We start from the raw sequence: 54,505 nt of genomic DNA on the forward strand, positions 1-54,505 counted from the left end.
GCTTCGGTGCGCGGCGCGGGCCACCCCGGCGGCGCCAACGCCGAACTGCCGGCCGACTGGTCGGGCCAGCGCACGCGTCCGCTGTGCGCCTACCCGACGGTGGCGCGCTACAAGGGCAGCGGCTCCCTGGACGACGCCGCCAACTTCTCCTGCCGCTGACACCTCGATGCCGCAAGCCCGCAACTCCGCCGCGCCCCGCAGCGACGAGGTCCCGGTCGTCGAGAAGGTCGACACGGCCTTCCTCGACAGCCTGCTGGGCTACAACGCGCGCCGCGCCGCGCTGGCGGTGATCGAGGTGTTCCTGCGCCGGATGGCGGCCTACCAGCTGCGGCCGGTGGACTTCTCGGTGCTCTCGCTGATCGTGCACAACCCTGGCATCACCTCGCGCCAGTTGTGCACCGCGCTGGGCATCCTGCCCCCCAACCTGGTGAACCTGGTCGGTGCGCTGGAAAAGCGCGAGCTGATCGAGCGCAAGCCGCACCCGCGCGACGGGCGCGCCACCGGCCTGCACCCGACCGCCGCCGCCCAGAAGCTGATGCGCCAGGCCGAGCGCACCGCCGCCGAGCTGGAGCGCGAGGTCGCCGACCGCCTGACGCCGGGGGAGCAGAAGACGCTGCTGCGGTTGCTGCGCAAGGTGTACGAGCGGGCTTGAGGGCGCCACGGGCCGTCATTCCCGCGTAGGCGGGAATCCAGCGCAGCGCGCCTCCTAGCGCTGGGGAAGGCGCAAGCTCTGGATTCCCGCCTCCGCGGGAATGACGAAAACCAAAAAAAAGAGGCCGCATCGCTGCGACCTCTCAAGCGGTGTTTCCGTCCCGCGTTCAACCATGAAGAAACCTCAGGCGGCACTCGAAACCGGAGCGCCGCCCTTTTCACTCGCAGTTTCCGTGCCACCTGCGCGCCGTATGCTTGTCGGCTCCGCTTCGACCTCTGGAGACCCCATGAACCGCTACCCCATGCCCGAACTGAAGGACCTGCCGGACGACCTGCGCCAGCGGATCCTGGAAGTGCAGGAGAAGGCCGGCTTCGTGCCCAACGTGTTCCTGGCGCTGGCGCGCCGGCCGGCCGAGTGGCGCGCCTTCTTCGCCTACCACGACGCGCTGATGACGCCCGAGACGGTGGGGCGCGACAGCGGCCTGACCAAGGGCGAGCGCGAGATGATCGTCACCGCCACCAGCGCGGCCAACCACTGCCTGTACTGCGTGGTGGCGCACGGCGCCATCCTGCGCATCTACGAGAAGAAGCCGCTGGTGGCCGACCAGGTGGCGGTGAACTGGCGCAAGGCCGACATCCCGCCGCGGCAGCGCGCCATGCTGGACTTCGCGATGAAGGTCTGCCTGCGCTCGGACGAGATTGACGAGGCGGACTTCCCGCCGCTGCACGCGCACGGCTTCTCCGACGAGGACATCTGGGACATCGCGGCCATCACCGCGTTCTTCGGGCTGTCCAACCGGATGGCGAGCTTCTCGGGGATGGTGCCGAATCCGGAGTTCTACCTGATGGGGCGGGTGCCAAAGGCGAAGTGAGGCGCCCGGGCGCATGCCGTAACCCCGGCTGCCGGAGAACCCGTCATTCCCGCGCGGAGTTCGTCATTCCCGCGAAGGCGGGAATCCAGCGCAGCGCGCCTGCGGCGCTGGTGAAGGCGGGAGCTCTGGATTCCCGCCTTCGCGGGAATGACGGCTCATCTACAACCGCCGAGGGTCCACCTCCAGCAGCCACTGCGCCATCGCGCGCAGGTTCTCCCGCAGCGCGGGCGCCGAAGGCAGCAGCTCGAAAGTGGCTTCGTCCATGTACAGCTTGCGGTTCACCTCCACCTGGATGCTGTGCCGCTGCCCGGCCGGGTCGCCGTAGCGCCGCACCAGCTCCACGCCCTTGTAGGGGAAGTTCACCTCCACGTCGTACCCGCGGTCCCGCAGGAACTGCGCAAGCTGCGCCGTCAGGCGCGGGTCGGCGGTGCTGCCGTCGCGGTCGCCGATCACGAAGTCGGCGTGGGCGATGCCCGGGTAGTCCGTCGCATGGCTGCCCGCGATCGAGGGCATCGAGTGGCAGTTCAGGTGCATGCTGAAGCCGTGGCGCGCATGGGCCTCCTCGATCGCCCGCTGCACCGCCGCGTGGTAGGGCCGCCAGCAGCGCTGGATGCGGTCGCGCACCTCCTGCGGCCTGAGCTGGCGCGTGTACATGGGCTCGCCGGTGTCGGTGTTCTTCCAGACCAGGCCCTTGCCCAGCCGCACCTTGGACAGCGCCACCGGGTCGGTGACGACCTCGCCTTCCCAGGCGCCGTCGAGCATCTCGACGTCGACCTCGTGCTCGCCGCGGTTGGCGTCCAGGTAGCTGCGCGGGAACAGCGCCTCGATCCAGGCGATGCCCAGTTCGGGCGCGAAGTCGTAGAGCTTCTCCACGTGGGTGTCCTCCGCCGTGCGAAGGAGCGAGAAGTCGCAGGAGAACGCAAAGTCCTCGGGGTAGCGGGTGCCGCTGTGCGGCGAATCGAAGACCAGCGGGGTGCGGCCGGGGATGGTGCGGACCGTCGCCGCCGCCGTGCCTTGGCTTTCACGATCAGGAGACATGGCAGGACTCTAACGCCGCACGGCCCACGCGGGGCGCCGGGGCCGGGGCCCGCCAGGCGGTAAATTCGAGGCACAAGGCGCCCACCCACCATGCAAGCAAGCCCCTCCCCCGCACCCCGCTGGCAGTTCTGGATCGACCGCGGAGGCACCTTCACCGACGTCGTCGGCAAGCGCCCCGACGGCACGCTCGTCACCCACAAGCTGCTCTCGGACAACCCCGAGCAGTACCGCGACGCCGCCGTGGCCGGCATCCGCCACCTGCTGGGCCTGCGCGCCGGCGAGCCCATCCGTCCGGACGTGGTCGACTGCGTGAAGATGGGCACGACCGTGGCCACCAACGCCCTGCTCGAGCGCAAGGGCGAGCCGACGGTGCTGGTGACCACGCGCGGCTTTCGCGACGCGCTGCGCATCGCCTACCAGAACCGGCCGCGCCTCTTCGACCGCCACATCGTCCTGCCCGAGCTGCTCTACAGCCGCGTGATCGAGGCCCACGAACGGGTGGCCGCGCAGGGCGAGGTGCTGGAGCCGCTGGACGAGGGCCACCTGCGCGAAGCGCTGGCGGACGCGCACGCCGCCGGCCTGCGCAGCGTCGCCGTCGTGTTCATGCACGGCTACCGCTTCACCGCGCACGAGGAAGCCGCGGCCCGCATCGCCCGCGAGGTGGGCTTCACCCAGGTGAGCACCTCGCACGGCACCAGCCCGATGATGAAGTTCGTCAGCCGCGGCGACACCACCGTGGTGGACGCCTACCTGTCGCCCATCCTGCGCCGCTACGTCGAGCAGGTGGCGGCCGAGATGCCGGGCGTGCGGCTCTTCTTCATGCAGTCGTCCGGCGGGCTGACCGATGCCCACGCCTTCCAGGGCAAGGACGCCATCCTCTCGGGCCCGGCCGGCGGCATCGTCGGCATGGCGCGCACCGCCGCCCTGGGCGGGCACAGGAAGGTGATCGGCTTCGACATGGGCGGCACCTCCACCGACGTGTCCCACTTCGCGGGCGAGTTCGAGCGCGAGTTCGAGACCCAGGTGGCGGGCGTGCGAATGCGCGCGCCGATGATGAGCATCCACACCGTCGCGGCCGGCGGCGGCTCCATCCTGGAGTTCGACGGCGCACGCTTTCGCGTCGGCCCGCAGAGCGCCGGCGCCAACCCGGGCCCGGCCAGCTACCGCCGCGGCGGGCCGCTGGCGGTGACCGACGCCAACGTGATGGTCGGCAAGATCCAGCCGCGCTACTTCCCCCAGGTGTTCGGGCCGGGCGCGGACGAGCCCCTGAGCTACGAGGCGGCGGCCGGCAAGTTCGCCGAGATCGCGCAGCGCACCGGCCGCAGCGCCGAGGAGGCTGCCGAAGGCTTCATCGACATCGCCGTGCAGCAGATGGCCAACGCCATCAAGAAGATCTCGGTGGCGCGCGGCTACGACGTCACGCGCTACACGCTGCAGTGCTTCGGCGGCGCGGGCGGCCAGCACGCCTGCCTGGTGGCCGACGCGCTGGGCATGTCGCGCGTGTTCGTGCACCCGCTGGCCGGCGTGCTCTCCGCCTACGGCATGGGCCTGGCGGACCAGAACGTGATCCGCGAACAGGCGGTGGAGCTGCCGCTGTCGGCCGGGTCGCTGCCCCAGGTGGCGCAGAAGCTGGACGCCCTGGCCCAGGCGGCGCAGGCCGAGCTGGCGCAGCAGCAGGTCAGCGCGGGCGAGGTGCGGGTGGCCCGTCGGGTGCACGTGCGCTACCAGGGCAGCGACGCCGCGCTGGTGGTGCCGTTCGGCGACCTGGCCGCGATCCAGGCCGGCTTCGAGGCGGCCTACCGCCAGCGCTTTTCCTTCCTGATGCAGGGCAAGTCGCTGGTGGTGGAGGCCGTGTCGGTCGAGGCGGTGGTGGCCGGCGACGCCCCGGCGGAGCAGTCGCATCAAGTGCACGGCCCGCGCGAGGTGCCGCGCCGCGAGACCGTGCGCATGTACTCGGGCGGCGGCTGGCACGAGGCCGCGCTGGTGGTGCGCGAGGACCTGCGGCCCGGCGACACCGTGGCCGGCCCGGCCATCATCGCCGAGCGCAACGCCACCACCGTGGTGGAGCCCGGCTGGGAGGCGCAGCTCACCGCGCTGGACCACATCGTGCTGGACCGGCGCGTGCCGCGCGAGGCCCGCTACGCCGCCGGGACGCACGTCGATCCGGTGCTGCTGGAGGTGTTCAACAACCTGTTCATGAACATCGCCGAGCAGATGGGCCTGCAGCTGCAGAACACCGCCTACTCGGTGAACATCAAGGAGCGCCTGGACTTCTCCTGCGCGCTCTTCGACGCCAAGGGCAACCTGATCGCCAACGCGCCGCACATGCCGGTGCACCTGGGCTCCATGGGCGAGAGCATCAAGACGGTGATCCGCGAGAACGCCGGCCGCATGGCGCCGGGCGACGTGTACGTGCTGAACGACCCGTACCACGGGGGGACGCACCTGCCGGACGTGACGGTCATCACGCCGGTGTACCTGGCCGCGCAGTCGCAGGACCGGCCGCTGTTCTACGTCGGCAGCCGCGGCCACCACGCCGACATCGGCGGCACCACGCCCGGCAGCATGCCGCCCTTCTCCACCCGCATCGAGGAGGAAGGCGTGCAGATCGACAACTTCAAGCTGGTCGACCAGGGCCGGCTGCGCGAGGCCGAGATGCTGGCCCTGCTGCGCAGCGGTGCCCACCCCAGCCGCAACCCCGAGCAGAACCTGGCCGACCTGAAGGCGCAGATCGCCGCCAACGAAAAGGGCGTGCAGGAGCTGCGCCGCATGGTCGATCAGTTCGGGCTGGACGTGGTGCAGGCCTACATGCGCCACGTGCAGGACAACGCCGAGGAGTCGGTGCGCCGCGTGATCACCCGGCTCAAGGACGGCCGCTTCACCCTGCCGCTGGACAACGGCGCGCAGATCTCGGTGGCCATCAGCGTGGACACGCAGCAGCGCTGCGCGACCATCGACTTCACCGGCACCAGCCCGCAGCAGACCAACAACTTCAACGCGCCCACCGCGGTGTGCATGGCGGCCGTGCTCTACGTGTTCCGCACGCTGGTGGACGACGACATCCCGCTCAACGCCGGCTGCCTCAAGCCGCTGAAGGTGATCATCCCGCCGGGCTCCATGCTCAACCCGGATCCACCGGCCTCGGTGGTGGCGGGCAACGTGGAGACCTCCACCTGCATCACCAACGCGCTGTACGGCGCGCTCGGCGTGATGGCCGCGGGCCAGTGCACGATGAACAACTTCACCTTCGGCAACGAGCGGCACCAGTACTACGAGACGATCTCGGGCGGCTCGGGTGCGGGCGGCGAGTACGACGCGCAGGGCCTGCTGGTGGGCGGCTTCGACGGCACCAGCGTCGTGCAGGCCCACATGACCAACTCGCGCCTGACCGATCCCGAGGTGCTGGAGTTCCGCTTCCCGGTGCGGCTGGAGAGTTACGAGATCCGCCAGGGCTCGGGCGGCGCGGGCCGCTGGAAGGGCGGCGACGGCGGCGTGCGGCGGGTGCGCTTCCTGGAGGCCATGACGGCCAGCATCCTGTCCAACGGGCGCAGGCACCCCTCCTTCGGCATGGCGGGCGGCCAGCCGGGCCAGGTGGGCATCAACCGGGTGGTGCGCCAGGACGGCCGCGTCGAGGCGCTGGACCACATCGGCTCGGCGCAGATGCAGCCGGGCGACGTGTTCGAGGTGCACACGCCGGGCGGCGGCGGGTTCGGCGCCTGATCCGGGCGGAAAGCTGCGGAACCCGCTGCGGCTAGACTGCCCCGATGACTGTTTCCGCCCACGCGAACTCCCCGATGACCCGACCCCTCCGTGCCGCCGGCGCCCTGCTGGCGCTGGCGCTCAGCCTGCCGGCCCTGGCGCAGCTCAAGCTGCCCTCCTCCGGCGCTCCCGCCACCGGCACCCGGCCCGCCGCGAGCAGCGCCGCTGCGGCGTCCGCCCCCGCGGCCGCCGCCTCGGCCCCGGCAGCGTCTTCCGCCCATGTCGAAAAGGAGAAAGCCGGCCAGCTCGCCGCCGCCGGCTGGCTCACCCTGCTGGACCGCCGCGACTGGGGCACGGCCTGGGAGACGTCGGCGTCGACCTTCCGCAAGGCGGTGCCGCTGCCCAACTGGCTGGAAGGCGCGCCCAAGGCCCGCGCCGATTTCGGCCCGCTGCAGGAACGCACGCCGGCGGCGGTCAGCTACAAGGACCGTCTCGACCGCCAGCCGCCGGGCGACTACGTCACCGTGGTGTTCGTCAGCAAGTACGAGAAGCGCGGCGAGGTCGAGGAGATGGTGACGACTGTGCGCGAGGCGGATGGGCGGTGGCGGGTGATGGGGTATCTGACGCGGTAACCCGTCATTCCCGCGAAGGCGGGAATCCAGTGCGTCCGCCTTCAGCGGACTGCCGAAAGCTCTGGGTCCCCGCCTTCACGGGGATGACGCGGGGTCTCTATTTCAGCGCGCAGGCGACTTCCGACCTTCCGACGCCTCGCGCGTCCCCACCGGCCTCGGCCGCGGCGCCTCCCCACGCCGCCCGTCCCACGAACCCAGCCCGGCCGCCGACGACTGCTGCTGCCGCAAGGTGGGCAGCTGCCGGTCGATCCAGGCCTTGATCACCGGGTCGTCCACGGTGGCCGCGGCCTTTTCGTACTGCTGCACGTCCTCGCGCTGCCGGTCGCGGCCGACCCGCTCCACGAACTCGCGGTCGAACTTCGAACCACTGAGCCGGCCCAGCCGGTTGAGCGCCTTGCGCTGGACGTTGTCCATCATCGGCGGCGCCATGCCGCGTGCGGCCAGCAGCTGCACCAGCTCCGCATCGGCGGCCTCGTGGTCCTGCAGCAGCTCGCTCGCGAAGGTGCGCACGCCGGGGTTGTCGGAGCGCTTGAGCGCCAGCCGCGCGGCCTCGACCTCGAAGCGGGCATGCAGCGCGGCCGTGCGCAGGAAGTCGCGCGCCTGGCGCTCCTCGGGCGGCAGGCGCGTGGCGGTGCGGGCGGATTCGGCGGCGTAGCCGGGGTACCTGGGGGTTGCGGGCGCCGCAGTGCGCGCCGGTGCCGAGGCCTTCGCAGCGGGTCTGGCCGCGGCCTTCGCCGCAGCAGCCGATGCGGGGGACCCCGGGGCCTGCGCCTGCGCCCTGGGCGCGTACGGCCCCTGGAAGTACTCCGCCTCGGTCTCGGCCCGGGCCGACCGCGCCAGCCACAAGGCGGCGGCCGCGCCGGCCAGCGCCCACATCCAACGTCGCGAAACCACTGCTGCTCCTCGCCGCGCGCACTCCACGCGCGGCCTCGGAGGGAATTGTTCAGCGACGCGCGGGCGCGCACTGTCGGCGCCGTCCCACGCGCGCGTAGGACGACGCCAGCGCGGTGGAATGCGTCAGCTGCCCGTCTTGTTGGCGCCACTGGCGCCACCCGTGCCGGTGCTCGCGCCGCCGCCCGTGGTGGTCCCCGGAGTGCCGCCCGCGCCCATGCGGGTCGAGTCGCTGCCAGCGCCCTTGCCCATCTTCTCGCCGCCTTCCTTGCCGGCCTGCGGCAGCTTCTGCGCCATCGCCAGGTGTTCCTTCAGCGTCGGCAGCGTCTTGTCGACGAAGGCCTTGAGCTCGGGGTCCTTGAGGTCCTTGCTGGCCTTCTCGAACAGCTTGATGTCCTTCTCGTGGGCCTTGATGCCCACGTTGCGGACGAACTCGGTGTCGAACTCCTGCCCCTGCTTGCGGCCCAGCTGTTCGACGTCGCGGCGCATGGCGCGCGGCGGCGCGGCGGGCAGCTCCACCCCCTTGGCATTGGCGATCTTGGTGAGTTCGTCGTTGGCCTTGGTGTGGTGGTCGATCAGCGTGCCGGCGAAGCTCTTCACGTTGGGATCGCTGGCCTTGGTCGCGGCCAGCTGCGCGATCTGCACCTCGAACATGCCGCTGCCCGCGGCCTCCTGGATGAACTTGCGGTCGCCGCGCGCCACCTTGTCGTCTTTCTTGGACTCGGCGTTGCGGGTGCCGGTGCCGGGCTGTGCCGCCGGGGCCGTGCGGCCGCCGGTGGCCGAGGTGCCGGCACCGCCGGTGCCGGAAGGCTGGGCCGGCGCGGTCGATTGCGCCAGCGCGCCGCCGAACGAGAACGCCAGGGCCAGCGTGAAAGCGGAAAGCTTGAAGTCCTTCATCGTCGATGTTCCTGTGAAGAGAGGCGGGCGCCGCGCACGGCACCCGCAGTCAACGTCATTTCTTGCCGGAGGACCCGGTGGTGGGGGTGCTGGCCGATCCAGACGTGCCGGACGCGCCGCTGCCGGTGCTGCTGGTGTCGGCCCCGCTCATCGTGCTGCCGCTGGAGCCCATGCCGCTGGAGCCGCGCAGGTCGGAAGCCGAGCCGCCGCCCGAGCCGCCCGCGCCACTGGCGCCGGTGCCCTGGTGCGAGCCGGTGGCGCCGCCCGCGGCGCCGAAGTTGCCGCCGGTGGAGCTGCTGCCGGATGACGAGGCCATGGTGTTCTGGCCCTGCCCGCCGCTGCGGCTGGCGCGCCAGCTGTTGAACTCGTCGGAGAACTTCTTGTAGCGGTCCTGGCGCCAGGTCTGGTAGTCGCTGTCCAGGTTGCGGATCTGCTCTTCGCGCCACTGGTGGTAGTCGGGGTCGTGGTGCTGGCCCTGGCCGGGCTGAGAGTGCTGCATGCCGCCCACGTTCTCGAGCGAGCGGCCGCCTTGCTGCCCATGGCCGCCCTGCTGGCCGTACCCCTGCTGCCCGTAGCCCTGCCCGCCATAGCGGGTCTGGCTGCTCTGGCTCTCGACGATGCGGCCCTGGTTGAAGCTTTGCGGATCGCGCCAGTGGCCCTCCTGCGAGCCGCCGCCGCCGAATTGCTGCGCGCCGTAGCCGGCGCCGTACCCGGGCTGGCCGCCGTAGCCGCCCTGCCCATAGCTGCCCTGGCTGCCCTGGCTGCCGCCGGGATAGCCCTGGCCATAGCCGCCGCCCTGCACCGCGCCACCCTGGTGCTGGCCGCCCTGGCCGTAGCCGCTGGCCATGTTGCCGCCCTGGCCGTAGTTCATGCCCATGCCGCCGTACTGGCTGCCCGGCTGGCCGTGGCCCTGGCTGCTGGGCGCGCTGCCGCCCTGGCGGCCGCTCCATTGCGTGTCCTGCCCGCCGTGGCCCTGCCAGCCGCCACCCTGGCTGCCCCAGCCGGTGCCGGCCTGGCCGCCCCCGTAGCCGCCCTGCTGGCCGTAGCCCTGCTGGCCATAGCCGCCCTGGCCCTGCCCGCCATAGCCGCCGCGGCCCCAGTTGCTCTGGTTGCCGTACTCGGTCGGGCCGGAGCCGAACTCGCCACCGCGGCCGTAGCCCTGGCCGCCGCCGTACTCCTGGGCGCCGCGGCCCTGGCCGTGCTGTTCGCCGCCATAGCCGCCGTAGCCGCCGGACTGCTGCGAGCCCATGTCGCCGCCCCAGCTGCGCGAGGCTTCCCAGCCGCCTTCGGAGGCTCGGCCGGGCTCCCGCTGGTGGCGGCCCTGGGCGCGCTCGCGGTCCTGGTCCTGGTCCTGGTTCCACCGCCCTTGCTGACGGTCGCGATCTTCGTAGTCACGTGAAGCCATGTGGGTACTCCTTGGATGTCCTTGGTGTGTGCGGGCGGGCCCTGTGCCGCTCCATCGGGAAACCTTATTGCGCTGCGCGGCCTCAAACTGTCGGAGAAGCCCGCAAGCTTGTAGGACTGCTCGGCATTGACGCAACGCTGCGTTTCTTCACACACGCTTCGCAACGTGTTCGCGTTGCGGACAAGGTCGCGTCGCACCATGCGCGCATGCATCGACCCAAGGAGTACGACATGGGCAAGTCCGTGTGGATCGGATCGGGCTGCGCGCTGCTGGCGGCGGCCGCGGCCTTCACCGCGCCCCAGGCCCTGGCGCAGGATGCCTACCGCGGCGTGCGGCCGGACATCCAGGTGCAGCCGCCGCCGAACGTCGTGATCGTGCAGCCGGGGCCGGTGCGCACCTGGGTGCCGGGCCATTGGGAGCAGCACCACCACGGCCACGTGTGGGTGGAGGGCCACTGGATCGTCTCGCACCCGGGTGTCGTGCAGCACCATCGGCGCCCTGGCGGCCGCGACCAGGACCGCGACGGCGTGCCCAACCGCTCCGACCGCGACATCGACGGCGACGGCGTGCTCAACTGGCGCGACCGCGCGCCGCGCAACTCGCACTTGCGTTGATTCCCGTCATTCCCGCGGAGGCGGGAATCCAGCGCAGCGCGCCTGCGGCGCTGGTGAAGGCGGACGCTCTGGATTCCCGCCTTCGCGGGAATGACGAAGAGAGCTCAGTGCGCGTGCGCCAGCGCGCTGACCACGCCGACCAGCGCGATGCCGCCCGCCAGCCACAGCACCTGGGCGATGGTCTCGCGCGCGCCCAGGCGCTTTTGCAGCTGCGGGATCAGGTCGGCCAGCGCCACGTAGACGAAGCTGCTGCTGGCCACCACCAGCAGGAACGGCAGGAGCGCATCCAGGCGCCCGACCAGCCACCACCCCACCAGCCCGCCCAGCGGCGTGACCGCGCCGGCCAGCGACACCTTGGCGATGGCCGCGCGGCGGCTCCCGCTGGTCTCCCTCAGCACCGCCAGGTCGCCCACGTGGTGCGGGATCTCGTGGGCCAGCACGGCCAGCGCGGCCACCACGCCCAGGCGCAGGTCCGCCACGAAGGCCGAGGCGATCAGCACGCCGTCGCCGAAGCAGTGCACGCTGTCGCCGGTGAGCACGGCCCAGCCGCCCGAGCGCAGCGGCGCGTGGCCGTGCGCATGGCCGTGGTGGGCATGGCCTTCGTGCGCGGGGTGGTCGTGCCCATGACCGGGTTCGCTGCCGTGGTGGTGCTCGTGCCCGTGGTGCCACAGCTCCGCCTTGTCCAGCAGGAAGAAGAAGACCACGCTCACCAGCAGCGTGGCGAACAGCTCCTTGGCGCCGGCCTCGCTCTCGAAGGCCTCGGGCAGCAGGTGCATGAAGGCCGTGGCCAGCAGGGCGCCGGCCGCCAGGCTGAGCAGGTGCTGGGCGCCGGGGCGCCGCTCGCCGCCGGGCGACTGGCGCAGCACGCCCAGGCCCATCAGGGCGGCGGCCAGCCACACGCTGCCGATGCCGGCGACCAGGGTGGCGGCGAGGATGGCGATCAGGGTCATCGTGTCGGGCGCCGTTCCCGCGACAGGCCGGCGATCCAGGTTCCTTCAGGCAAGCAAAACGAAAGCCGCCCCGCGGGCGGCTTGCTCCAGCGGGGCGGCGGGCTTCAGGCCACGCCGTTGGCCTTGAACCAGGCCAGCGCCCGCTTCCAGCCGTCCTCGGCCGGCCCCTGCCGGAAGCTGGGGCGGTAGTCGGCATGGAAGGCGTGCGGGGCGTCGGGGTAGACCACGAACTGCGAGGCCTTGGCCGCGGGCGAGCCGTTGGCCAGCACAGCCTTCATCTTATCAACCGTGTCCAGCGGGATGCCGGTGTCGGCCGCGCCGTAGAGACCGAGCACCGGCGCCTTCAGGCTCGCCGCGAGATCAACCGGGTGCTTCGGCGTCGCCTCCGTGGCGCTGCCCACCAGCCGGCCGTACCAGGCCACGCCGGCCTTGACCGGGCCCTGCGCCGCGTACAGCCACGTGATGCGCCCGCCCCAGCAAAAGCCCGTGATGGCGGCCTTGCCGGCATCGCCGCCATTGGCCGCCGCCCACTTGAGCGCGCCGTCGAGGTCGGCCATCACCTGCGCGTCGGGCACCCTGGACACGACCTCGGCCTGCAGCTTCGCGATCTCGCCATAGCCGGCCGGATCGCCCTGGCGCGCGTAGAGCTCCGGCGCGATGGCCAGGTAGCCCGCCCTGGCGAAGCGGCGCGCGGTGTCGGCGATGTACTCGTGCACGCCGAAGATCTCCTGGATCACCAGCACCACCGGAAGGCCGGTGCGGCCGGCCGGCGCGGCGCGGTAGGCCGGCACCTTGAAGCCGTTCACCTCGTAGCTGATCTCGCCCACCGTGAGCCCGTCGGCCGGGGTCCTGACGGCTGTCTGCGCCATCGCGGTCCCGGCCGCCGCGGCGTAGCCCGCGCCCAGCACCTTGAGCGCGGTGCGCCGGCTCGGGCCGGCCTCGCCGGTGGCCCCGGGCAGCAGGGCGTCGAAGTCTTTCCTCAGGTCGTCATCCAGCATGGTTGTCGTTCTCCGTGGGGGTGGCATGCAAACCGGGAGCGACTATAGGGGCGAACCCATAATCCCGGCTTGCACTCGCCATTCACGAAGGAGACCCCATGCCCACCCTGCGCGTCGAACTGATGGAGGGCCGCACGCCCGAACAGAAGAAGGAACTGGTCAAGGCCCTCACCCAGGCGGTGGTCGACACCCTGGGCAGCAAGCCCGAGTCGGTCGACATCCTGCTTTACGACATCAGGAAGGGGGACTGGGCCACCGGCGGCGTGCTCTGGTCCGAGCGCTCCTGACCGCCCCAGCAGCCTAGTCGAAGTGGTGCCAGTGCTCTTCGGGGAGCCTGGCCAGGAAGTCGTGCGCGGCCTGCAGGACGCCGGCCCGGTCGGCCCACTCGATCTGGTCGCGCAGGCGCAGGCGCTTCTGCATGGCCGACGTCGCGGCCCAGCCCTTGCGGTCCACGGGCGGCGGCGGTGACTGCGTGCGGCCGTCGACCACCCGGGCCGGCAGCAGGTCGTGAAGGGCGGCCCAGGGGGCGGGCAGCGGGCAGGCGCGGTTGTTGCGCCGCGCCAGGTTCATCACCTCGTCCAGCGTGACCGCGCGGCGCGACTCGATGGCCCGGGCCTTGAGCACGTGCTCCAGCGGCTGGGTCGGCTCGTAGCCGGGCGCGGGCGGGGGCTGGTCGTCCGCGGCCGGCGCCTCCACCTTCTCCTGCACCGGGTTGCGCAGCGCCTCGAAGCGCTGCCAGGCCGACTCGCTGTCCTCCTCCAGCCCCATCGGCGCGGTCGCGCGGCTGGCCGGGAAGAACGGCTCGGGGGACACGCCCGGCTTGGGTGGCTTGCTATCGGTGGACATGGCGCCCCGATTATCGGGGGCGGCCCCCCGCAGCGCCAAGCTTCAATGCGCCTGGTCCCAGTTGGGGCCCACGCCGATCTCCGCCAGCAGCGGCACCTTCAGTTCGGCCACGCCGGCCATCAGGCGCGGGATCTCGGTGCGCACCCACTCCACCTCCGCCTCGGGCACCTCGAACACCAGTTCGTCGTGCACCTGCATGATCATGCGGGTGGCACGCTGCTGCTCGTCCAGCACGTCCTGGATCTTCACCATCGACAGCTTGATCAGGTCGGCCGCCGTCCCCTGCATGGGCGCGTTGATGGCGGCCCGCTCGGCGCCGCCGCGCCGCGGCCCGTTGGGCGAATTGATCTCCGGCAGGTACAGCCGCCGGCCGAACACGGTCTCCACGTAGCCGCGGCTCTTGGCCGACAGGCGGGTCTCGTCCATGTAGAGCTTCACGCCCGGGTAGCGCTGGAAGTAGCGGTCGATGTAGCTGGCCGCCGCCTTGGTGTCGATGCCCAGGTTGCGCGCCAGGCCGAAGCTGCTCATGCCGTAGATCAGGCCGAAGTTGATCACCTTGGCGTAGCGGCGCTGCTCGCTGGAGACCTCCTCGGGCGGCAGGCCGAACACCTCGGCGGCGGTGGCGCGGTGCACGTCCATCTTCTCGCGGAAGGCGCGCAGCAGGGCCTCGTCCTCGCTGATGTGGGCCATGATGCGCAGCTCGATCTGGCTGTAGTCGGCGCTGGCGATCACGTGCCCCGGCGGCGCGATGAAGGCCTCGCGGATGCGCCGTCCCTCGGGCGTGCGGATCGGGATGTTCTGCAGGTTGGGATCGTTGCTCGACAGCCGGCCCGTGACCGCCACCGCCTGCGCGTAATGCGTGTGCACGCGCCCGGTGCGGGGATGCACCATCTGCGGCAGCTTGTCGACATACGTGCCCTTGAGCTTGGACAGGCCCCGGTGCTCCAGGATCTTGGCCGGCAGCGGGTAGTCCTCGGCCAGTTTCTCCAGCACCTCCTCGTCGGTGCTGGGCGCGCCGCTCGCCGTCTTGCGCACCACCGGCAGGCCCTGCTTGGTGAACAGGATCTCGCCGATCTGCTTGGGGCTGCCCAGGTTGAAGGGCTGGCCGGCCAGCTCGTGCGCCTCCTGCTCCAGCCGCAGGATGCGCTGGCCCAGCTCGTGGCCCTGGCGCGCCAGCGCTTGGCTGTCGATCAGCACGCCGGTGCGCTCGATGCGAAAGAGTGTCTCGCTGCTGCGGATCTCCAGGTCGTAGATGAAGCGCAGCCGGGCGTCGCGCTCCAGCTTGGGCCACAGGGCCAGGTGCACGTCCAGCGTCTGGTCCGAGTCCTCGCAGGAGTATTCGGCCGCCTTGTCGATCGGCACCTGCTGGAAGGGGATCTGGTGCTGGCCCTTGCCCGCGATGTTCTCGTAGTCGATGCCGCTGCGCCCCAGGTGGCGCTCGGCCAGGCTGGCCAGGCCGTGTGGCTTGTGGACCTCCAGCACGTAGCTCTCCAGCATGGTGTCGTGCGCGTAGCCGCGCACCTCGATGCCGTGGTTGGCGAACACGTGGCGGTCGTACTTCACGTGCTGGCCCAGCTTGGGACGATCGGGGTTCTCCAGCCAGGGCTTCAGGCGCGCCAGCGCCTCGTCGCGCGGCAGCTGGTCGCGCACGCCCGCGTAGCTGTGGGCCAGCGGCAGGTAGGCCGCGATGCCGGGCGCGGTGGAGAACGACAGGCCGATGATCTCGGCCTGCATCTCGTCCAGCGAATTGGTCTCGGTGTCCACCGCCACCAGCGGCGCGGCCTCCAGCTGGGCGAGCAGCGCGTCCAGCTGCGCCCAGGCCAGCACGGTCTCGTACTGCAGGTTGGTCGCCTGCGAGCGGCCGGCGAGGTCCGGCTCCTCGAACAGCGAGCCGTTGGGCGAGGCCGCTTCCTTCTTCTTGTGCTCCTCCAGCAGCTCCGGCGGCACGTCGTGCAGCTCCAGCTGCTTGACCAGGCCCTTGAAGCCGTAGCGGGCGTAGAACGCCTTGAGCTTCTCGGTGTCCTGGCCGTTGATGACGATGTCCTCCAGCTCCGGAAAGCCCGGGATGTGCTCCTTGAGGTCGCAGTCCTTGCGGATGGTGAGCAGCTCGCGGCCCTTGGGCAGCCACTCCAGCGCGTTGCGCAGGTTCTGGCCGACGGCACCCTTGACCTCCCCGGCGCGCGCGATCAGCTGGTCCAGCGAGCCGTACTCCTGCAGCAGCTTGACCGCGGTCTTGGGCCCGACCTTGTCGACGCCGGGCACGTTGTCGACCGAGTCGCCCACCAGCGCCTGGTAGTCCACCATCAGCTGCGGCGGCACGCCGAACTCGTTCTGCACGCCTGCCACGTCGCGCACCCGGTCGTTCATGGTGTCGATCACCGTCACGTGGTCGTTGACCAGCTGGCTCATGTCCTTGTCGCCCGAGGAGATGACGGTGCGGACGCCGCGCTCGTGCGCCATGCAGGCCAGCGTGCCGATCACGTCGTCGGCCTCCACGCCCGGCACGTTCAGCACCTTCCAGCCGAGCAGCCGCACCACCTCGTGGATCGGCTCGATCTGGGTGCGCAGCTCGTCCGGCATGGGCGAGCGGTTGGCCTTGTAGTCGGGGTAGAGGTCGTCGCGGAAGGTCTTGCCCGGCGCGTCGAAGACGCAGGCCGCATAGTCGGCCCGCACATCCTTGCGCAGCTTCTGCATCATGTTGATCATCCCGCGGATGGCGCCGGTGGCCGGGCTCGTGGGATCGCCCGGCACGGCGCGCAGGTCGGGCATGGCGTGGAAGGCGCGGTACAGGTAGCTGGAGCCGTCCACCAGCAGCAGGGTCTTACGGGACGGGGCTTCGGATTCGCTCATGGCGGGCGATTGTGCCCGCGGGGCGGGAGCGACCGCCGCCCTACAATCGCAGGCATGTTCCGCCCCGCCGTTCCCGCCGCCCTGCTGCTCGCCTGCGCCCCGGCGTGGGCCCAGGCCCCCGCGCCGCAGCCCGAGGCGCCCGCCGACGGCCGGCGCAACCAGCGGGTCGAGCGCATCGTCCACGAGGACGCGGGCAACCGCATCGAGGAACTGCGCTACGCCGGGCAGGTGCAGAGCATCACGGTGCAGCCCAAGGGCGAAGTGCCGGCCTACGAGGTCACGCCCGCCACGCCCACGCGCGGCCGCGTGGCCGACGAGCGCAATGGCAATGGCGGCGCCGGCGGTGGCCAGCGCTTCTGGAACGTCTTCAACTTCTGACGCGGGGCGGGATGGCGGTCTTCACCGAGGTGGGGCAGGAGCAGGCGCGCGAGCTCGCGCAACGGCTGGGCCTGGGCGAGCTGCGCGAGCTGCGCGGCATCCAGGGCGGCATCGAGAACACCAACTACTTCGTGACCACCGTGCAGGAGGGCCGCGCGGTCGAATGGGTGCTGACGCTGTTCGAGCGGCTCACGGCCGAACAGCTGCCGTTCTACCTGCACCTGATGAAGCACCTGGCCCAGCGCGGCATCCCGGTGCCCGACCCGCAGGCCGACCGCGACGGCGACATCCTCCACCACGTCTGCGGCAAGCCCGCCGCCGTGGTCAACAGGCTGGCCGGCCACAGCGAGCTGGCGCCCACGGCGGCGCACTGCGCCAGCGTGGGCGAGATGCTGGCCCGCCTGCACCTGGAGGCGCGCGACTTCAACCGGGCCCAGCCCAACCTGCGCGGCCTGGCCTGGTGGAACGAGACGGTGCCCGTGGTCCTGCCCTTCGTCGGGCCCGAACAGGCCGACCTGCTGCGCAGCGAACTGGCCTTCCAGAACCACGTGGCGGCCTCGTCCGCCTGCGCCGCGCTGCCGCGCGGGCCGATCCATGCCGACCTGTTCCGCGACAACGTCATGTTCCAGGACGGCGCGCTGACCGGCTTCTTCGACTTCTATTTCGCGGGCGTGGACAGCTGGCTGTTCGACATCGGCGTGTGCCTGAACGACTGGTGCGTGGACCTGCCGACCGGCGCGCACGACGCGGTGCGCTGCCGGGCCTTCCTGGGCGCCTACCAGCGGGTGCGCCCGCTGGCCGCGGCCGAACGCCAGCTGCTGCCGGCCATGCTGCGCGCCGGCGCGCTGCGCTTCTGGATCTCGCGGCTGTGGGACTTCCACCTGCCGCGCGAGGCGGCCCTGCTCAAGCCGCACGATCCCGCCCACTTCGAGCGGGTGCTGCGCCAGCGCGTGGCGAACCCGGTCCACGCCTGAAGCGGCGCGGACCTTGCGTTAAATTCATCCGCAACCGCACCGCGGCCCGCCCGGCCGCTGAATCCGGATCGACCTCCCCCACGTATCTGTCATGAAACTCAACGTCGTCCCGCCGCGAACCGGCCTGTTCTGGGTGAGCCAGGGCATCCGGACCTTCCTGCGGCAGCCGCTGGCGCTGGCGGGGCTTTTCTTCATGTACATGGCGGTGGTACTGGTGGTGACTCAGATTCCCGTTGTCGGCATCGTCGCCGGCGGCATCCTGGTGCCGGCGGCCACGCTGGGCCTGATGGCCGCCACGGCCGAGGCGTCCAGCGGCCGCTTCCCCATGCCGACGCTGCTGGTCAGCGCCTTCCGCGCCGGCCGCGACCGGCTGCGCTCCATGCTGGTGCTGGGCGTGGTCTACACCGTCGGCTCGGTCATCGCCACCGGCCTGGCCACCCTGCTGACCGGCGCCGGCCCGGCCCCCGTCGCCGGCGAGATGGACAGCACCATGCTGGTCACGCTGCTGATGCACACGCCGCTGTTCCTGATGTTCTGGCATGCGCCGGCCCTGGTGCACTGGCACGGCGTGACGCCGGCCAAGAGCCTGTTCTTCAGCGTGGTGGCCTGCTGGCGCAACCTGGGCGCCCTGGTGGTCTACGGGCTGGCCTGGATGGGCGTGTTCCTGGGCGTGGGCACCGTGCTCAGCCTGATCGGCGCGCTGGCCGGCGGCGCCGCCCTCGCCCGGGCCGTGATGGTGCCCACGGCGCTGCTGATGGCGGCCATGTTCACCAGCTCCATCTATTTCACTTTCCGCGACAGCTTCAGCGCCGACGAAGCGCCCCCTGCCCCACCCCCTGGAGAGAGCCCATGACCCAGCACCACCTGCAAGGCCGCCGCGAAGACGAGGTCCTCTGGTTCCGGCGCCGCAGCTTCCTGCAGGGCGCCGCCGCCTGGACGGCCATGGGCGGCTTCGCCGGCGCCTGGGCGCAGCGGCGCGGCAACATCGTCGAACTGCGCGGCGACGCCCTGGTCAATGGCCAGCGCGCCACGCCCCAGGGCTTCATCCAGACCGGCGACTCGGTGGAGACCGGCCCGGGCGCCAACCTGGTGTTCGTGATCGGCGACTCGGCCTTCCAGGTGCGGCAGAACAGCCGCCTGGTGGTGGAGCGCGGCGCCAGCCTCAACGCGGTGAGCGTGCTGCGCATGTTGACGGGCGCCGTGGTCAGCGTCTGGGGCAAGGGCCCCAACCGGCAGATCGTCACGCCCACGCTCACGGCGGGCATCCGGGGCACCGGCGTCTACACCGAAGTCTTTCCCGAGCAGGGCTTCCGCAGCTACTTCTGCAACTGCTACGGCGAGGTCGCCATGGGCGCCGGCCCCGACCGCACGCTCTCCCGCTCCGACTACCACCAGGCCTTCTGGGGCGAGGCGCAGGCGAAGAACGGCCGTTTCCTCACGCCGGCCAAGGCGATCAACCACACCGACGAGGAGCTGGAGCACCTCGCGCAGCTGGTGAACCAGCGCACGGCGTGGCAGGTGGCGGGCCGCAAGGGCGTGAAGGACGGTCAGGGCTACATGGAGGAACGCCCCGCCGCCAGCCATCCCGCCGCGACGCGGTGAGGGCGCTGCGGCCGTGTTGCCGTTTGTTCACGAGGCGTTCGCTGACATCCACGGATCAGCGCCACGGATGAAATGAAGGCCAAGGACTGACGAAAGGAGAACCGCCATGTCCCAGCAAGCCATCATCCGCGGAGAAGTGTCTTTCCGAGTAGGCGACGGCATGCTCATGCCCATCCCTGACGGGCCGGTCGACATCGAGCTGGCCGACGACAGCGTCACGCTGTCCTGGATGGAAGGCCACGACGCCGGCTCGGCGGCGATCACCCGCGACGAGTACGAGCGCTACGTGCGCGAGGGCAAGATCCGCCTCGGCTGATCCCCCTGCCCCGTGCGGACCTGCCGCCGGCAGTGTCCAATGCGGGCTCGACCCCTTTTCGAGCCCGATGTCCGCCCACCACGACCACCATCACCACGATCCCCTGCCGGGCCACGCACCGGCGGGATATGCCCGGGCGCTGTGGATCGCCCTGGCCGTGAACGCGGGCATGTTCCTGCTGGAGATCGCCGCCGGCCTTCGGTCCGGTTCGGTCTCCCTGCTGGCCGACGCCATCGATTTCTTCGGTGACGCCGCCAACTACGGCGTTTCGCTGGCCGTGCTGACCCTGCACGTGGCCTGGCGCGCCCGGTCCGCCCTCCTGAAGGCGGTGAGCATGGCCCTGTTCGGCGTCGCCGTGCTGGCGCGCGCCGGCTGGTCGGCCTGGCACGGCATCGTGCCGGAGCCGGCCACCATGGGCGCCGTGGGCACCCTGGCCCTGGCGGCCAACGTGGGGGTCGCGGTGATGCTCTACCGCTGGCGCGAGGGCGACGCCAACATGCGCAGCGTCTGGCTGTGCACGCGCAACGACGCCCTGGGCAACCTCGCGGTGCTGGCCGCGGCCCTGGGCGTTTTCGGCAGCGGCACCGCCTGGCCCGACTTGGCGGTGGCCGCCGGCATGGCCCTGCTCGCGCTCACCTCGGCCTGGTCGGTGACGGCGCAGGCGCGGTTGGAACTGCGCACGGCGCGCCGCTGACGCACCTTCGGGCGAACGGGCCCGCATCACTGCTGACGTCATCCCCGCGCAGGCGGGGATCCAGGGCTTCCTCGCGGTCGTTCGGAAAGCGGAAGCACTGGATTCCCGCCTCCGCGGGAATGACGGGACCGGGGGCAGAAATGGCAGGGGGCCCGGATCGACCGATCCGGGCCCCCTGCATCCTTTGCGGATCAGCGCGCGCTCAGCGCATGAAGAGCTTGGAGAAGATGATCCCCACGGCGAAGGCCACGCCCACGGCGGCCAGCGGGTTCGTACGCACCTGCTCGCGCGCCATGTCGCCGTACTCCTGCTGCCAACCCATCATCCGCTCGCTGCCGGTGCTCACGGTCTGCTCGAGCCGGTCCACGGCCTCGTGGGCGCGCTGGGCGAGCTTCTGCACGGTGCCGCTGTCCATGGAATTCATGGACGCCATGGAACCGGCATTGCTGCCGCCGGTGCTGCTGGTGGCGCTGGTGGGAAAGGGGGTGGTGGAGGAGGACGTCTCGCTGTTCATTGGCTACTCCGTTGGGTCGAAAAAATCGCCGGCGGCTCGCCAGCGTCTGCGTCCACTGTAGGAAGCCCAGCGTTGGCGAACTGTCGTCCGGCAGGGGCGGACCGGGTAGGACGCCGCCGACAGCGGCTCGCCCGCGCGGCGCGGGCCGGACCGGCGCTTATGATGAGTCGCGCCTTTCCCCGCAGTCCCGCAGGCTCCATGACCACCCTTCCGAACCTCGCGCCGCAGGGCGCCATCACCGACGTCGCCGGCATCGAAGTCGGCCACTTCACCGACACCCGGCGCCCCACCGGCTGCACCGTCGTGCTGGCGCGCCAGGGGGCCATCGCGGGCGCCGACGTGCGCGGCGCAGCGCCCGGCACGCGCGAGATCGACCTGCTCGCCCCGGCCAACCTGGTCGAACGCGTGCATGCGGTGATGCTCGCCGGCGGCAGCGCCTGGGGCCTGGACGCCGCCGGCGGCGCGATGCGCTGGCTGGAGGAGCAAGGCATCGGCCTGGAGGTCGGGCCGGCCCGCATCCCCATCGTGCCGGCCGCCGTCCTCTTCGACCTGTACCTGGGCGACCCGAAGATCCGCCCCGACGTCGCCGCCGGCCATGCGGCCTGCGCAGCCGCGTCGTCGCTGCGGCCTGAAGAAGGCAGCGTGGGCGCCGGCACCGGCGCCCTGGTCGGCAAGCTGTACGGCGCCGGGCGCGCGATGAAGGGCGGCGTGGGCACGGCCAGCCTGCGCGCGGGCGGCTTCACGGTCGGCGCCATCGTGGCCTGCAACGCGATGGGCGACGTGATCGATCCCGCCACCGGCCAGGTCGTCGCCGGCGCCCGCCGCGAGGACGGGCGCACGCTGCTGGACACCCGCCGCGCGCTGCTGGCGGGCGAGCCGCACCAGCGCCTGGTGCAGGCAGCCAACACCAGCATCGGCGTGGTCGCCACCGACGCGGTGCTGACCAAGGCGCAGGCGTCGCGGCTGGCCACGGCCGCCCACGACGGCCTGGCGCGCAGCATCACGCCGGCCCACACCATGCTCGACGGCGACACCCTGTTCGCCCTGGGCACCGGCGCCAGCGGGCGGCCGGCCGAGATGGTGCTGCTGTCCACCCTGGCCGCCGAAGCCGTGGCGATCGCCACCGTGCGCGCGGTGCGGGCGGCGCGCGGCGTGCGGATCGGCGACATGCACATCCCGGCGGTGGCCGAACTGGCGTGAAGGTCATGCCCAAGGCGATCCGCTACACGCTGTTGTCGGTTCGCGACCTCCTGATCTCCGCCGGCCCGCTGGCGGTGCTGGCCGTGGCGCTGCTCGTGCTGGCCTACCTCTGGCTGGACCCCGCGCCGCCTAAGCGGGTGCGGCTGGCCACCGGCCCGGCGCAGAGCGCCTACGAGGAATTCGGCAAGCGCTACCAGGCCGAGCTGGCGAAGAACGGCATCGAGGTCGTGCTGGTGCCCAGCGGCGGCTCCATCTCCAACGCGCGCCTGCTGCGCGAGGGCAAGGCCGACCTGGGCTTCGTGCAGGGCGGCACGGCCTCCCGGCCCGGCGACGAGGGCGCACAGGCGGCCCGCACCGAGGGCCTGGTGTCGCTGGGAAGCCTGTTCCTCGAGCCGCTCTGGCTCTTCTACCGCGAGGACGCGGCTCGCAAGAAGACGCGCGACGGCACGCTGCGCGCGCTGACCGACCTGGCCGGGCTGCGCGTGAACGCCGGCTCGCGTGGGAGCGGCGTGCCGCGGATCACGCGCCAGCTGTTCGAGGCCAACCACATCGACCCGGCCAGCATGACCGTCTCGCAGCTGGAGCAGACGCCGGCCACGGTCGCCTTCCTGGACGGCCAGCTCGATGCCATCGTCTTCGCCTCCGCCCCCGAATCGCTGATGGTCCAGATGCTGCTGCAGACGCCAGGGGTTCGGCTGATGGACTTCGCGCAGAGCGAGGCGTATTCGCGCCGCTTCGGCTTCCTGTCGCCGGTGGTGCTGCCGCGCGGCATCGTCGACCTGGCGCGCGACCTGCCGCCGCAGGACGTGCGGCTGGTCGCCACCACCACCGCGCTGCTGGCGCGCGAGCAGACCCATCCCGCGCTGGTGCAGCTGTTCGCGCAGGCGGCGCGCAACCTGCACGGGCCGGCCGGCTGGTTCAACCGCGCCCGCGCCTTCCCCACCATCGAGCACAGCGAGTACCCGATCTCGCGCGAGGCCGAGCGCGCCATCCAGAGCGGATCGCCCTTCCTGCAGCGCTACCTGCCGTTCTGGCTGGCCAACCTGGTCGAGCGCATGTGGCTGGCGCTGGGCATCATCATCGCGGTGCTGCTGCCGCTCTCGCGCATCGTGCCGCCCCTGTACGCTTTCCGCATCCGCTCGCGCGTGTTCCGCTGGTACGGCCAGCTGCGCGCGATCGAGGAGCGCGCGGCGCAGGAACCCGAGGCCGTGCCCGAGCTGCTGCAGGAACTGGAGGCGATGGACCGGCGTGTCGCGCAGGTCGCGGTGCCGCTGTCGTACGCCGACGAGCTGTACGCGCTGCGCGCCAACATCCACCTGGTGCGCGGCCGCATCGTCGCGCCCGTCGCGGCGCCGGCATGAAGTCGCTGGCCGGCACGCTGGGGGTGCTGGCCCTCGCGGCGCTGGCGCTCTACGCCGCGCTGCTGGCCCTGCTGTGGTGGAAGCAGGAGGCGCTGCTGTTCCATCCGCAGCCGCTACCGGCGAATTACCGGCTGGCCACCGAGCCCGATGTCCACGAGGAGCAGGTGCAGGTCCCCGGCGCGACGCTGTCGGTGCTGCACCTGCGGCTGCGCGAGCCCCGCGGCGTGGTGTTCTTCCTGCACGGCAACGCCGGCAACCTGGCCGGCTGGTTCACCGAAACTGCGCTGTACCGGCAGGCCGGCTACGACCTGGTGATGCCGGACTACCGCGGCTACGGCAAGAGCACCGGCCGCATCGACGGACCCGGACAGCTGCGCCAGGACGTGCGCGCGGCGTGGGACAGCGTGGCGCCGCGCTACGCGGGCAAGCGCGTCGTGCTGTACGGCCGATCGCTGGGCACCGGGCTGGCGGCCGACTTGGCCGAGCAGCTGACGAACGAGGGCCGGCCGCCCGACCTCACCGTGCTGGCCTCGCCCTACTCCAGCCTGCGCGAGCTGGCGGCCGAGGCCTATCCGTGGGTGCCGGGGGGCCTGCTGCGCTACCCGCTGGACACCGGCCGCCACCTGCCCAAACTGCGCGGCCGCGTGCTGCTCGTGCATGGCGGCCAGGACTCGCTGATCGGCGTGCACCACTCGCAGAGGCTGCTGCGCGCGGCGCCTTCGGCCCGGCTGCTGGTGGTCGCCGGCGCGGGCCACAACGACCTGCACCTGTTCCCGCAGTACCGCGCGGCCCTGCTGGAGACCCTGGGCTCGCTCTGACGGCCGAGGCGGGCGCGACCGGTAAAAACGTTCGCGCGATGGCCGGGCATGGCGATTGCCGCCCCGACCGCACAACTCGAAAGTCGGCCAGCGAATCTCCCTGCATCGCAAGGGGTGAGCAAGCCGTCCGCCGTGCGGCCACGTGGGCCGCTCCATGACCAACCTCCAAGGAAACGCACATGAAGACCAGCATGAAACTCAGCACGTTCGCCGCAGCCGCCACCCTGGCCACCGCGGCCGGCCTGGCGCTCGCGCAGACGTCAAGCAGTTCGAGCAGCAGCCCGTCGGGCAGCAGCAGCAGCAGCAGCTCGGACAGCAGCACCAGTTCGTCCCCGGCCACGAGCAGCGGCGGTGCGAGCAGCGGGACAGGCACCCTCGGCGCCAGCCCGAGCACCAGCCCCAGCACCAGCCCGAGCACCAGCGCGAGCCGGCCGGATTGCGTGAACACGGCGCAGGCGGGCAGCGGGACCGCTGGCGCGGCCAGCAGTGGCGGCAGCGGCAGCAGCAGCAGCAGCGCCTCGCCATCCAGCACCATGGGGGCGGGCAGCAGTACGCTGGGGTCGGGCTCGGGTGGTAGCACGGCCGGGTCGGGCACGACGGGCTCGAGTGCGTCGTCGACGCCGAGCGCCAGCGGCAGCACGGGCAGCTCCAGCGACAGCAGCACTGTGGGCAGCGCCGGCAGCAGCAGCGGCGGCACGGCCGGCTCGACGGGCATGGGCGCCAGCGGCAGCGGCACCACGACCGGGAGTGCGAAGGCGGATTGCTGAGGGCAGGCCCTCAGGCCTGGAAAGAACCCGTCATCCCCGCGGAGGCGGGGATCCAGTGCTTCCATGGCGTCCGCGAAGGGGGGACGCCATGGATTCCCGCCTCCGCGGGAATGACGAGGTACGGACGCCCTGGATTCCCGCCTCCGCGGGAATGACGAAACAAGGGCGGGAATGACGGAATGGGCGGCAGCGTCGACAGCCGCGCCCGCGCTGGTTACTTCAGCGCCTTGAACCGCATCCGCTTGGGCTTGGCGCCTTCCTCGCCCAGGCGCTTCCTCTTGTCGGCCTCGTACTCCTGGTAGTTGCCGTCGAAGAACACCCACTGGCTGTCGCCCTCGGCGGCCAGGATGTGGGTGGCGATGCGGTCGAGGAACCAGCGGTCGTGGCTGATCACCATCACGCTGCCGGCGAACTCCAGCAGCGCGTCTTCCAGTGCGCGCAACGTTTCCACGTCCAGGTCGTTGGACGGCTCGTCCAGCAGCAGCACGTTGGCGCCCTGCATCAGCGTCTTGGCCAGGTGCAGGCGGCCGCGCTCGCCGCCGGACAGCGTGCCCACCTTCTTCTGCTGGTCGCCGCCGTTGAAGTTGAAGCGGCCGCAGTAGGCGCGGCTGGCCATCTGGAACTTGCCGACGGTGATGATGTCCAGGCCGCCCGAGATGTCCTCCCAGACGGTCTTCTCGTTGGCCAGCGCGTCACGGCTCTGGTCGACGAAGGACAGCTTGACGGTCTTGCCGATCTTGACCGTGCCCGCATCGGGCTGCTCGCGCCCGGCGATCATCTTGAACAGCGTGGACTTGCCGGCGCCGTTGGGGCCGATGATGCCGACGATGGCGCCCGCGGGCACCTTGAAGCTCAGGTTGTCGATCAGCAGGCGGTCACCGAAGGACTTGGAGACGCCTTCGAACTCGATGACCTCGTTGCCCAGGCGCTCGGCCACGGGGATGAAGATCTCGTTGGTCTCGTTGCGCTTCTGGTAGTCGATGTCGCTCAGTTCCTCAAAGCGGGCCAGGCGCGCCTTGCTCTTGGACTGGCGGCCCTTGGCGTTCTGCCGCACCCACTCCAGTTCCTTCTTCATCGCTTTGGCATGGGCTTCCTCGCCCTTCTGCTCGGCCTCCAGGCGCGCTTCCTTCTGCTCCAGCCAGGTGCTGTAGTTGCCCTTCCACGGGATGCCGCGGCCGCGGTCCAGCTCCAGGATCCACTCGGCGGCGTTGTCCAGGAAGTAGCGGTCGTGGGTGATGCCCACGACGGTGCCGGGAAAGCGCGACAGGTACTGCTCGAGCCACTCCACCGACTCGGCGTCCAGGTGGTTGGTGGGCTCGTCCAGCAGCAGCATGTCGGGCTTGGACAGCAGCAGGCGGCACAGCGCCACCCGGCGCTTCTCGCCGCCCGACAGGTTCTGGATCACCGCGTCCCACGGCGGCAGGCGCAGCGCGTCGGCCGCGATCTCCAGCAGGTGCTCGGTGTCGCTCTCGGCACCGGCGGCCGAGATGATGGCCTCCAGCTTGTGCTGCTCCTCGGAGAGCTTGTCGAAGTCGGCGTCCGGCTCGGCGTAGGCGGCGTAGACCTCGTCCAGCCGCTGCTTGGCGGCGTTGACCTCGCCCATGCCGCCCTCGACCGCCTCGCGCACGGTCTGCTCGGGCTCCAGCTTGGGCTCCTGCGGCAGGTAGCCGATCTTCAGCCCGGGCATGGCGGTGGCTTCGCCCTCGATCTCGGTGTCGATGCCGGCCATGATCTTGAGCAGCGTGGACTTGCCCGAGCCGTTGAGGCCGAGCACGCCGATCTTGGCGCCGGGGAAGAACGAAAGGGAGATGTCCTTCAGGATCTGCCGCTTCGGCGGCACGATCTTGCCGACGCGGTTCATGGTGTAAACGTATTGGGCCATGGGGGGGATTATCCCTAGGGGCTAGGGGCTAGGGGCTGGGGACTAGGGGAACAGCCGCAAACTCCCCGGTTTTCTCCCTAGCCCCTAGCCCCTAGCCCCTACTTGCTCAAACTATTCTTCAGCGCCGCCTTCGCAACCTGGTCGAGCGCGTCGTCCACCACCGGGCGGTCGGCGATCACGCGTAGGGTGCCCGTCGAGCGCAGGCGCTCCAGCGTGCGGCGCGACATCGAGTGCGCCGTGCCGGCCAGCGCAGTGAACATGAACAGCGTGCCGTGCGGGCTGGCCCAGGTGAGCTGCACGCGCGTCCACTTGCCTTCCACCATCAGCTCGGCCCAGGTGCCGGTGCGCAGTTCGCCCGCGCCGGCGGCCGTCGGCTCGGCCGGGGCCGAAGCCGGCGCCACCGTCAGCTCGGAGATCATGAAGTCCTGCGGCATCACGGACTCGTGGTCGACCCAGCCGGACTCCTGCACCTCGCTTCCGGCCAGCCAGGGCTCGCCGGCCTCCTCGGCTTGCGCCGCCGGCTCCGACTCGATGTCCTGGGCCTGGCGGCGGGCGTCTTCCTTGGCGCCCTCCAGGGCGGCCGCGTGCAGCGCCATCAGGCTGTCGAAGAAGCGCTGGGCCAGCTCCGGCGGGTAGTCGATGCGGTCCAGGCCCTCGCGCACCTTGGCCAGCAGCGTGGGCACCATCTGCTCCAGGCGGTTGGCGCGGCGGCGCTGCGCCGTCGCCTTCTGCACGCTCCACACCAGGTCGTCGACCAGCGCGCGGTAGCCGAACGGGTCGTCCGAACCGTCGGTGCAGCTGAGCTGCGCCTCGGCCACCACCTGGGCCCAGGATCCCTTGAGGAAGTCGAGCACGAAGGGCGCGACCTCCAGGCCGGCGGTGGCGGTCTCGAAATCGGCGGCCAGCTTCTGCGCGAGCAGGTTGCGCTGCTCGGCATGCTGCAGCGCCCGCGCGGCTTCCTCGCGGCGGTGCCGCAACGTCTGGTCGTGGTCGGTCCAGCCCTTCTGGATGTGGTCGAGCATCTCGCCGAAGGTGTCGGCCTCCACGACCTTGCTCTCGGTGAGCCAGCGCGATGCGTACTGCACCGTCGCCAGGAAGCGCGGCCAGCCCTCGTCCCTGTCGCTCTTGAACGCCAGGCTGCGCTGCGTCACCCGGTCGAGGAACTGGCGCGCCGGATGCGTGCGGTCGCTGAAGAAGCGCGAGTCCTGTTGGGCCAGGCGCTGCACGGCCGGCTGCAGCTTGCGCAGCTCGTCCTTGTAGGCGGGCACGAGGCGGTCGTCCTGCGACAGCGTCTCGAACATCAGGCGCAGCACCTCGTCGCCCAGCTGGGCGCCGATGCGCGGCAGCTGGGGCGATTCATGCGCGGCGGCCGGCTGGGCCGGCGCGGCGACGGGCGGGGCCTTGGGCCGCTGCTCCAGCCGCTTGATCAGGGCGTCGGCCTGCTTGAGCTCCTGCAGCAGCGACATGGAGGCCGGCACGGTGTGCAGGAACTCCTGCTTGCCGGCGGGCACGTCGAAATCGCCGGCCAGCAGCTTGCGCAGGCGGTCCAGCGTCAGCAGCGTCTTGGCCATGGTGCCGGCCGCCGGGGCGCCGGTGGCGCCGCCGCCCTGCTGCAGCTTGCCGCCGATGGGCACGGCCGGCTCGACGCCGGTGGACAGCAGCCAGTCGGACAGCTCGCGGTACAGGCGCCGCAGCTTGGCGCCCAGCAGGCCGCCGGCCGGGGCCATCAGCACTTCGCGCGAGTGGGTGTCGGGCACGTGGCGGGCCAGCGTGCTCTGCAGCGCTCGCACGAAGACGTCGGGCCGGATCGGGTTGAGGCCGGGCTGGATGGTGCGCCAGCCCAGCAGCGTGCTCACCACCGAGTCCAGGTGGGGCAGCACATCGTCGACGGCGAACGAAACCTCCTGCTGGGCGCGCGCCACCTCGATGCTCTGGTCGAGCTCGTCGTCGCCGAACAGCTGCAGGTCTTCGTAGCGCAGCACCTCGGTGGCGACCTGCTCCTTGCCGCCGCCCTCGTAGACCAGGCGCGACAGCTCTTCCGCGAAGGTGGCCGACACGGCGATTCCGTCGCCCTCGAGCGTCGCGATCACCTCCTTGATGCCGGCGTGCTGGAAGGCGGCCACGCTCTGCGGCCCGACCGGCGCGGCCCCGCGCACCAGCCCTTCCACGATCGAGCCCATCAGCGGCGCCGCCTGCTGCAGCGTGGCCGACAGGCAGTCGTTGAGGGTCGGCTGCAGCGCGGTGGGGTCATCCGCTACACCGAGCCGCATTGGGAGCATCTTCGCCATGGTCCGGCTGATTATGGCGACGCAGCTCAGCTTTGCGAAGCGGGTTGCGCCTCTGCGTTGGGAAGCATGAGACAATGCAGGCCTCCCGCGGAAAACAGCAGTCGTTTTCGCGGGCTCAGCGCTTCGCTGGGGATGCCGCCGGCCCCGCTGCCGCCGCCTCCCGACCTCAACCCCATCTGCCTTTGACTTGCTACTCGGCGCGCCCGCGCCGTAACAGGCCGATACCTGCGCCACGGTGTGGCGCTGATGTGTTCAATGACTTTTGAAGAACTGAATCTGGCACCCGCCATCCTCAAGGCCGTGCGCGAGCAGGGTTACGAGATCCCCACCCCCATCCAGGCCCAGGCCATCCCGGCCGTGCTCGAAGGCCACGACCTCCTCGGCGGCGCCCAGACCGGCACCGGCAAGACCGCCGCCTTCACCCTCCCGATGCTGCACAAGCTCACCATGAGCCGCAGCGCCAAGAGCCGCTTCGGCGGCTACGGTGTCCGGGCCCTGGTGCTCACCCCCACGCGGGAGCTGGCGGCCCAGGTCGAGGAATCGATCCGCACCTACGGCAAGTACCTGCAACTGACCTCGGCCGTCATCTTCGGCGGCGTGGGCATGAACCCGCAGATCGAAGCCATGAAGCGTGGCGTCGACATCGTGGTGGCCACCCCGGGCCGCCTGCTCGACCTGCAGCAGCAGGGCTTCCTGGACCTGTCCAGCGTGCAGATGCTGGTGCTCGACGAAGCCGACCGCATGCTGGACATGGGGTTCATCCACGACGTGAAGAAGGTGCTGGCCCTGCTGCCGCGCGAGAAGCAGAGCCTGCTGTTCTCGGCCACCTTCAGCGATGAGATTCGTGACCTCGCAAACGCATTGTTACGCGAGCCCCGTAGCATCCAGGTCACACCGCGCAACACCACGGTGCAGCGCATCACCCAGGTCGTGCACCCGGTCGGCCGCTCGAAGAAGAAGCAGCTGCTGGCCCACATCATCCAGGAGCACGACTGGAGCCAGGTGCTGGTCTTCACCCGCACCAAGTTCGGCGCCAACCACGTGGCCGAATTCCTGAACAAGCAGGGCATCACCGCGATGGCTCTGCACGGCAACAAGAGCCAGGGTGCCCGCACCCAGGCGCTCGCCGGCTTCAAGAGCGGCGACATCCGCGCCCTGGTGGCCACCGACATCGCCGCCCGCGGCATCGACATCGACGACCTGCCGCACGTGGTGAACTTCGAGGTGCCCAACGTGCCCGAGGACTACGTCCACCGCATCGGCCGCACCGGCCGCGCGGGCCGCGAAGGCCAGGCCGTCAGCCTGGTCTGCCTGGACGAGGAAGGCTTCATGCAGGAGATCGAGCGCTTCACCAAGCAGGAGATCAAGGCCCAGTCGTACGAGGGCTTCGGCCCCGAGCCCGGCGAGCGCGCCGAGCCCATCGCCATGGGCCGCCAGACCCTGTGGGGCGGCGCCGGCAAGCCGCCCAGCCGCGAGGTGATGAGCGCCGCGGCCAAGGCCGCGCGCCAGGAGATGATGCAGCGCATGCGCGAGAACAAGGCCGGCAACGGCGCGCGCAAGCCCGCCGAAGGCGAAGGCCGCGGCGCCCGCAACGGCTCCAACGGCAACGGCAATGGCCAGCGCGCCAAGCCGGCCGGCGGCCCGCGTCCCGCGAATGGCCACAACGGTCACAACGCCGGCCACAACGGCCAGCCCCGTCCGCCGCAGCAGCCTCGTCCGCCGCGCGCCGAGCGCCCGCTCGACGACGACCGCGATGACTCGGACGATCGCATGCCGCGCAACGTCGATCCGCTGCGCACCAACCTGCCCAGCCGCCGTGACATGACCGGCGTGCGCCGTGCCACCACGAACGGCCAGCCCGATCCCACCCGCACCAGCATCGACAGCATGGGCGCCGGCACCGGCGGCAATCGTCGCGGCGGCGGTGGTGGTGGTGGCGGTGGCAACCGCAACCGTGGCGGTGGTGGTGGTGGTGGTGGTGGTGGTGGCGGCTACGGCGGCCAGCGCAGCGGCCAGAACCGCCGCTACGGCTGACGCCGGCACGCCCTGGGCGGACCCACTCCGCCCTTTCCAAAAAAATGCGGCCCGAGGGCCGCATTTTTCTTGCCGCTGCTTTCAGTCCGCCAGCGCGGTGCAGGCGGCGGCCAGGCGCGCCAGGCCTTCTTCCAGTTTCTCGCGCGATGCGGCGAACGAGATGCGGAAGAACGGCGACATCCCATAGGCCGACCCCTGCAGCAGCGCCAGGTTGTGCGCGTCCAGCAGGTACATCACGAAGTCCTCGTCGCTCTGGATCCTGTGCCCCGAAGGCGTGACCCTTCCGACCAGCTTGCGGCACGAGGGGTACAGGTAGAAAGCGCCGTCGGGCCGGTGGCATTCCACGCCCGGCAGCCGGTTCAGTGCGTCCACCATGAAATCGCGCCGCTCCTGGAACACGCGCTTGCGCTCCTCGATGAAGTCCTGCGGCCCCATGAGCGCCTCCACCGTCGCGGCCTGCGTGATGGACGAAGGGTTGCTGGTGCTCTGCGACTGCAGCTTCACCATGGCCTTGATGAGGTCGGCCGGGCCGGCGCCGTAGCCGAGCCGCCAGCCCGTCATCGCGTAGGCCTTGGACACGCCGTTGACCGTGAGCGTGCGGTCCTTGAGCGCGGGCTCGGCCTGCGCGATGGTCGCGAACCGCCGGCCGTCGTACAGCACGTGCTCGTACATGTCGTCGGTCAACACCCACACCTGCGGGTGCCGCAGCAGCACCTGCGCCAGCGCCTGCAGTTCCTCCATCGTGTACGTGGCCCCGCTCGGGTTGTTCGGCGCATTGAGCACCAGCCACTTGGTGCGCGGCGTGATCGCCGCTTCCAGGTCCTGCGGGCGCAGCTTGAAGCCGTTCTCCGGCGGGCAGTCGACGAACACCGGCCTGCCGTCGGCCAGCAGCACGATGTCGGGATAGGACACCCAGTACGGCGCGGGCACGATGACTTCGTCGCCCTGCTCCACCGTGCACATGAAGGCGTTGAAGATGACCTGCTTGCCGCCGGTGCCGGCGATGATCTCCTGCGGCCGGTACACCAGGCCGTTGTCGCGCCGGAACTTCCCGGCGATCGCCTCCTTCAGCTCGGGCGTGCCGCCGACGTCGGTGTACTTGGTCTTGGACGACTTCATCGCCCGGGCCGCGGCCTCGCAGATGTTGTCCGGCGTGTCGAAATCCGGCTCGCCCGCCGTCAGGCCGACGATGTCCCGCCCCTGCGCCTTCAGCTCACGGGCGCGCTGGCCCGCCATCGAGCTGGGCGAAGGTTTGATCCGGTTCAGTCTTGCCGCGATTCGCGTCATGGTGCTTTCTTTCTCCAGTCACTTGAGGCGGCCCTGCGTGCGCAGGTAGGGCAGCAGCCCCCCTGCCTCGCGCAGGGCCAGGACGAATTCGGGCAGCGGTTCGGCGTCGATGAGCCGGCCGTCTTCCAGCCGGATGCGGACGCCCTGCCCGTCGATCTCGATCTCCAGCCGCTCGCCTTCGGCGATGCCGCGCGTGTCGGCCACCAGCGCGAGCAGCCCGTTGTTGACCGCGTTGCGCCAGTAGGTCCGCGCGAAGCTGCGCGCCACCACGGCCTGGATGCCGGCGCCGCGAACCACCGTCACCGCGACCTCCATGGCCGACCCGCAGCCGAAGTTGCTGCCAGCCACCAGGATGTCGCCCGGTTGCACGCTGGCCGCGAACCCGGGGACCAGGTCTTCCAGAAGGTGGTGCTTCAGCACCTGGGGGTCGAGGCTGTCCTTCTTGCGGCGCGAAGGGATGATGTAGTCCGTGTTGACGTCGTCGCCCAGCACGCGGGCGCGGCCGCCCAGGTGGGCCGGCGCCGCGCTCACGCCGGCTCCCCGTCGCCCAGCGTGCCGCGCACCGCCGCCTGCGCGCACGAGCGCGGCGACGCCAGGTAGATCTGAGCGTCCGAGCTGCCCATGCGGCCCTTGAAGTTGCGGTTGGCGGTGGAGGCGACCCGCACGCCGCCGGCGGGCACGCTGCCGCAGGTGCCGCAGCACGCACCGCAGCCCGGCGCCTGCACGCTGGCGCCGAACGCGCGGAACTCCGCCAGCACGCCCTGCGCTTCCAGCTCGGCGCGGATGCTTTCGGAAGCGGGCGTCACGACCAGCTTCACGCCCGGCGCCAGCTGGCCGGCGCCTCGCAGCACTTCGAGCGCCTCGTGGTAGTCCTTGGCGCGGCCGCCCGTGCAAGTGCCCAGGTAGACCAGGTCGATCGGCGTCCCGCGTGCGGCGGACACGGGCTGCACGTTGTCCACGCGATGCGGCAGCGCGACCTGGGGCTCGACGTCGCCGAGGTCCAGCAGCACGCGGCCGGCGTAGTCGGCGCCTGGATCGGCCGACACCGCCTCGAAAGCGGCGGCGGTGCGCGGCGCGAGCCAGTCCCGCGTGCAGTGGTCGAACGGGAACAGCCCCGCCTTCGCGCCCATCTCCACCGACATGTTGGCCAGCACGATCCGGTCGTCCATGTCGAGCGCCGCCACACCCGCCCCGCCGAACTCCAGCGCCAGGTAGCCGGCGCCGTCGGCGCCCAGCCGGCCGGCCAGCGTGAGCGCGACGTCCTTGGCGGAGACGCCGGGCCGCAGCCGGCCCTTGAGTTCGATGTGCAGCGAGGCCGGCACCTTCAGCCACAGCTGGCCGCAGGCCAGCACGCCGGCCAGGTCGGACGAGCCGATGCCGGTGCCGAAAGCGTTCAGCGCGCCGTACGACACCGCATGCGAGTCCGCGCCGACCACCAGCTGCCCCGGCAGCACGTGGCCGCGCTCCATCATGAGCTGGTGCCCGATGCCTTCACCCGCCTCGAACAGCGCGATGCCGTGGTCGCGGGCGTAGCCGCGGGCGATCTGCTGCAAGGCCAGCGCGCGCTCGCCGGAGGGGGCCCCGTAGTGGTCCAGGGCGAAGAACAGCTTCTGCGGCCGCGCGGGTGCGCGCAGCGCGCCATCGGCGTCGACCTGGCGCAGGTAGTCGAGCGCCATCGGGATCGAGCCGTCGGTGCCCATGGCGGCGTCGGGCTCGCACACGACCAGGTCGCCGGACCGCACCGGCCGCCCCGCCGCGCGCGACAACAGCTTCTCGGCCAGGGTCGAGGACCGGGCCGCGTCGGAGGAATGGAAAGGCATTTGTCTGCCGGCGCCCGCTCAACGGGACGCGCCGGAAGTTCGGGAAAGGATCGTCCGGTTCAGTTCAGCGAGATGCCGGCCGCCTTCACGACCTTGCCCCACTTCTCGTTCTCGACGCGGATGTGCCGCGAGAAGGCTTCGGGCGCGCCGCCCACCGGCTCCACGCCCATGGCGGCGAGCTTCTGGCGCACGTCGTCCATCTTCAGCACGCGGTCGATGGCGCGGTTGAGCTTCGTGACGACCGGGCGCGGCGTGGCGGCCGGCGCGACGATGCCGCTCCAGGACAGCGACTCGTAGCCCTTGACGCCCGCCTCGTCCAGGGTGGGCACGTCGGGCAGCATCGGCAGCCGCTTGGTGCTGGTCACGGCCAGGGCGCGCAGCTTGCCCTGCTGCACGAAGCCCAGCGAGGACGGCGCGTTGTCGAACAGCATCGTGACCTGCCCGGCCACCACGTCGGTCAGGGCCTGCGAGCTGCCCTTGTAGGGCACGTGCAGGATGTCCACGCCCGCCATCGCCTTGAACAGCTCCGCCGAAAGGTGCGTGGAACTGCCGGCGCCGGAGGAAGCGAAGCTCAGGTGCCCGGGCTTGCTCCTGGCCATGGCGATCAGTTCCTCGACGTTGCGTGCGGGCATGGCCTGCGGCACCACCAGGATGTTGGTGATCAGCGAGGTGTAGCTGACCGGCGTGAAATCCTTGCCCGCGTCGTAGCTCATGCTCTTGTACAGGTGCTGGTTGATCGCCAGCACGCCGGTGGTGCCCATGAGCAGCGTGTAGCCGTCGGCGGGCGCCTTGGCCACGGCATCGGCGCCGATGTTGCCGCCGGCGCCGCCGCGGTTGTCCACCACGAAGGGCTGCTTGAGCTCCGTCGAGAGCTTGTCCGCCAGCAGGCGCGCCACCAGGTCGGTCGAGCCGCCGGCCGCGAAGGGCACGACGATGCGCACCGGCTTGCTCGGGTAGCTGTCGGCATCGGCGCCCTGGGCCGACGCAGCGGCGGGAAACAGGCTGGCCAGCGCGGCTACGGTGATGGCGGCGGCGCGGAAGAGGGCTTTCACGTGTGCGTCCTTCGATGGGGGTACGGGGCCGGGCGGCTGCCACGGGTGCGCAGCATTCTGGAGCGCGTCCCCGGCACCAACAATCAAAAAGAACCGGCCTATTATTCAGGGATCAAGATAAATCCAACTTCTGTGAACCACCGGGTCACCCTCAAGCACCTGCGCTCCTTCGTGGCGGTGGCCGAGACGGGCTCGTTCACCCTGGCCTCGGCCCGCCTGTGCGTCACCCAGTCGGCGCTGACGGCCGCGATCCAGCAGTTCGAGGACGCCGTCGGCCAGAAGATGTTCGACCGCTCCACGCGCCGCGTGGAGCTCACCCGGGATGCCCAGCGCTTCCTGCCCGAAGCGCTGCGGGTGCTGCGGGCGTTCGACAACGCGGTGGGCGACCTGATCGCCCTGTCCAGCGGCGGCAGCGGCCAGATCCGCATCGCGGCGGCCGCCTCGGTGATCCGGCAGTTCCTCGCGCGGTCGATCGAGGAGTTCCGGCAGGGCTACCCCGACGTCAGCGTCACCCTGCGCGACGCCGGGGCGCGGGAGATCGAAAGGCTGGTGCTGGAGGGCGAGGTGGATTTCGGCATCGAGAGCAGCTACCAGCGCTCGGAGAACCTGGAGTACGTGCCCCTGGTGAACGACCGATACGGCGTGGTCTGCCGGACGGACATGCCGCTGGCGGCGGAGCGGGGGCCGCTGCGCTGGCCGGACCTGCCGGCCACGGGCTACGTCTCGTTCAGCGCCGACACCGGCATCGGCCACTTCCTGCGGCAGCACGCCCCGCACTGGCCCGCGCTGCGCGATCCGCACGACGAGGTGACGAGCACGACCTCCCTCTTCGCGCTGCTGTGCGCCGGGCCGCGCTACTCGGTGGTGCCGGCGATGGCGTTCCGGCCGACGGAGTTTCCACAGCTGGTGTTCCGTGAGCTCGAGGCTCCCACGCTGTCGCGCGAGATATGCCTCATCACGCGCCGGCTGCGGTCGCTGTCCTCGAATGCGCAGCGCCTGCTGGGCGTGGTGGTGGCGAACCTGCGCAACGCGCAGCTGCCGGCCGGCGCACAGGTGGTGGCGCGGGCTCCGGACTAGGCCTTGGACACCCGCACGATCGCGTCGGCGCGCTTGTGCAGGTCGGGCAGCAGCTCCAGCCCCAGCCCGGGCTTGTCGCCCAGGGTGATCATTCCGTCCTGGACGACGGGCAGTTCGGTGACGAGCTCGCGGTACCAGCCGCTGTAGAAGGCCCGCACGCTCTCCTGAACCAGCGCATTGGGCGCGTGCAGCGACAGGTGCGTGGAAGCGGTCCAGACGACGGGCCCGGTGCAGTCGTGCGGCGCCACCGGCAGCTGCCAGGCGTCGGCCATGCCGGCGATCTTGCGCGCCTCGGTCAGGCCGCCGCACCACGACAGGTCCAGCATCACCACGCCGGCCACGCCGGTCTCCAGGTAGTCCTTGAAGCCCCACTTGTAGCTGAGCGTCTCGCTCGCGCAGACCAGGGCCTCGCAGTCCTTCGCGTACTGCTTCAGGAGGTCCAGCGAGTCCATGCGGATCGCGTCCTCGTGCCAGAAGGTGTCGAACTCCCTGAGCGCGCGGGCGATCCGGCGGGCCATCGGCAGGCGCCACAGGCTGTGGAACTCCACCATGATGTCCATGCGGTCGCCCACGGCCTTGCGGATCTTGCGGAAAGGCTCCAGCGCGGTGTCGAGGTCTCCCGGACTGATGTACTGGCCGTGGCTGGCCTCGGCGGCGGTGTCGAAAGGCCAGATCTTCATCGCCGTGATGCCCTCGTCCAGCAGCGACTGGGCGAGTTCGTCGGCGTGGTGCAGGAAGCCCTGCAGGTCTTCATAGGGTCCGCTGGCGTTGCCGAGGCCCCAGTTGGAAGAGGTCTGGTTGGCGTCGCTGCGGATGTACTGGTAGCCGGCGCAGGTGTTGTAGACGCGGATGGCGTCGCGGCTGCGGCCGCCCAGCGCGGTGTGCACCGGCATGTTGGCGGCCTTGCCGAACAGGTCCCACAGGGCGATGTCGACCGCGGAGTTGCCGCGCGTCTCCACGCCCGAGCCGCGCCAGCCCAGGTAGCCGGTGAGGTCGCGCGCGCGCGCCTCGATGGCCAGCGGGTCGGTGCCCAAGAGGCGCTGCGCGGCCCACTCGTGCAGGTAGGCCTCCACGGCGCCCGCGCCCATGAAGGTCTCGCCCAGCCCGACCAGGCCCTCGTCCGTGTGGACCCGCACCCAGAGGATGTTGGGGAACTCGCCGAGGCGGAGGGTTTCGAGCTGGGTGATCTTCATCGATGGACAACGGATCGGGAAAGGCCGTCATCCCCGCGAAGGCGGGGATCCAGTGCTTCCACGGGCGGGCGATTCGGACGCTCTGGATTCCCGCCTCCGCGGGAATGACGGTGGTTGCGCAAGTACGGTGGTCGCGGGAATGACGGTGGCGATCAGCCCCCACGCGCCTTCTTCAGGCCATCCAGCACCACGTTCACCGCGTCCGGCCCGATGGTCGGCACGTTCTTGTCGTACACCGGCTTGACCTTCTCAAACATGCGGCGCTGCTCGGCCGGGTTGATCTCGTTGACCTGCATGCCCTTGGTCTTGAGGCTGGCCAGCGACTTCTCGTTCAGCTGGCGGTTGGCGGCGCGCTGGACCTTCTGGCCTTCGACGGCGGCCTCGCGCAGCACCGACTGCTCCTGCGGGGTCAGCTGGTCCCACAGCTTCTTGCTGTACAGCACCAGGAACGGCGTGTAGGCATGGCGCGTGACCGACAGGTACTTCTGCACCTCGTTGAACTTCGAGGTTTCGATGGTCACGAAGGGGTTCTCCTGGCCGTCGATGGTGCGGGTCTCCAGCGCGGTGAACACCTCGCCGAAGGCCATCGGCACCGCGTTCGTGCCCAGGGTCTTGAAGGTGTCCAGGAAGATGTTGTTCTGCATCACCCGCACCTTCACGCCCTCGAAGTCCTCGACCTTGGCCACCGGGCGCTTGCTGTTGGTGAGGTTGCGGAAACCGTTCTCCCAGTAGGCCAGGTTCACCAGGCCCGCGTCTTCCAGCTTCTTGTTGAAGTACTGGCCGGCGGCGCCGTCGAGCACCGCGTCGGCTTCCTTCTCGTTGGCGAAGAGGAAGGGCAGGTCGAACACGCCCAGCTCCTTGACGATGCCCACCAGCGGCGACGAGGAGGTGCACACCATCTCCTGCGTGCCCGCGCGCAGCGCCTGCGTGGCCTGCAGGTCGCCGCCGGCGGCGCCGCCCCAGAAGGCCTGGATCTTCAGCTTGCCGCCGGTCTTGGCGGCTAGCACTTCCTGCATCTTCTTGACGCCGACGCCGACCGGGTGGTCCTCGTTCACGCCGTTGGTGAACTTGATCGTGCGGTCCTGGAACTGCGCGAAGGCGGGGGCGGCGGCCAGCAGCGCGCCGGCGGCCAGGGTCACGAGAGTGCGCCGTTGGATCATGGTTTTGTCTCCTAGGTTGGAACGGTGGAAAAAAGGAAAAGTCGTCAGCGCAGGAGCCACTTGAGCGGCACCATCACGATGTCGGGGAAGAGCACCAGCGTGAACAGCACGATCAGCTCGGCGATGAAGAACGGCATCACGCCCTTGAAGGCGTCGTCCAGCGTGATGCGGGCCACGCCCGACACCACGTTGAGCACCGTGCCCACCGGCGGCGTGATCAGGCCGATGGCGTTGTTCATGATGAAGAGCACGCCGAAGTACACCGGGTCGATGCCGGCCTTCAGCACCACCGGCATCAGCACCGGCGTGAGGATCAGCACCGTGGGAGTGAAGTCCAGCGCGGTGCCCACCAGCACCACGATGACCATGATGACGAGCATCAGCAGGATGCGGTTGCCCATGAAGGGCGACAGCATGTTCGCCACCTCGGTCGGGATGTTGGCCACCGTGATCAGCCAGGCGCTCACCATGGCGGCGGCCACCAGGAACATCACGACGGCGGTGGTCTTGCCCGCCGAGAGGATCAGGCCGTACAGGTGGGCCGGCTTGAGCTCGCGGTAGATGAACATGCCCACCACGAAGCTGTAGACGGCGGCGACCACGGCGGCTTCGGTGGGCGTGAACACGCCGAACTTCATGCCGCCCAGGATCACCACCGGCAGCGCGATGGCCAGGCTGCCCTGCCCGGTCAGGCGCAGGCGCTCGGCCATGCTCACCCGCGGCGCCGGCTGCACGTTCTCGCGCCGCGCCACGATCCACCAGGCGATGCCGATGGCCACGCCCATCAGGATGCCGGGCACGATGCCGGCGAGGAACAGCTTGGTGATCGAGACGTTGCCCGCGACGCCGAAGATGATCAGCCCGATGGAGGGCGGGATCACCGGCGCGATGATGCCGCCGGCGGCGATCAGGCCGGCCGAGCGGTTCACCTGGTAGCCGGCCTGCCGCATCATCGGGATCAGCAGCGCCGAGAGCGCCGCGGTGTCGGCCACCGCCGACCCCGACAGCGAGGCCATGATCACCGCCGCCAGCACCGCCACGTAGCCCAGTCCGCCGCGGAAGTGCCCGACCCAGGCCATGGCCAGGTTGACGATGCGGCGCGACAGCCCGCCCGCGTTCATGAACTCGCCCGCCAGCAGGAAGAAGGGCACGGCCAGCAGCGGGAAGTTGTCGGCGCCGTCGACGAAGCGCTGCGCCAGGATCTGGCTGTCGAAGGCCGCCAGCGCGCCGGTGGCGGCCATGAAGGCCATCAGCGACAGCCCGCAGATCAGGAGCGCATAGGCGATCGGCATGCCGATGGCCATCGCGCCCAGCAGGCTGAAGAGGAAGACGCCGACGGTCATGGCCTGTCCTCCTCGGGGCGGGAGATTGCCGTCGTCCCCGCGGAGGCGGGGACCCAGCGCAGCGCGCCCCGGACCTCGCAAAACACGGAAGCTCTGGATTCCCGCCTGCGCGGGAATGACGAATATCCGGTCATGGGCGCACCCTCCCCGCCTCGACCGGCTGCGCGGGCATCTCGTGCACCACGTCCTCGGATTCGACCACCTGCACCAGCTCGTCCTCCGCGATGCGGCCGGTCACCAGCCGGAACAGCACGTTGATGTTGAACATCGCCATCACCGCGGCCACCACGTAGCCGATGCCGTAGATCCAGATCATGGAGATGCCCACCACCGGCGAGACGTTGGTGACCTGCAGGTCGTGCATCTTCCAGGTGCCGATGAAGAACAGCGCGTTGCACCAGAGCATCAGCGACTCGGACAGGAACAGGCAGAACTTCCTGCCGCCCACCGGCAGGTGCTTGACCAGGGTGTCCACGCCCAGGTGGCCCTTCTCGCGCATGGCGATCATGGCGCCGATGTAGGTGAGCCAGATGAAGCAGTAGCGCGACATCTCCTCGGACACCTGGATCCCCGAGTTGAAGGCGTAGCGCAGCACCACGTTGCCGAACACCATGAACACCATGGCCACCAGCGCGGCGACCACCAGGAATTCGAGTCCCTTGAAGAACCAGTCGATCGCTCTTTTCATTCCGTCGTCGGCCTCACACGGTGGCGCGCAGATGCGGCGCGGGCGCGTCCAGCTTGGGCAGGCGGCGGCGCGAGGCCAGCACCTGGTCGATGTCTTCGCGCGCCCCGTCGATCAGCACCAGGATGGCCTCCTCGGCCTGGTCGGGCCGGCGCGCGATCACCGCGTCCAGCACCGCGCGGTGCAGCGGCAGCGACAGGCGCGGTCCGTCCTTGCGGCTGGTGGAGATCTCGAAGCTTGTGCGCAGCAGCGCGGCCAGTGCCTTGCTCATCTGCGCCAGCATGCGGTTGTGGCAGGCGCGCAGCAGGCCCTGGTGGAACAGCAGGTCGTGCGTGACGTAGTCGCCGCCCTCCTCCACCGCCCGCCGCATGCCCTGGTAGGCCGCCTCGATGCCGGCGATGTCGTCGGCCGTGGCGCGCTCGGCGGCCATGCGCACGGCGGCCGGTTCCACCACGCGGCGCAGCTCCTGCAGGTCGCGCAGGAACTCGCGCGTCAGGCCCACCTGGGACTGCCAGACCACCACGTCCGGGTCGAACCAGTTCCACTGGTCGGCCGGCATCACGCGGGTGCCCACCTTGGGCCCGGTGCTCACCAGGCCCTTGGCCACCAGCGACTTGACCGCTTCGCGCACCACGGTGCGGCTGACGCCGAGCTCCTCGCCCAGCAAGGGCTCCGGCGGCATGGACGCGCCCGGCGCATAGCGGCCGGACATGATGGTCACGCCCAGGCGGTCGAGCGTGTTGCCATGGACGTTCTTGATGGCCCCCATGCCGTCGTTCAGCCGCGCACGAAGACGGTGACCAGCGGGTCGGGGCCGACCTGCGCGCTGCGGTGGCCATGCACGGCCGGATCGAACGTGGCGCCTTCGGGCAGCAGGTCCGCCGAATAGAAGTGCTCGCCGGCGCGGAACACGCGCGAGGTGCCGTCCTGCAGGCCGATCTCCATCGCGCCGCCGAGGATGAACACCCACTGCGTGTTCGTCGAACAGTGGAACTCGCTGCGGAAGCCCACCGGGCTGTGGCGCAGCTGCAGGCCCTCGGCCGGCAGCAGCGCGGAAAGCATGGCCTGCGGCTTGCCCTGGTCGAGCGGCAGCACGTCCTCGCGGAAACGTGCGCGGCCGTCGGAATCGGTGAAGAGGATGACCTTCGTGAAATGCACGGCGGGTTCCTTCAGCGGCATTCGGGCACCGGCGTCAGCAGCGGCTGGCCGGCGAAGTGCGCGGCCAGGTTGTCGAACGCCAGCGCCGCCATCGCGTGCCGGGTCTGCACCGTGGCGCTGCCGATGTGCGGGGCCAGCACCACGTTGTCGAGTTCGCGCAGCGCCTGCGGCACGCGCGGCTCGTTCTCGAACACATCGAGCGCCGCACCGGCGATGACGCCCTTCTGCAGCGCATCGATCAGGGCGGCCTCGTCCACCACCGACCCGCGCGCCACGTTGACCAGGTAGCCCTGCGGCCCCAACGCGCGCAGCACCTCGGCGTTGATCATGTGGCGCGTGGCGGCGCCGCCGGGCGTGATGACCACCAGGAAATCGACCTGCGCGGCCAGCTCCGCCGCCGAGGGGAAGTACGCGTGCTTCACGTCCTTTCGGTTGCGGCTGGTGTAGGCGATCGACATGCCGAAGGCCTCGGCTCTCTTGGCGATGGCCTGGCCGATGCGGCCCAGCCCGACGATGCCCAGCCGCGCGCCCGACATCTTGCGGGACAGCGGCATCGCGCCCTGCGTCTCCCAGCGGCCGTCGCGCACGTAGCGGTCGGCCTGCGGCAGCTTCTTGGCCACGGACAGCATCAGCCCGATGGCCGTGTCGGCCACCTCGTCGTTGAGCACGTCCGGCGTGTGCGTGACCGGGATGCGGCGCTCCAGCGCGGCCGCCACGTCGACCTTGTCGTAGCCCACGCCCATGATGGAGACCATCTCCAGCGCCGGCAGCTGCGCCAGCAGCGCACGGTCGACCAGCGACTCGCCGCCACCCGTGACGGCACGGATGCGCGGCGCGGCCTGCGCGAAGGCCTGCGGATCGGTCTGGTGCAGACGGTCCAGCAGCTCGAAGGATTGCTGCAGCTTTTCGATGTAGAAAGGCGGCAGCTTCATCACCGCCAGCACGGCGGGCTTGCTCGTCGAGGTTGGTGCGGCGCTCATGGTTTTCACCGGGAAAGGGCCGCAATGGTATGAACATAATACGATTGCCTCTACCCCGGACGAACCCTATGACCGACCCGAACAAGCCCCGCAAGAAGCCCGAAGAACTCCGCAGCCAGCAGTGGTTCGGCCGCCAGGACCGCGACGGCTTCGCCTACCGCAGCTGGGTCAAGGGCAAGGGCGTGCCGCACGACCAGTTCGACGGCCGGCCCGTCATCGGCATCTGCAACACCTTCAGCGAGCTCACGCCCTGCAACTCGCATTTCCGCACGCTGGCCGAGCAGGTCAAGATCGGCGTGTACGAGGCGGGCGGCTTCCCGCTCGAGTTCCCCGTGATGTCGCTGGGCGAGACGCTGCTGCGCCCCACCGCCATGCTGTACCGCAATCTCGCCAGCATGGACGTGGAGGAGTCGATCCGCGGCAACCCCATCGACGGCGTCGTGCTCCTCTTCGGTTGCGACAAGACCACGCCTTCGCTGCTGATGGGCGCTTCGTCGGTAGACCTGCCGGCCATCGGCGTCTCGGGCGGGCCCATGCTGTCGGGCAAGTGGCGCGGCCAGGAGCTGGGCTCGGGCACCGGCGTGTGGAGCATGAGCGAGCAGGTGCGCGCCGGCACGCTCATGCTGCAGGATTTCTTCGAGGCCGAGTCGTGCATGCACCGCAGCCACGGCCACTGCATGACGATGGGGACGGCCTCCACCATGGCCAGCATGGTGGAAGCGCTGGGCGTGGGCCTGCCCGGCAACGCGGCCTACCCGGCCGTGGACGGCCGCCGCAACGTGATCGCGCGCAACGCCGGCCGCCGCATCGTGGACATGGTCCACGAGGACCTCAAGCTGTCGAAGATCCTCACCCGCCAGGCCTTCGAGAACGCCATCAAGACCCTGGCCGCCATCGGCGGCTCCACCAACGCGGTGATCCACCTGATCGCCATCGCGCGCCGCATCGGCGTAGAGCTGAAGGTGGAGGACTTCGACCGGCTGGGCAGCGAGATGCCCTGCCTGGTGAACCTTCAGCCCTCGGGCAAGTTCCTGATGGAGGACTTCTGCTACGCCGGCGGCCTGCCGGCGGTGATGAAGGAGATCCGCGGCCACCTGCACCTGGACGCCATCACCGCCAACGGCAGCACGGTCGGCCAGAACATCGAAGGCGCGCAGAACTACAACGCCGAGGTGATCCAGCCGCTGGACAAGCCGTTCAAGGACAAGGCCGGCATCGCGGTGCTGCGCGGCAACCTGGCGCCGCGCGGCGCGGTCATCAAGCCCAGCGCGGCCACGCCCGCGCTGATGGTGCACAAGGGCCGCGCCGTGGTGTTCGAGGACATCGAGGACTTCCACAAGCGCATCGACGACGAGAGCCTGGACATCGACGAGACCTGCGTGATGGTGCTCAAGAACTGCGGTCCCAAGGGCTACCCCGGCATGGCCGAGGTCGGCAACATGCCGCTGCCGCCCAAGGTGCTGCGCAAGGGCATCACCGACATGGTCCGCATCAGCGACGCGCGCATGAGCGGCACGGCCTACGGCACCGTCGTCCTGCACACCGCGCCCGAGGCGGCCGCCGGCGGACCGCTGGCGGTGGTGCGCAACGGCGACATGATCGAGCTGGACGTGCCCAACCGGCGCCTGCACCTGCACATCCCGGACGAGGAGTTGCAGGCGCGCCTGAAGGCCTGGACGGCGCCGAAGCCGCCGCTGTCCTCGGGCTACTGGAAGCTGTACGTGGACCACGTGCTGCAGGCCGACGAGGGCGCCGACCTGGACTTCCTGCAGGGCAAGCGCGGGGCGTTCGTGCCGCGGGACAACCATTGAGCGGGCTCCCTAGCGCTCCTGCCCAGATGCTCATCGCGCTCGACTGGGGCACGTCGTCGCTGCGCGCCGCGCGGCTCGATGCGGACGGCAACGTGATCGAGGAACGGCACAGCGGCGACGGCATCCTCAACGTGCCGGCCGATGGCTTTCCCGCCGCCTTCCAGCGCGCCGTGAAAGGCTGGCGGCCCGGCGCCAGCACGCTGGTCCTGGCCAGCGGCATGGTGGGCAGCCGGCAAGGCTGGCTGGAGGCGCCCTACTGCCCCTGCCCCGCCGGTCCCGAGGAACTCGCCGCGCGCATCGCCTGGCTGCCCGATGCGCCTTCGCACGTGCGCCTGGGGCTGGTGCCCGGCCTGTGCGACCTGCAGGCCGGCGTGCACGACGTGATGCGTGGCGAGGAGGTGCAGGTCTTCGGCGCGCTCGAACTCCTGGGCCGCGACGCCGGCACCTTCGTGCTGCCCGGCACGCACAGCAAGTGGGTGCGCGTGCGCCAGGGCCGCATCGACTCGTTCTCCACCTTCATGACCGGCGAGGTGTACGCGCTGCTGCGCAAGCATTCGATCCTGGCGCGCACCATGGCCGAGGAGGACGGGCCGCTGGACGAACCGGCGTTCCTGCGCGGCGTCCTGCACGCCCGGCACGCCGGCAGCCTGCTGCACGGCGCCTTCTCGGCGCGCACCTCGTCGCTGTTCGGCCAGCTGTCGGCGCAGGTGCTGCCGAGTTACCTGTCCGGACTGGTGATCGGCGAGGAACTGCGCGCGCAGCAGCTGGAGAACAGCGGCGACCACCTGGTGCTGGTCGGCGCGCCAGCCTTGACGCACCGCTACCAGCTGGCGCTCGGGGCGCTAGGGGTCCATGCTTCGTGCCTGGGCGCCGAAGCCACCTGGCGCGGCCTGTGGTCGCTCGCCCGCACCCTGCAAACCTCCGCATGAAGCAAGACGAAGACACCGTTTTCGACCGGGCCGTGACCGCGCTGCCGCTGGTGGCCATCCTGCGCGGCATCACGCCCGCCGAAGCCCTGCCCGTGGGCCAGGCCCTGGTGGACGCGGGCTTTCGCCTCATCGAGGTGCCGCTCAATTCACCCGAGCCGCTGCGCAGCATCTCCGCGCTGGCCCATGCCTTCCCCCAGGCCGTCGTGGGCGCCGGCACCGTGCTGCGCCGCGCCGACGTCGGGTCGGTGCAGGCCGCCGGCGGTCAGCTGGTGGTCGCGCCCAACTTCGATGCCGGCGTGGTGCAGGAAGCGCGCGAACTCGGCATGGCGTGCCTGCCCGGCGTGGCCACCCCCACCGAGGCCTTCGCCGCGCTGGACGCCGGCGCCACCGGCCTGAAGCTGTTCCCCGCCGAGGCGATCCCGCCCGCCGCCGTGAAGGCGCTGCGGGCCGTGCTGCCGCCCGGCACCCTGTTGCTGCCCGTGGGCGGCGTCACGCCGGACAACACCGCGGCCTGGCGCGCCGCCGGCGCGGACGGGCTGGGCATCGGTTCCGCGCTCTACAAACCGGGCCGGCCGGCGCACGAAGTGGCGGTGCTGGCGCGCGCTTTCGCCGATGCATGGAGGGGTACGATGCGCGCATGACAGCGCCCTCGTCTCCTTCTTCCTCCCCGGATATCCGCTTCGGCCTGCAAGGCCGCATCTGCATCGTCACCGGCGGTGCTCAGGGCATCGGCGAAGCCTGTGCCCGCCGCTTCGCGCAGGACGGCGCGGTGCCGGTCATCGCCGACCTCGACGCCGCTCGCGGCCAGGCGCTGGCCGCCGAACTCGGTGGCCTGTTCGTCGCCTGCGACGTGGGCGACAAGGCCCAGGTCGACACGCTGGTCGCGCAGACGATGCTGAAGTTCGGCCGCATCAACGTGCTGGTGAACAACGCCGGCATCTTCAAGGCCTCGGACTTCCTGGAGGTCAGCGAAGCCGACTTCGACGCCGTGCTGCGCGTCAACCTCAAGGGCTCTTTCCTGGTGGGCCAGGCGGTCGCGCGCGAGATGGCCAAGGCCGGCAAGGGCGCGATCGTCAACATGAGCTCGGTCAACGCCGTGCTGACCATCCCCACGATCGCCAGCTACAACGTGAGCAAGGGCGGCGTCAACCAGCTCACCCGCGTGATGGCCCTTGCGTTGGCCGACAAGGGCATCCGCGTCAACGCCGTCGCGCCGGGAACGATCGCGACCGAACTCGCGGCCAAGGCGGTGCTGACCAGCGAGGAGGCCAAGCAGCGCATCATGAGCCGCACGCCGATGAAGCGCCTGGGCGAACCTTCCGAGATCGCCGACGTCGTCGCGTGGCTGGCCAGCGATGCGGCGAGCTACGTCACCGGGGAGATCGTGGTGGTGGATGGGGGGAGGATGACGTTGAACTACACCGTGCCGGTGTAGTGCAGCGCGGGCCCCTCAGGCCCGTCCCGTCAGCGCCTCCCTCTCCCCGACATTCCCGTCCCCACGCTGTCATTCCCGCCCCTACCCCGTCATTCCCGCGGAGGCGGGAATCCAGTGCGTCCGCCTTCAGCGGACTGCCGGAAGCCCTGGATCCCCGCCTTCGCGGGGATGACGAAGGTTTTTTTCCGGGCGCATGACGGGCGGGCTTTCCCCGCTTTCGCAGGATGACGACCGCGGCGAGGCCTTCCTAGAGTCGACGGGATGCCCACCAGCACCCGGCCATCTACATCCTCGCCAGCGCCCGCAACGGCACGCTCTACGTCGGCGTCACCTCGGACTTGATCCAGCGGGTCTGGCAGCACAAGACGCACCACTTCGACGGCTTCACCGACCGCTACCAGATCGCCTTGCTCGTCCACTACGAGTTATTCGGCGACATGGAGCGCGCCATCTCGCGCGAGAAGCGGCTGAAGAAATGGAACCGCCAGTGGAAGCTGCGTCTGATTGAAGAGCGCAACCCCGACTGGCGGGACTTGTGGGAGGACGTGCTGGGAAGCACTGGATCCCCGCCTTCGCGGGGATGACTGCCCTAGCCGCTCAGACGTTCATCACGGACACGGCGCGCGCGTTCAGGTAGGCCTCGATCGCCTCCGGCCCGCCTTCCGAGCCGTAGCCCGAATCCTTCACGCCACCGAAAGGCATCTCGGCCGAGGGCATGGCCGGCATGTTGATCCACAGCATGCCCACTTCCACCTTGCGCGACAGCAGGTCGGCGTTCTTCAGGGACTTGGTGAACGCATAGCCCGCCAGCCCGTACGGCAGGCGGTTGGATTCGGCGATCGCGTCTTCCAGCTTGCCGAACGAGCGGATCGCGGCCATCGGGCCGAACGGCTCGTCGTTGAACACCTTGGCCTCCAGCGACACGTCGTCCAGGATGGTGGGCTGCCAGAAGTTGCCCGAGTCGCCGATGCGCTCGCCGCCGGCCAGCACCTTGGCGCCCTTGGCCACGGCGTCCTTGGTGAACTCCGCCATCGCGGTCACGCGGCGCGGGTTGGCCAGGGGCCCCATCTGCGTGCCCTCGGCCAGGCCGTCGCCGACCTTCAGGCCCTGGGCGTGCTTGGTGAGCGCGGCCGCGAACTCGCCGCGGATGCTCTCGTGCACCAGGAAGCGCGTGGGCGAGATGCAGACCTGGCCCGCGTTGCGGAACTTGGCGGCGCCGGCCGACTTGACGGCCAGCGCGATGTCCGCGTCCTCGCACACGATCACCGGCGCGTGCCCGCCCAGCTCCATCGTCACCCGCTTCATGTGCTGGCCCGCCAGCGCGGTCAGCTGCTTGCCCACCGGCGTGGAGCCGGTGAAGGTGATCTTGCGGATCACCGGATGCGGGATCAGGTAGCTGGAGATCTCGGCCGGGTTGCCGTACACCAGGCCCAGCACGCCGGGCGGCAGGCCCGCGTCCTGGAAGGCGCGCACGAGTTCGGCGGGGCCGGCGGGCGTCTCTTCCGGGGCCTTGACCAGCATGGAGCAGCCGGCGGCCAGCGCGGCGCCGACCTTGCGCACCACCTGGTTGATCGGGAAGTTCCAGGGCGTGAACGCGGCCACCGGACCCACCGGGTCCTTGAGCACCATCTGCCGCACGGCCAGGTTCCAGCGCGAAGGCACGATGCGGCCGTAGATGCGGAAGCCCTCTTCGGCGAACCACTCGATGATGTCGGCGGCCGCCAGGGCCTCGCCCTTGGCTTCCACCAGCGGCTTGCCCTGCTCCTGCGTGAGCAGGCGGCCGATCGCCTCGGCGCGCTCGCGCATCAGGCCGGCGGCCTTGCGCATGATCTTGCTGCGGTCCGCCGCGGTCATGTCGCGCCAGGTCTCGAAGCCCTTCTGCGCCGCGGCCAGGGCCTTGTCCAGGTCGGCCTTGCCGGCGTGGGCCACGCGGCCGATCTCCCGGCCGGTGGCGGGATTGAAGACCGCCAGGGTGCGGCCATCGGCCGAGTCCTGCCAGTTGCCGTCGATGAAGAGCTGGGTGTTCGGATAGGTCATGGGCTGCTTCAGGTGCAAGAAAGGAAAAAGAAGGGGGATTGTCGGGCAATCGCGATCCCCGCCCGCCCGCCGGGACCGGCGCCCCCGCGCGGCGTGGGGACGCGTGGCGCGGCCGCGGTCAGCTGCCGCCGCGCAGCCAGGGCAGCAGGCTGCGCGCGCCCTCGCCGCTGGCCCCGCCCGAGCCGCCTGAAACGCCCGCCGGCGGCAGCGCATCGACCAGCAGCTCGTTGACGACGTCGAGGTCGTGTGCCGCCTGGCGCACCTCTTCCTCGGCCACCACCGTCCGCTCGGCCGCCTGCGCGATCGCGTCGACGTCGCGGCGCGGCAGCGCGGCCTTCAGGGCGGCGTTGGCGGCGACCAGGTCCTCCTCGGCCGCCTTGACGTTGTCGTGGGCGCTGCGCGCCTTGCGGCGCACGGTGCCGGCGATGGAGTCGGGGGTCAGGGCCATGGTGCGCGTTTATATGGCAGAGACTTCGCCGGGCTGCCTCAGCCGCCGCCACTTCATGCGTTTGCGTGCGGAACTCGACACCTGCGCCAGCCCATGGAAAAAAAACAGACTCAGCCGCGCCCCCGCGCAGACCCCAAGGCCGAGCAACGCGCCGCTATAAACATCGACCGCTGCCCAATCAAGGAAGAAGTCCGACCATGCGCGACAACCGAGCCCGCCGCCAAGTCGGCTGAGGAACGCCGTGCCTGCCGAAAGCTCCGGGATCGCGGCCTGCGTCGCCCACTTCCTGCTGCCCGACGAGGTGCAGCTGGGCCTGCTGCGGTCGGCGCTGGCCCGGGTCGATCGCGTGCTGGTGTTCGTCACCCGCGCGTACCAGGCGCCTTCGGCACGGCATCCGTTCGGCTGGCGCGAGCGCGCCGACATGCTGGCCGCGTCGCTGGACGCCACCGAGCGCGCGCGGATCGACTTCGAGCCGGTGCGGGAACACTGGAGCGAGCTGCGCACCCTGCGGGCGGTGCAGGCGATCGTGGCCCGCCACGGCCAGGCGGCGCGGGTGGCCTGCCTGTGGTCCGGCCCCGCGCCCGCGCCGGAGGACAGGCCGCGCGGCTGGGCCTTCGAGCCGGCCGGCGACACCGATGCCCGCAGCGGCCCGCGCCTGGATGCGCTCTACGCGGCCCACGATCCGCTGGCGGCCTGGCGCGGGATGGAGGGCGAACTCGCGCCGGGCGCGCGCGAGCCGGTGCGCGCCTGGCTGGACACGCCGGCCTTCTCGCGGCTGCGCGAGGAGTGGCGGCTGGTCGACCGCGAGAAGAAGGTCTGGTCGGCGGTGCCCTATCCCGTGACGCTGGTGACCGTCGATGCCGTGGTGCGCGCCGGCGGCCAGGTGCTGCTGGTCGAGCGCGGCCGCCCGCCCGGGCGCGGGCTGTGGGCGCTGCCCGGCGGCTTCCTCGAAGGCGGCGACACGGTGCTGCAGTCGGCGCTGCGCGAGCTGCTGGAGGAAACCGGCCTGCCCGTCGCCGAGCGCCGGATGCGCGAGCACCTGCGCGAGGTGAAGGTGTTCGACCATCCGGCCCGCAGCCAGCGCGGTCGCATCGTCACGCACGCCCACTTCTTCGACCTCGGCGAGGACCCGCCGCCGCCGGTGCGCGGTGGCGACGACGCGGCGGCGGCGCGGTGGTTTCCGATCGCGCAGCTCGCATCCTTGGAGACGAAGCTGCATGACGACCACTTCCATGTCCTTGACGAGTTCCTGCGCCTGACCGCCGATCCCTGAGTGCATTCGGGCACTGGCGCGGGTGCCGGACTCATCAGCGATGCATCGCTTCGCACATCGCTTGAAACGCCGCGCCTTCAGGTGTAGAACCAATCTGGCCGCGCTCTGCTTTTGGAGTGCGGCGTGCCGCGAAGCACAAAGGGAGGCCCCGCATGGACACACTCCTCGGAACACGCAGCCGGCACTGGCGGGCCACGGACTGGACCGCGGCTGCGGTCTCCGGTTTCGCGGCCGGCGCAGTGCTGATGGTGCTGGACCTGATCTGGTCCGCCCTCTTCCATCCCGAGGGGCCCTGGCGGATATCGCACATGGTCGCGCCGATCTTCACCGGCACGCCGCCGCCCGCCGCGCCCACGGGCTATGAGTTCAGCGTGGGCGTGGTCGCGGTCGCGCTGGCCACGCACTACGTGCTGGGCATCGTCTTCGGGGTGGTGATGGCCTTCCTGATGGCCCAGCTGCGGATGGACGCGTCGCCCGAGCGGGCGGCGGCCGCGGGCGCCGTCCTCGGCCTCGTGCTCTACCTCTTCAACTTCGAACTGATGGCCCGCGCCTTCTTCCCGTGGCTGGCCGCGCTGCGCGGCTGGGAGACGCTCGCCGCGCACGTCCTGTTCGGGATCGTGGCCGCCCTGCTCTACTGGAAGTTCAACAGAACGCCCGCGGAGCCCTAGCATGGGCATCGCCGTCGCGTTGATCGTCCTCGCCCTCGGCTCGGTGCTGTTCCACTTCTTCAGCCCCTGGTACTTCACGCCGATCGCGTCCAACTGGAGCACCATCGACACGACCATCACCATCACCTTCTGGGTGACGGGCCTGGTGTTCGTCGCCATCAGCCTCTTCATGGCCTGGGCGGTGATCCGCTACCGCCACCGACCCGAGCGGCGGGCGGACTACCAGCCGGAGAATCGCCGGCTCGAGTCCTGGCTGCTGGTGCTCACCGGCATGGGCGTGGCCGCCATGCTGGCGCCCGGCCTGGTGGTCTGGGCCGACATCATCAAGGTGCCGCAGAACGCGCAGGTGGTGGAGGTGATGGCCCAGCAGTGGCACTGGGCCTACCGCCTCCCGGGGCAGGACGGCCAGCTGGGCACGGTGCATTCGCGCTTCGTCAGCGACACCAACCCCTTTGGCATGAACCCGGCCGACCCGCACGGTCGCGACGACATCCTGCTGGCCAGCCCCGAGCTGCACGTGCCGCTGGGCCAGCCGATCAAGCTGCTGCTGCGCTCCAAGGACGTGCTGCACAACTTCGCCGTGGCGCAGCTGCGGGTGAAGATGGACCTGGTGCCCGGCCTGGTCACCTACTCCTGGTTCACGCCCACGCGCACCGGCGGCTTCGACCTGCTGTGCGAGGAGCTCTGCGGCGTCGGCCACTTCGCCATGCGAGGCCGCATCGTGGTGGACGAGCCCGCTGCTTACCAAGCCTGGCTGGGGCAACAGCGCACCTTCGCGCAGGGGCAGGACCGGCCCAAGGGCGACGTGGCCGCGGGCAAGGCGCTCTACGCCGCCTGCGCCGCCTGCCACGGCGCCAACGGCGAGGGCAACCTCGCGCTCAATGCGCCCAAGCTCAGCGGCCACGGCGCCTGGTACCTGGAGCGGCAGCTGCGGCTGTTCAAGGACGGCGCGCGCGGCACGCACGAGAAGGATGTGTTCGGCAAGATGATGGCGCCCATGGCCGCCATGATGGCGGACGACGCGGCCCTGGCCAGCGTGGTGGGCTACATCGCCACCCTGCCCGACGCCCCGGCCGCCGCCACGCTCAAGGGCGACGTGGAGAAGGGCCAACAGCGCTATGCCACCTGCGCGGCCTGCCACGGCGCCGACGCGAAGGGCATCGCCGCCACCAACGCGCCGCGCCTGGCCGGCATGAGCGACTGGTACATGGCCCGGCAGCTGAAGAACTTCCGCGACGGCGTGCGCGGCGCGCATGCGCAGGACCACCATGGCGCGCAGATGGCGCTGGTGGCCGGCATGCTGGCCGACGACGCGGCGGTCGGCGACATCCTGGCGTACATCAACTCGAACCCGCGCTGACCCGAGGAGCTTTGCCCATGGCGACCCACGTTGCGCACGACGAAACCGATTTCGCCCCGCCCGCGGAGGTGGCGGAGGTCCACCTCTACCACCCCAAGACCTTCATCGGGAAATACGTCTGGAGCCAGGACGCCAAGGTCATCGCCATCCAGTACGCGGTGACGGCCATCGGCATCGGCCTGGTGGCGCTGGTGTTCTCCTGGCTGATGCGGCTGCAGCTGGGCTTTCCCAACAGCGTCGGCTTCATCACGCCGACCACCTACCTGCAGCTGGTGAGCATGCACGGGATGATCATGGTGATCTACCTGCTCACCGCGCTCTTCCTGGGCGGCTTCGGCAACTACCTGATCCCGCTGATGGTCGGCGCGCGGGACATGGTGTTCCCCTACGTCAACATGCTCAGCTACTGGCTCTACCTGCTGGCGGTGCTGCTGCTGGTGGCGAGCTTCTTCGTGCCCGGCGGTCCCACCGGGGCGGGCTGGACGCTCTATCCCCCGCAGGCCATCCTGGACGGCACGCCGGGGTCGCATGCCGGCATCCTGCTGATGCTGGTGTCGCTCGCGGTCTTCGTGATCGGCTTCACGATGGGCGGCCTCAACTACGTGGTGACGGTGCTGCAGGCCCGCACGCGCGGCATGACCATGATGCGGCTGCCGCTGACGGTGTGGGGCATCTTCATGGCCACCGTGCTGGCGCTGCTGGCCTTCCCGGCCCTGTTCGTCAGCGCGATCATGATGTTCCTGGACCTGACGCTGGGCACCAGCTTCTTCATGCCGGCGCTGGTCAACAAGGGGCAGCAGACGGGCTACTCGGGCGGCAACCCGCTGCTGTTCCAGCACCTGTTCTGGTTCTTCGGCCACCCCGAGGTCTACATCGTGGCGCTGCCGGCCTTCGGCATCGTGTCGGACCTCATCTCCACCCACGCGCGCAAGAACATCTTCGGCTACCGGATGATGGTCTGGGCCATCCTGATCATCGGCGGGCTGAGCTTCGTGGTGTGGGCCCACCACATGTACGTGAGCGGCATGCACCCGTACTTCGGCTTCTTCTTCGCCACCACCACGCTGATCATCGCGATCCCGACCGCCATCAAGGTCTACAACTGGGTGCTGACGCTGTGGCGGGGCAACATCCACCTGACGGTGCCGATGCTGTTCGCCATCGCCTTCGTCTTCACCTTCGTCAACGGCGGCCTGTCGGGCCTGTTCCTGGGCAACGTGGTGGTCGACCTGCCGCTGTCGGACACCATGTTCGTGGTGGCCCACTTCCACATGGTGATGGGCATCGCGCCGGTGCTGGTGGTCTTCGGCGCCATCTACCACTGGTACCCCAAGATCACCGGGCGGATGCTGGACGACACGCTGGGCAAGCTGCACTTCTGGGTCACCTTCGTCGGCACCTACGCGATCTTCTACCCCATGCACTACCTGGGGTTCATGGGCATCCCGCGGCGGTACTTCGCGATCGGCGGCACCGGATTCATCCCCGACTCGGCCCACCTGCTCAACGCCTGGATCTCGATCGCGGCCTTCGTGGTGGGCGCGGCGCAGATCACCTTCCTCTACAACCTGGTGCTCAGCTACTACCGCGGCCAGCCCTCCGGCGGCAACCCCTGGCA

Annotated in this window: 53 protein-coding genes (2 of these 53 running past the window's edge); 29 read left to right on the forward strand and 24 right to left on the reverse strand. The window is 70.5% G+C overall.

Annotated elements, in window-relative coordinates; translation table 11 throughout:
* From ASG30_RS20345 to ASG30_RS20355, 3 genes are all read left to right on the forward strand, one after another.
* Positions 1-159, forward strand: partial view of a tannase/feruloyl esterase family alpha/beta hydrolase gene (locus tag ASG30_RS20345; protein ID WP_055901343.1) — the final stretch only. 1,587 nt of this gene lie to the left of the window's left edge; only the last 159 of its 1,746 coding nucleotides appear in the window; its start codon lies off the left edge, out of view; the stop codon is at positions 157-159.
* 7 nt (positions 160-166) lie between these two features.
* The gene (locus tag ASG30_RS20350; RefSeq protein ID WP_055901346.1) at positions 167-652 is read left to right on the forward strand and encodes a MarR family winged helix-turn-helix transcriptional regulator; all 486 of its coding nucleotides are present in this window, start codon (positions 167-169) and stop codon (positions 650-652) included.
* Between the two features lie 286 nt (positions 653-938).
* A complete protein-coding gene (locus tag ASG30_RS20355; protein WP_055901349.1) occupies positions 939-1,523 on the forward strand; it encodes a peroxidase-related enzyme in 585 nt (194 codons plus the stop codon).
* A gap of 159 nt (positions 1,524-1,682) precedes the next feature.
* Here ASG30_RS20355 and ASG30_RS20360 read toward each other — a convergent pair whose 3' ends face one another.
* On the reverse strand, positions 1,683-2,561 hold the full coding sequence (locus ASG30_RS20360) for an N-formylglutamate amidohydrolase (protein WP_055901352.1): 879 nt from the start codon (positions 2,559-2,561) through the stop codon (positions 1,683-1,685).
* A 90-nt stretch (positions 2,562-2,651) separates the two neighbouring features.
* On the opposite strand from ASG30_RS20360, the gene ASG30_RS20365 reads away from it, so the two are divergent.
* Together ASG30_RS20365 and ASG30_RS20370 are read left to right on the forward strand one after the other, a co-directional pair.
* The gene (locus tag ASG30_RS20365) at positions 2,652-6,281 is read left to right on the forward strand and encodes a hydantoinase B/oxoprolinase family protein (RefSeq protein ID WP_055901355.1); all 3,630 of its coding nucleotides are present in this window, start codon (positions 2,652-2,654) and stop codon (positions 6,279-6,281) included.
* A 74-nt stretch (positions 6,282-6,355) separates the two neighbouring features.
* Positions 6,356-6,892 (forward strand): DUF4019 domain-containing protein, encoded by a 537-nt coding sequence (locus ASG30_RS20370; protein ID WP_055901358.1) that lies wholly within the window; start codon positions 6,356-6,358, stop codon positions 6,890-6,892.
* A 102-nt stretch (positions 6,893-6,994) separates the two neighbouring features.
* Here ASG30_RS20370 and ASG30_RS20375 read toward each other — a convergent pair whose 3' ends face one another.
* The 3 genes from ASG30_RS20375 to ASG30_RS20385 form a co-directional block, all read right to left on the reverse strand.
* Complete coding sequence (locus tag ASG30_RS20375) at positions 6,995-7,786, reverse strand: DUF4142 domain-containing protein (RefSeq protein ID WP_156385635.1); 792 nt, start codon at positions 7,784-7,786, stop codon at positions 6,995-6,997.
* Positions 7,787-7,909: 123 nt separating this feature from the next.
* The gene (locus ASG30_RS20380; protein WP_055901364.1) at positions 7,910-8,680 is read right to left on the reverse strand and encodes a DUF4142 domain-containing protein; all 771 of its coding nucleotides are present in this window, start codon (positions 8,678-8,680) and stop codon (positions 7,910-7,912) included.
* 55 nt (positions 8,681-8,735) lie between these two features.
* Positions 8,736-10,085: a hypothetical protein gene (locus tag ASG30_RS20385; protein ID WP_055901367.1), complete on the reverse strand. Its 1,350-nt coding sequence runs from the start codon at positions 10,083-10,085 to the stop codon at positions 8,736-8,738.
* 206 nt (positions 10,086-10,291) lie between these two features.
* Between ASG30_RS20385 and ASG30_RS20390 the strand changes: the two genes are divergently transcribed.
* Positions 10,292-10,699, forward strand: coding sequence for a thrombospondin type 3 repeat-containing protein (locus ASG30_RS20390; protein ID WP_082522229.1), 408 nt, complete (start codon positions 10,292-10,294; stop codon positions 10,697-10,699).
* A 104-nt stretch (positions 10,700-10,803) separates the two neighbouring features.
* Here the strand turns inward: ASG30_RS20390 and ASG30_RS20395 are convergent, their stop codons facing one another.
* Both ASG30_RS20395 and ASG30_RS20400 read right to left on the reverse strand, forming a co-directional pair.
* A complete protein-coding gene (locus ASG30_RS20395) occupies positions 10,804-11,649 on the reverse strand; it encodes a ZIP family metal transporter (RefSeq protein WP_055901372.1) in 846 nt (281 codons plus the stop codon).
* Between the two features lie 104 nt (positions 11,650-11,753).
* Complete coding sequence (locus ASG30_RS20400) at positions 11,754-12,647, reverse strand: dienelactone hydrolase family protein (protein WP_055901373.1); 894 nt, start codon at positions 12,645-12,647, stop codon at positions 11,754-11,756.
* A gap of 98 nt (positions 12,648-12,745) precedes the next feature.
* On the opposite strand from ASG30_RS20400, the gene ASG30_RS20405 reads away from it, so the two are divergent.
* Positions 12,746-12,934, forward strand: coding sequence for a 4-oxalocrotonate tautomerase (locus ASG30_RS20405; protein ID WP_055901376.1), 189 nt, complete (start codon positions 12,746-12,748; stop codon positions 12,932-12,934).
* Between the two features lie 13 nt (positions 12,935-12,947).
* On the opposite strand, the gene ASG30_RS20410 is transcribed toward ASG30_RS20405, so the two are convergent.
* Entirely contained in the window at positions 12,948-13,493 is a 546-nt protein-coding gene (locus ASG30_RS20410; protein WP_055901379.1) for a hypothetical protein, read from the reverse strand.
* 42 nt (positions 13,494-13,535) lie between these two features.
* A complete protein-coding gene (gene polA, locus ASG30_RS20415) occupies positions 13,536-16,343 on the reverse strand; it encodes a DNA polymerase I (protein WP_055901381.1) in 2,808 nt (935 codons plus the stop codon).
* A gap of 54 nt (positions 16,344-16,397) precedes the next feature.
* Here polA and ASG30_RS20420 point away from each other — a divergent pair, with 54 nt between their 5' ends.
* The 6 genes from ASG30_RS20420 (at position 16,398) to ASG30_RS20445 (ending at position 20,307) form a co-directional block, all read left to right on the forward strand.
* Complete coding sequence (locus ASG30_RS20420) at positions 16,398-16,721, forward strand: hypothetical protein (protein WP_055901384.1); 324 nt, start codon at positions 16,398-16,400, stop codon at positions 16,719-16,721.
* Positions 16,722-16,732: 11 nt separating this feature from the next.
* The gene (locus ASG30_RS20425; RefSeq protein ID WP_055901387.1) at positions 16,733-17,695 is read left to right on the forward strand and encodes a homoserine kinase; all 963 of its coding nucleotides are present in this window, start codon (positions 16,733-16,735) and stop codon (positions 17,693-17,695) included.
* A 91-nt stretch (positions 17,696-17,786) separates the two neighbouring features.
* Positions 17,787-18,548 (forward strand): BPSS1780 family membrane protein, encoded by a 762-nt coding sequence (locus ASG30_RS20430; protein ID WP_055901391.1) that lies wholly within the window; start codon positions 17,787-17,789, stop codon positions 18,546-18,548.
* A complete protein-coding gene (locus tag ASG30_RS20435; RefSeq protein ID WP_055901394.1) occupies positions 18,545-19,297 on the forward strand; it encodes a hypothetical protein in 753 nt (250 codons plus the stop codon). Before ASG30_RS20430 ends, ASG30_RS20435 begins: the two co-directional genes overlap by 4 nt.
* 106 nt (positions 19,298-19,403) lie before the next feature.
* Entirely contained in the window at positions 19,404-19,613 is a 210-nt protein-coding gene (locus ASG30_RS20440) for a hypothetical protein (protein WP_055901396.1), read from the forward strand.
* Between the two features lie 67 nt (positions 19,614-19,680).
* Positions 19,681-20,307 (forward strand): cation transporter, encoded by a 627-nt coding sequence (locus tag ASG30_RS20445; protein WP_055901399.1) that lies wholly within the window; start codon positions 19,681-19,683, stop codon positions 20,305-20,307.
* Between the two features lie 202 nt (positions 20,308-20,509).
* On the opposite strand, the gene ASG30_RS20450 is transcribed toward ASG30_RS20445, so the two are convergent.
* Positions 20,510-20,731, reverse strand: a complete 222-nt coding sequence (locus ASG30_RS20450) for a hypothetical protein (protein WP_156385636.1) — start codon at positions 20,729-20,731, stop codon at positions 20,510-20,512.
* Between ASG30_RS20450 and ASG30_RS23065 the strand changes: the two genes are divergently transcribed.
* The 5 genes from ASG30_RS23065 to ASG30_RS20470 all read left to right on the forward strand — a co-directional run bounded on the left by ASG30_RS23065 (position 20,721) and on the right by ASG30_RS20470 (position 24,967).
* Positions 20,721-20,882, forward strand: coding sequence for a hypothetical protein (locus ASG30_RS23065; RefSeq protein WP_235579854.1), 162 nt, complete (start codon positions 20,721-20,723; stop codon positions 20,880-20,882). The two genes, ASG30_RS20450 and ASG30_RS23065, sit on opposite strands and share 11 nt — an antisense overlap.
* A 137-nt stretch (positions 20,883-21,019) precedes the next feature.
* The gene (locus tag ASG30_RS20455) at positions 21,020-22,021 is read left to right on the forward strand and encodes a P1 family peptidase (protein WP_055901404.1); all 1,002 of its coding nucleotides are present in this window, start codon (positions 21,020-21,022) and stop codon (positions 22,019-22,021) included.
* Positions 22,022-22,026: 5 nt separating this feature from the next.
* Positions 22,027-23,382, forward strand: coding sequence for a TAXI family TRAP transporter solute-binding subunit (locus ASG30_RS20460; protein WP_200947335.1), 1,356 nt, complete (start codon positions 22,027-22,029; stop codon positions 23,380-23,382).
* Complete coding sequence (locus tag ASG30_RS20465; RefSeq protein WP_055901410.1) at positions 23,379-24,200, forward strand: alpha/beta hydrolase; 822 nt, start codon at positions 23,379-23,381, stop codon at positions 24,198-24,200. Before ASG30_RS20460 ends, ASG30_RS20465 begins: the two co-directional genes overlap by 4 nt.
* A 179-nt stretch (positions 24,201-24,379) precedes the next feature.
* Positions 24,380-24,967 (forward strand): hypothetical protein, encoded by a 588-nt coding sequence (locus ASG30_RS20470; protein ID WP_156385638.1) that lies wholly within the window; start codon positions 24,380-24,382, stop codon positions 24,965-24,967.
* Positions 24,968-25,181: 214 nt separating this feature from the next.
* On the opposite strand, the gene ettA is transcribed toward ASG30_RS20470, so the two are convergent.
* Together ettA and ASG30_RS20480 are read right to left on the reverse strand one after the other, a co-directional pair.
* A complete protein-coding gene (gene ettA / locus ASG30_RS20475; protein WP_055901416.1) occupies positions 25,182-26,849 on the reverse strand; it encodes an energy-dependent translational throttle protein EttA in 1,668 nt (555 codons plus the stop codon).
* 98 nt (positions 26,850-26,947) lie between these two features.
* The gene (locus ASG30_RS20480) at positions 26,948-29,137 is read right to left on the reverse strand and encodes a DUF1631 family protein (protein ID WP_082522230.1); all 2,190 of its coding nucleotides are present in this window, start codon (positions 29,135-29,137) and stop codon (positions 26,948-26,950) included.
* Positions 29,138-29,392: 255 nt separating this feature from the next.
* On the opposite strand from ASG30_RS20480, the gene ASG30_RS20485 reads away from it, so the two are divergent.
* The gene (locus tag ASG30_RS20485) at positions 29,393-31,171 is read left to right on the forward strand and encodes a DEAD/DEAH box helicase (protein ID WP_055901421.1); all 1,779 of its coding nucleotides are present in this window, start codon (positions 29,393-29,395) and stop codon (positions 31,169-31,171) included.
* Between the two features lie 81 nt (positions 31,172-31,252).
* Here the strand turns inward: ASG30_RS20485 and ASG30_RS20490 are convergent, their stop codons facing one another.
* Genes ASG30_RS20490 through ASG30_RS20505 form a run of 4 tightly spaced genes read right to left on the reverse strand, consistent with a single transcriptional unit; the run spans position 31,253 to position 35,330 of the window.
* Entirely contained in the window at positions 31,253-32,458 is a 1,206-nt protein-coding gene (locus tag ASG30_RS20490; RefSeq protein ID WP_055901424.1) for a pyridoxal phosphate-dependent aminotransferase, read from the reverse strand.
* An 18-nt stretch (positions 32,459-32,476) separates the two neighbouring features.
* On the reverse strand, positions 32,477-32,989 hold the full coding sequence (locus ASG30_RS20495) for a LeuD/DmdB family oxidoreductase small subunit (RefSeq protein ID WP_055901427.1): 513 nt from the start codon (positions 32,987-32,989) through the stop codon (positions 32,477-32,479).
* The gene (locus tag ASG30_RS20500) at positions 32,986-34,278 is read right to left on the reverse strand and encodes a 3-isopropylmalate dehydratase large subunit (RefSeq protein WP_055901429.1); all 1,293 of its coding nucleotides are present in this window, start codon (positions 34,276-34,278) and stop codon (positions 32,986-32,988) included. The genes ASG30_RS20495 and ASG30_RS20500 overlap by 4 nt, the downstream gene beginning before the upstream one ends.
* A gap of 59 nt (positions 34,279-34,337) precedes the next feature.
* The gene (locus tag ASG30_RS20505; RefSeq protein ID WP_055901432.1) at positions 34,338-35,330 is read right to left on the reverse strand and encodes a tripartite tricarboxylate transporter substrate binding protein; all 993 of its coding nucleotides are present in this window, start codon (positions 35,328-35,330) and stop codon (positions 34,338-34,340) included.
* 132 nt (positions 35,331-35,462) lie between these two features.
* Here ASG30_RS20505 and ASG30_RS20510 point away from each other — a divergent pair, with 132 nt between their 5' ends.
* A complete protein-coding gene (locus ASG30_RS20510; RefSeq protein WP_055901436.1) occupies positions 35,463-36,407 on the forward strand; it encodes a LysR family transcriptional regulator in 945 nt (314 codons plus the stop codon).
* Here the strand turns inward: ASG30_RS20510 and ASG30_RS20515 are convergent.
* The 7 genes from ASG30_RS20515 to ASG30_RS20545 form a co-directional block, all read right to left on the reverse strand.
* Positions 36,404-37,600 carry a mandelate racemase/muconate lactonizing enzyme family protein gene (locus tag ASG30_RS20515; protein ID WP_055901440.1) on the reverse strand — a complete coding sequence of 399 codons (1,197 nt, stop codon included), beginning with the start codon at positions 37,598-37,600 and terminating at the stop codon, positions 36,404-36,406. The two genes, ASG30_RS20510 and ASG30_RS20515, sit on opposite strands and share 4 nt — an antisense overlap.
* Before the next feature lie 152 nt (positions 37,601-37,752).
* Positions 37,753-38,760, reverse strand: a complete 1,008-nt coding sequence (locus tag ASG30_RS20520; RefSeq protein ID WP_055901444.1) for a TRAP transporter substrate-binding protein — start codon at positions 38,758-38,760, stop codon at positions 37,753-37,755.
* 44 nt (positions 38,761-38,804) lie between these two features.
* Positions 38,805-40,103 (reverse strand): TRAP transporter large permease subunit, encoded by a 1,299-nt coding sequence (locus tag ASG30_RS20525; protein ID WP_055901447.1) that lies wholly within the window; start codon positions 40,101-40,103, stop codon positions 38,805-38,807.
* Positions 40,104-40,233: 130 nt separating this feature from the next.
* A complete protein-coding gene (locus tag ASG30_RS20530; protein ID WP_055901448.1) occupies positions 40,234-40,791 on the reverse strand; it encodes a TRAP transporter small permease in 558 nt (185 codons plus the stop codon).
* Between the two features lie 13 nt (positions 40,792-40,804).
* Positions 40,805-41,557 carry a FadR/GntR family transcriptional regulator gene (locus ASG30_RS20535; RefSeq protein ID WP_055901451.1) on the reverse strand — a complete coding sequence of 251 codons (753 nt, stop codon included), beginning with the start codon at positions 41,555-41,557 and terminating at the stop codon, positions 40,805-40,807.
* A gap of 8 nt (positions 41,558-41,565) precedes the next feature.
* Entirely contained in the window at positions 41,566-41,946 is a 381-nt protein-coding gene (locus ASG30_RS20540) for a hypothetical protein (RefSeq protein ID WP_235579855.1), read from the reverse strand.
* 11 nt (positions 41,947-41,957) lie between these two features.
* Positions 41,958-42,926 carry a 2-hydroxyacid dehydrogenase gene (locus ASG30_RS20545; protein ID WP_055901457.1) on the reverse strand — a complete coding sequence of 323 codons (969 nt, stop codon included), beginning with the start codon at positions 42,924-42,926 and terminating at the stop codon, positions 41,958-41,960.
* 68 nt (positions 42,927-42,994) lie between these two features.
* Between ASG30_RS20545 and ASG30_RS20550 the strand changes: the two genes are divergently transcribed.
* The 5 genes from ASG30_RS20550 (at position 42,995) to ASG30_RS20570 (ending at position 47,685) form a co-directional block, all read left to right on the forward strand.
* Complete coding sequence (locus ASG30_RS20550) at positions 42,995-44,737, forward strand: IlvD/Edd family dehydratase (protein WP_055901460.1); 1,743 nt, start codon at positions 42,995-42,997, stop codon at positions 44,735-44,737.
* A gap of 26 nt (positions 44,738-44,763) precedes the next feature.
* The gene (locus ASG30_RS20555; protein WP_055901463.1) at positions 44,764-45,666 is read left to right on the forward strand and encodes a 2-dehydro-3-deoxygalactonokinase; all 903 of its coding nucleotides are present in this window, start codon (positions 44,764-44,766) and stop codon (positions 45,664-45,666) included.
* On the forward strand, positions 45,663-46,307 hold the full coding sequence (locus ASG30_RS20560) for a 2-dehydro-3-deoxy-6-phosphogalactonate aldolase (protein WP_055901466.1): 645 nt from the start codon (positions 45,663-45,665) through the stop codon (positions 46,305-46,307). Before ASG30_RS20555 ends, ASG30_RS20560 begins: the two co-directional genes overlap by 4 nt.
* On the forward strand, positions 46,304-47,101 hold the full coding sequence (locus tag ASG30_RS20565) for an SDR family NAD(P)-dependent oxidoreductase (protein WP_055901758.1): 798 nt from the start codon (positions 46,304-46,306) through the stop codon (positions 47,099-47,101). The genes ASG30_RS20560 and ASG30_RS20565 overlap by 4 nt, the downstream gene beginning before the upstream one ends.
* A 287-nt stretch (positions 47,102-47,388) precedes the next feature.
* Positions 47,389-47,685: a GIY-YIG nuclease family protein gene (locus ASG30_RS20570; RefSeq protein WP_268793597.1), complete on the forward strand. Its 297-nt coding sequence runs from the start codon at positions 47,389-47,391 to the stop codon at positions 47,683-47,685.
* 13 nt (positions 47,686-47,698) lie between these two features.
* Here ASG30_RS20570 and ASG30_RS20575 read toward each other — a convergent pair whose 3' ends face one another.
* Both ASG30_RS20575 and ASG30_RS20580 read right to left on the reverse strand, forming a co-directional pair.
* Entirely contained in the window at positions 47,699-49,138 is a 1,440-nt protein-coding gene (locus ASG30_RS20575) for an NAD-dependent succinate-semialdehyde dehydrogenase (RefSeq protein WP_055901472.1), read from the reverse strand.
* A 118-nt stretch (positions 49,139-49,256) separates the two neighbouring features.
* Positions 49,257-49,586, reverse strand: coding sequence for a hypothetical protein (locus tag ASG30_RS20580; protein WP_055901477.1), 330 nt, complete (start codon positions 49,584-49,586; stop codon positions 49,257-49,259).
* A gap of 241 nt (positions 49,587-49,827) precedes the next feature.
* On the opposite strand from ASG30_RS20580, the gene ASG30_RS20585 reads away from it, so the two are divergent.
* The 4 genes from ASG30_RS20585 to ASG30_RS20600 all read left to right on the forward strand — a co-directional run.
* Entirely contained in the window at positions 49,828-50,859 is a 1,032-nt protein-coding gene (locus tag ASG30_RS20585; RefSeq protein WP_082522231.1) for an NUDIX domain-containing protein, read from the forward strand.
* Positions 50,860-51,011: 152 nt separating this feature from the next.
* A complete protein-coding gene (locus ASG30_RS20590) occupies positions 51,012-51,527 on the forward strand; it encodes a hypothetical protein (protein WP_055901480.1) in 516 nt (171 codons plus the stop codon).
* A 1-nt stretch (position 51,528) separates the two neighbouring features.
* Positions 51,529-52,887 (forward strand): c-type cytochrome, encoded by a 1,359-nt coding sequence (locus tag ASG30_RS20595; RefSeq protein WP_055901483.1) that lies wholly within the window; start codon positions 51,529-51,531, stop codon positions 52,885-52,887.
* Positions 52,888-52,904: 17 nt separating this feature from the next.
* A protein-coding gene (locus tag ASG30_RS20600; protein ID WP_055901486.1) for a cytochrome c oxidase subunit I crosses the window boundary here: on the forward strand, positions 52,905-54,505 show its 5' portion. It continues 208 nt past the right edge of the window; only the first 1,601 of its 1,809 coding nucleotides appear in the window; its start codon is at positions 52,905-52,907; its stop codon lies beyond the right edge, outside the window.

Source organism: Ramlibacter sp. Leaf400 (assembly GCF_001424545.1).
GTDB lineage: Bacteria > Pseudomonadota > Gammaproteobacteria > Burkholderiales > Burkholderiaceae_C > Ramlibacter.

Excerpts from the sequence above, each read along its gene's own strand:
- ASG30_RS20480 (WP_082522230.1), bottom strand. The coding sequence starts at position 29,137 with ATGGCGAAGATGCTCCCAATGCGGCTCGGTGTAGCGGATGACCCCACC.
- ASG30_RS20535 (WP_055901451.1), bottom strand. The coding sequence starts at position 41,557 with ATGGGGGCCATCAAGAACGTCCATGGCAACACGCTCGACCGCCTGGGC.
- ASG30_RS20550 (WP_055901460.1), top strand. The coding sequence starts at position 42,995 with ATGACCGACCCGAACAAGCCCCGCAAGAAGCCCGAAGAACTCCGCAGC.
- ASG30_RS20460 (WP_200947335.1), top strand. The coding sequence starts at position 22,027 with ATGCCCAAGGCGATCCGCTACACGCTGTTGTCGGTTCGCGACCTCCTG.
- ASG30_RS20350 (WP_055901346.1), top strand. The coding sequence starts at position 167 with ATGCCGCAAGCCCGCAACTCCGCCGCGCCCCGCAGCGACGAGGTCCCG.
- ASG30_RS20450 (WP_156385636.1), bottom strand. The coding sequence starts at position 20,731 with ATGAATTCCATGGACAGCGGCACCGTGCAGAAGCTCGCCCAGCGCGCC.
- ASG30_RS20565 (WP_055901758.1), top strand. The coding sequence starts at position 46,304 with ATGACAGCGCCCTCGTCTCCTTCTTCCTCCCCGGATATCCGCTTCGGC.
- ASG30_RS20590 (WP_055901480.1), top strand. The coding sequence starts at position 51,012 with ATGGACACACTCCTCGGAACACGCAGCCGGCACTGGCGGGCCACGGAC.
- ASG30_RS20400 (WP_055901373.1), bottom strand. The coding sequence starts at position 12,647 with ATGCTGGATGACGACCTGAGGAAAGACTTCGACGCCCTGCTGCCCGGG.
- ASG30_RS20520 (WP_055901444.1), bottom strand. The coding sequence starts at position 38,760 with ATGATCCAACGGCGCACTCTCGTGACCCTGGCCGCCGGCGCGCTGCTG.
- ASG30_RS20440 (WP_055901396.1), top strand. The coding sequence starts at position 19,404 with ATGTCCCAGCAAGCCATCATCCGCGGAGAAGTGTCTTTCCGAGTAGGC.
- ASG30_RS20500 (WP_055901429.1), bottom strand. The coding sequence starts at position 34,278 with ATGCCTTTCCATTCCTCCGACGCGGCCCGGTCCTCGACCCTGGCCGAG.
- ASG30_RS20515 (WP_055901440.1), bottom strand. The coding sequence starts at position 37,600 with ATGAAGATCACCCAGCTCGAAACCCTCCGCCTCGGCGAGTTCCCCAAC.
- ASG30_RS20390 (WP_082522229.1), top strand. The coding sequence starts at position 10,292 with ATGCATCGACCCAAGGAGTACGACATGGGCAAGTCCGTGTGGATCGGA.
- ASG30_RS20465 (WP_055901410.1), top strand. The coding sequence starts at position 23,379 with ATGAAGTCGCTGGCCGGCACGCTGGGGGTGCTGGCCCTCGCGGCGCTG.
- ASG30_RS20595 (WP_055901483.1), top strand. The coding sequence starts at position 51,529 with ATGGGCATCGCCGTCGCGTTGATCGTCCTCGCCCTCGGCTCGGTGCTG.
- ASG30_RS20410 (WP_055901379.1), bottom strand. The coding sequence starts at position 13,493 with ATGTCCACCGATAGCAAGCCACCCAAGCCGGGCGTGTCCCCCGAGCCG.
- ASG30_RS20555 (WP_055901463.1), top strand. The coding sequence starts at position 44,764 with ATGCTCATCGCGCTCGACTGGGGCACGTCGTCGCTGCGCGCCGCGCGG.
- ASG30_RS20405 (WP_055901376.1), top strand. The coding sequence starts at position 12,746 with ATGCCCACCCTGCGCGTCGAACTGATGGAGGGCCGCACGCCCGAACAG.
- ASG30_RS20580 (WP_055901477.1), bottom strand. The coding sequence starts at position 49,586 with ATGGCCCTGACCCCCGACTCCATCGCCGGCACCGTGCGCCGCAAGGCG.
- ASG30_RS20380 (WP_055901364.1), bottom strand. The coding sequence starts at position 8,680 with ATGAAGGACTTCAAGCTTTCCGCTTTCACGCTGGCCCTGGCGTTCTCG.
- ASG30_RS20560 (WP_055901466.1), top strand. The coding sequence starts at position 45,663 with ATGAAGCAAGACGAAGACACCGTTTTCGACCGGGCCGTGACCGCGCTG.
- ASG30_RS20355 (WP_055901349.1), top strand. The coding sequence starts at position 939 with ATGAACCGCTACCCCATGCCCGAACTGAAGGACCTGCCGGACGACCTG.
- ASG30_RS20365 (WP_055901355.1), top strand. The coding sequence starts at position 2,652 with ATGCAAGCAAGCCCCTCCCCCGCACCCCGCTGGCAGTTCTGGATCGAC.
- ASG30_RS20525 (WP_055901447.1), bottom strand. The coding sequence starts at position 40,103 with ATGACCGTCGGCGTCTTCCTCTTCAGCCTGCTGGGCGCGATGGCCATC.
- ASG30_RS20490 (WP_055901424.1), bottom strand. The coding sequence starts at position 32,458 with ATGACGCGAATCGCGGCAAGACTGAACCGGATCAAACCTTCGCCCAGC.
- ASG30_RS20530 (WP_055901448.1), bottom strand. The coding sequence starts at position 40,791 with ATGAAAAGAGCGATCGACTGGTTCTTCAAGGGACTCGAATTCCTGGTG.
- ASG30_RS20435 (WP_055901394.1), top strand. The coding sequence starts at position 18,545 with ATGACCCAGCACCACCTGCAAGGCCGCCGCGAAGACGAGGTCCTCTGG.
- ASG30_RS20385 (WP_055901367.1), bottom strand. The coding sequence starts at position 10,085 with ATGGCTTCACGTGACTACGAAGATCGCGACCGTCAGCAAGGGCGGTGG.
- ASG30_RS20395 (WP_055901372.1), bottom strand. The coding sequence starts at position 11,649 with ATGACCCTGATCGCCATCCTCGCCGCCACCCTGGTCGCCGGCATCGGC.
- ASG30_RS20485 (WP_055901421.1), top strand. The coding sequence starts at position 29,393 with ATGACTTTTGAAGAACTGAATCTGGCACCCGCCATCCTCAAGGCCGTG.
- ASG30_RS20370 (WP_055901358.1), top strand. The coding sequence starts at position 6,356 with ATGACCCGACCCCTCCGTGCCGCCGGCGCCCTGCTGGCGCTGGCGCTC.
- ASG30_RS23065 (WP_235579854.1), top strand. The coding sequence starts at position 20,721 with ATGGAATTCATGGACGCCATGGAACCGGCATTGCTGCCGCCGGTGCTG.
- ASG30_RS20445 (WP_055901399.1), top strand. The coding sequence starts at position 19,681 with ATGTCCGCCCACCACGACCACCATCACCACGATCCCCTGCCGGGCCAC.
- ettA (WP_055901416.1), bottom strand. The coding sequence starts at position 26,849 with ATGGCCCAATACGTTTACACCATGAACCGCGTCGGCAAGATCGTGCCG.
- ASG30_RS20545 (WP_055901457.1), bottom strand. The coding sequence starts at position 42,926 with ATGAGCGCCGCACCAACCTCGACGAGCAAGCCCGCCGTGCTGGCGGTG.
- ASG30_RS20420 (WP_055901384.1), top strand. The coding sequence starts at position 16,398 with ATGTTCCGCCCCGCCGTTCCCGCCGCCCTGCTGCTCGCCTGCGCCCCG.
- ASG30_RS20455 (WP_055901404.1), top strand. The coding sequence starts at position 21,020 with ATGACCACCCTTCCGAACCTCGCGCCGCAGGGCGCCATCACCGACGTC.
- ASG30_RS20470 (WP_156385638.1), top strand. The coding sequence starts at position 24,380 with ATGAAGACCAGCATGAAACTCAGCACGTTCGCCGCAGCCGCCACCCTG.
- polA (WP_055901381.1), bottom strand. The coding sequence starts at position 16,343 with ATGAGCGAATCCGAAGCCCCGTCCCGTAAGACCCTGCTGCTGGTGGAC.
- ASG30_RS20425 (WP_055901387.1), top strand. The coding sequence starts at position 16,733 with ATGGCGGTCTTCACCGAGGTGGGGCAGGAGCAGGCGCGCGAGCTCGCG.
- ASG30_RS20575 (WP_055901472.1), bottom strand. The coding sequence starts at position 49,138 with ATGACCTATCCGAACACCCAGCTCTTCATCGACGGCAACTGGCAGGAC.
- ASG30_RS20360 (WP_055901352.1), bottom strand. The coding sequence starts at position 2,561 with ATGTCTCCTGATCGTGAAAGCCAAGGCACGGCGGCGGCGACGGTCCGC.
- ASG30_RS20430 (WP_055901391.1), top strand. The coding sequence starts at position 17,787 with ATGAAACTCAACGTCGTCCCGCCGCGAACCGGCCTGTTCTGGGTGAGC.